This is a genomic window from Nocardioides allogilvus (assembly GCF_003047285.1).
Taxonomy (GTDB): domain Bacteria; phylum Actinomycetota; class Actinomycetes; order Propionibacteriales; family Nocardioidaceae; genus Nocardioides; species Nocardioides allogilvus.
On record NZ_PZYX01000004.1, the window covers coordinates 1 to 56,374 of the forward strand.

General features: G+C 71.2%; 54 protein-coding genes (1 of these 54 cut by a window edge). 25 read left to right on the forward strand and 29 right to left on the reverse strand.

Translation table 11 applies throughout. The features are described 5' to 3' along the window. On the forward strand, positions 1–699 hold a 699-nt coding region (locus C9J87_RS08165), incomplete at its 5' end, for an HNH endonuclease signature motif containing protein (RefSeq protein ID WP_198652307.1). Positions 700–779: 80 nt separating this feature from the next. Here the strand turns inward: C9J87_RS08165 and C9J87_RS19640 are convergent. Then, positions 780–1,676: a hypothetical protein gene (locus C9J87_RS19640; protein WP_157953151.1), complete on the reverse strand. Its 897-nt coding sequence runs from the start codon at positions 1,674–1,676 to the stop codon at positions 780–782. Next, complete coding sequence (locus C9J87_RS08175) at positions 1,643–2,206, reverse strand: DUF6318 family protein (RefSeq protein WP_107705215.1); 564 nt, start codon at positions 2,204–2,206, stop codon at positions 1,643–1,645. Before C9J87_RS08175 ends, C9J87_RS19640 begins: the two co-directional genes overlap by 34 nt. Positions 2,207–2,408: 202 nt before the next feature. On the opposite strand from C9J87_RS08175, the gene C9J87_RS08180 reads away from it, so the two are divergent. Continuing rightward, on the forward strand, positions 2,409–3,620 hold the full coding sequence (locus tag C9J87_RS08180; protein WP_107705216.1) for a DUF4032 domain-containing protein: 1,212 nt from the start codon (positions 2,409–2,411) through the stop codon (positions 3,618–3,620). Between the two features lie 47 nt (positions 3,621–3,667). Next, the gene (locus C9J87_RS08185) at positions 3,668–4,861 is read left to right on the forward strand and encodes a GNAT family N-acetyltransferase (protein WP_107705217.1); all 1,194 of its coding nucleotides are present in this window, start codon (positions 3,668–3,670) and stop codon (positions 4,859–4,861) included. Positions 4,862–4,865: 4 nt separating this feature from the next. On the opposite strand, the gene C9J87_RS08190 is transcribed toward C9J87_RS08185, so the two are convergent. Genes C9J87_RS08190 through cysS form a run of 3 tightly spaced genes read right to left on the reverse strand, consistent with a single transcriptional unit; the run spans position 4,866 to position 8,746 of the window. Then, entirely contained in the window at positions 4,866–6,395 is a 1,530-nt protein-coding gene (locus C9J87_RS08190) for a metallophosphoesterase (protein ID WP_107705218.1), read from the reverse strand. After that, positions 6,370–7,329, reverse strand: a complete 960-nt coding sequence (gene rlmB / locus C9J87_RS08195) for a 23S rRNA (guanosine(2251)-2'-O)-methyltransferase RlmB (RefSeq protein ID WP_107705219.1) — start codon at positions 7,327–7,329, stop codon at positions 6,370–6,372. Before rlmB ends, C9J87_RS08190 begins: the two co-directional genes overlap by 26 nt. 1 nt (position 7,330) lies before the next feature. Further along, the gene (gene cysS / locus C9J87_RS08200) at positions 7,331–8,746 is read right to left on the reverse strand and encodes a cysteine--tRNA ligase (protein WP_107705220.1); all 1,416 of its coding nucleotides are present in this window, start codon (positions 8,744–8,746) and stop codon (positions 7,331–7,333) included. A 94-nt stretch (positions 8,747–8,840) separates the two neighbouring features. Between cysS and C9J87_RS08205 the strand changes: the two genes are divergently transcribed. Next, the gene (locus C9J87_RS08205) at positions 8,841–10,046 is read left to right on the forward strand and encodes a peptidase C39 family protein (RefSeq protein ID WP_198652308.1); all 1,206 of its coding nucleotides are present in this window, start codon (positions 8,841–8,843) and stop codon (positions 10,044–10,046) included. Positions 10,047–10,059: 13 nt separating this feature from the next. Beyond that, positions 10,060–10,896 carry a patatin-like phospholipase family protein gene (locus C9J87_RS08210; protein ID WP_010834104.1) on the forward strand — a complete coding sequence of 279 codons (837 nt, stop codon included), beginning with the start codon at positions 10,060–10,062 and terminating at the stop codon, positions 10,894–10,896. On the opposite strand, the gene C9J87_RS08215 is transcribed toward C9J87_RS08210, so the two are convergent. Beyond that, positions 10,893–12,410 (reverse strand): molybdopterin-dependent oxidoreductase, encoded by a 1,518-nt coding sequence (locus C9J87_RS08215; RefSeq protein ID WP_107705222.1) that lies wholly within the window; start codon positions 12,408–12,410, stop codon positions 10,893–10,895. The two genes, C9J87_RS08210 and C9J87_RS08215, sit on opposite strands and share 4 nt — an antisense overlap. 37 nt (positions 12,411–12,447) lie before the next feature. Here C9J87_RS08215 and ispF point away from each other — a divergent pair, with 37 nt between their 5' ends. Continuing rightward, positions 12,448–12,927, forward strand: coding sequence for a 2-C-methyl-D-erythritol 2,4-cyclodiphosphate synthase (gene ispF, locus C9J87_RS08220; RefSeq protein WP_408635531.1), 480 nt, complete (start codon positions 12,448–12,450; stop codon positions 12,925–12,927). 128 nt (positions 12,928–13,055) lie between these two features. Here ispF and C9J87_RS08225 read toward each other — a convergent pair whose 3' ends face one another. The 5 genes from C9J87_RS08225 to C9J87_RS08245 all read right to left on the reverse strand — a co-directional run bounded on the left by C9J87_RS08225 (position 13,056) and on the right by C9J87_RS08245 (position 18,960). Beyond that, on the reverse strand, positions 13,056–14,183 hold the full coding sequence (locus C9J87_RS08225; protein WP_107705224.1) for a uroporphyrinogen-III synthase: 1,128 nt from the start codon (positions 14,181–14,183) through the stop codon (positions 13,056–13,058). Further along, a complete protein-coding gene (gene nirD, locus C9J87_RS08230; RefSeq protein WP_010834108.1) occupies positions 14,180–14,533 on the reverse strand; it encodes a nitrite reductase small subunit NirD in 354 nt (117 codons plus the stop codon). Before nirD ends, C9J87_RS08225 begins: the two co-directional genes overlap by 4 nt. Next, on the reverse strand, positions 14,530–17,151 hold the full coding sequence (nirB, locus tag C9J87_RS08235; protein ID WP_107705225.1) for a nitrite reductase large subunit NirB: 2,622 nt from the start codon (positions 17,149–17,151) through the stop codon (positions 14,530–14,532). Before nirB ends, nirD begins: the two co-directional genes overlap by 4 nt. A 76-nt stretch (positions 17,152–17,227) precedes the next feature. After that, positions 17,228–18,277 (reverse strand): S-adenosylmethionine:tRNA ribosyltransferase-isomerase, encoded by a 1,050-nt coding sequence (locus tag C9J87_RS08240; RefSeq protein WP_107705226.1) that lies wholly within the window; start codon positions 18,275–18,277, stop codon positions 17,228–17,230. Next, positions 18,277–18,960, reverse strand: coding sequence for an SDR family NAD(P)-dependent oxidoreductase (locus C9J87_RS08245; RefSeq protein ID WP_107705227.1), 684 nt, complete (start codon positions 18,958–18,960; stop codon positions 18,277–18,279). The genes C9J87_RS08240 and C9J87_RS08245 overlap by 1 nt, the downstream gene beginning before the upstream one ends. A gap of 46 nt (positions 18,961–19,006) precedes the next feature. On the opposite strand from C9J87_RS08245, the gene soxR reads away from it, so the two are divergent. Then, on the forward strand, positions 19,007–19,483 hold the full coding sequence (soxR, locus tag C9J87_RS08250) for a redox-sensitive transcriptional activator SoxR (protein WP_010834112.1): 477 nt from the start codon (positions 19,007–19,009) through the stop codon (positions 19,481–19,483). A 1-nt stretch (position 19,484) separates the two neighbouring features. On the opposite strand, the gene C9J87_RS08255 is transcribed toward soxR, so the two are convergent. The 3 genes from C9J87_RS08255 to C9J87_RS08265 are packed head-to-tail and all read right to left on the reverse strand — an operon-like array spanning position 19,485 to position 24,482. Beyond that, on the reverse strand, positions 19,485–20,885 hold the full coding sequence (locus C9J87_RS08255) for an FAD-dependent oxidoreductase (RefSeq protein WP_036491231.1): 1,401 nt from the start codon (positions 20,883–20,885) through the stop codon (positions 19,485–19,487). Beyond that, positions 20,878–22,980 carry a molybdopterin oxidoreductase family protein gene (locus C9J87_RS08260; protein WP_107705228.1) on the reverse strand — a complete coding sequence of 701 codons (2,103 nt, stop codon included), beginning with the start codon at positions 22,978–22,980 and terminating at the stop codon, positions 20,878–20,880. Before C9J87_RS08260 ends, C9J87_RS08255 begins: the two co-directional genes overlap by 8 nt. Then, positions 22,980–24,482, reverse strand: a complete 1,503-nt coding sequence (locus tag C9J87_RS08265) for an MFS transporter (RefSeq protein WP_107705229.1) — start codon at positions 24,480–24,482, stop codon at positions 22,980–22,982. Before C9J87_RS08265 ends, C9J87_RS08260 begins: the two co-directional genes overlap by 1 nt. Positions 24,483–24,625: 143 nt before the next feature. Here C9J87_RS08265 and C9J87_RS08270 point away from each other — a divergent pair, with 143 nt between their 5' ends. Next, a complete protein-coding gene (locus tag C9J87_RS08270; RefSeq protein WP_107705230.1) occupies positions 24,626–25,306 on the forward strand; it encodes an IspD/TarI family cytidylyltransferase in 681 nt (226 codons plus the stop codon). Here C9J87_RS08270 and C9J87_RS08275 read toward each other — a convergent pair. Beyond that, entirely contained in the window at positions 25,293–25,868 is a 576-nt protein-coding gene (locus C9J87_RS08275; protein ID WP_107705231.1) for a 2-C-methyl-D-erythritol 4-phosphate cytidylyltransferase, read from the reverse strand. The two genes, C9J87_RS08270 and C9J87_RS08275, sit on opposite strands and share 14 nt — an antisense overlap. Before the next feature lie 80 nt (positions 25,869–25,948). Further along, positions 25,949–26,434: a CarD family transcriptional regulator gene (locus C9J87_RS08280; protein WP_010834118.1), complete on the reverse strand. Its 486-nt coding sequence runs from the start codon at positions 26,432–26,434 to the stop codon at positions 25,949–25,951. A gap of 190 nt (positions 26,435–26,624) precedes the next feature. On the opposite strand from C9J87_RS08280, the gene C9J87_RS08285 reads away from it, so the two are divergent. The 3 genes from C9J87_RS08285 to C9J87_RS08295 are packed head-to-tail and all read left to right on the forward strand — an operon-like array spanning position 26,625 to position 28,785. Continuing rightward, positions 26,625–27,467, forward strand: coding sequence for a UbiA family prenyltransferase (locus tag C9J87_RS08285; RefSeq protein ID WP_232819973.1), 843 nt, complete (start codon positions 26,625–26,627; stop codon positions 27,465–27,467). Between the two features lie 21 nt (positions 27,468–27,488). Further along, positions 27,489–28,010: a hypothetical protein gene (locus tag C9J87_RS08290; RefSeq protein ID WP_010834120.1), complete on the forward strand. Its 522-nt coding sequence runs from the start codon at positions 27,489–27,491 to the stop codon at positions 28,008–28,010. A 31-nt stretch (positions 28,011–28,041) separates the two neighbouring features. Further along, on the forward strand, positions 28,042–28,785 hold the full coding sequence (locus tag C9J87_RS08295) for a phosphoglyceromutase (protein WP_107705233.1): 744 nt from the start codon (positions 28,042–28,044) through the stop codon (positions 28,783–28,785). Between the two features lie 166 nt (positions 28,786–28,951). On the opposite strand, the gene phoU is transcribed toward C9J87_RS08295, so the two are convergent. Further along, a complete protein-coding gene (gene phoU, locus C9J87_RS08300) occupies positions 28,952–29,608 on the reverse strand; it encodes a phosphate signaling complex protein PhoU (RefSeq protein WP_010834122.1) in 657 nt (218 codons plus the stop codon). 120 nt (positions 29,609–29,728) lie between these two features. Here phoU and C9J87_RS08305 point away from each other — a divergent pair, with 120 nt between their 5' ends. The 4 genes from C9J87_RS08305 (at position 29,729) to C9J87_RS08320 (ending at position 33,050) form a co-directional block, all read left to right on the forward strand. Beyond that, entirely contained in the window at positions 29,729–30,988 is a 1,260-nt protein-coding gene (locus C9J87_RS08305; protein WP_010834123.1) for a sensor histidine kinase, read from the forward strand. Next, positions 30,985–31,662 carry a response regulator transcription factor gene (locus C9J87_RS08310; protein WP_010834124.1) on the forward strand — a complete coding sequence of 226 codons (678 nt, stop codon included), beginning with the start codon at positions 30,985–30,987 and terminating at the stop codon, positions 31,660–31,662. Before C9J87_RS08305 ends, C9J87_RS08310 begins: the two co-directional genes overlap by 4 nt. Positions 31,663–31,737: 75 nt before the next feature. Further along, positions 31,738–32,679, forward strand: a complete 942-nt coding sequence (locus C9J87_RS08315) for a DMT family transporter (protein ID WP_198016863.1) — start codon at positions 31,738–31,740, stop codon at positions 32,677–32,679. Positions 32,680–32,696: 17 nt separating this feature from the next. After that, positions 32,697–33,050, forward strand: coding sequence for a DUF1304 domain-containing protein (locus C9J87_RS08320; RefSeq protein WP_107705234.1), 354 nt, complete (start codon positions 32,697–32,699; stop codon positions 33,048–33,050). Here C9J87_RS08320 and C9J87_RS08325 read toward each other — a convergent pair whose 3' ends face one another. From C9J87_RS08325 to C9J87_RS08340, 4 genes are read right to left on the reverse strand one after another with little or no spacing between them, the layout of a single operon-like run. Further along, the gene (locus tag C9J87_RS08325) at positions 33,051–33,560 is read right to left on the reverse strand and encodes a type III secretion system chaperone family protein (RefSeq protein ID WP_107705235.1); all 510 of its coding nucleotides are present in this window, start codon (positions 33,558–33,560) and stop codon (positions 33,051–33,053) included. Then, positions 33,557–34,810 (reverse strand): D-inositol-3-phosphate glycosyltransferase, encoded by a 1,254-nt coding sequence (mshA, locus tag C9J87_RS08330; protein ID WP_107705236.1) that lies wholly within the window; start codon positions 34,808–34,810, stop codon positions 33,557–33,559. The genes C9J87_RS08325 and mshA overlap by 4 nt, the downstream gene beginning before the upstream one ends. A gap of 24 nt (positions 34,811–34,834) precedes the next feature. Then, complete coding sequence (locus C9J87_RS08335; protein WP_107705237.1) at positions 34,835–37,366, reverse strand: AMP-binding protein; 2,532 nt, start codon at positions 37,364–37,366, stop codon at positions 34,835–34,837. A 46-nt stretch (positions 37,367–37,412) separates the two neighbouring features. Next, positions 37,413–38,285, reverse strand: a complete 873-nt coding sequence (locus tag C9J87_RS08340; protein WP_107705238.1) for a ribonuclease HI family protein — start codon at positions 38,283–38,285, stop codon at positions 37,413–37,415. A 135-nt stretch (positions 38,286–38,420) separates the two neighbouring features. Between C9J87_RS08340 and C9J87_RS08345 the strand changes: the two genes are divergently transcribed. Together C9J87_RS08345 and C9J87_RS08350 are read left to right on the forward strand one after the other, a co-directional pair. Continuing rightward, on the forward strand, positions 38,421–39,161 hold the full coding sequence (locus tag C9J87_RS08345) for an SDR family NAD(P)-dependent oxidoreductase (RefSeq protein WP_107705239.1): 741 nt from the start codon (positions 38,421–38,423) through the stop codon (positions 39,159–39,161). A gap of 23 nt (positions 39,162–39,184) precedes the next feature. Continuing rightward, on the forward strand, positions 39,185–39,877 hold the full coding sequence (locus C9J87_RS08350; RefSeq protein WP_107705240.1) for an aspartate/glutamate racemase family protein: 693 nt from the start codon (positions 39,185–39,187) through the stop codon (positions 39,875–39,877). 3 nt (positions 39,878–39,880) lie between these two features. Here the strand turns inward: C9J87_RS08350 and C9J87_RS08355 are convergent, their stop codons facing one another. Next, positions 39,881–41,194, reverse strand: coding sequence for a protealysin inhibitor emfourin (locus C9J87_RS08355; protein WP_107705241.1), 1,314 nt, complete (start codon positions 41,192–41,194; stop codon positions 39,881–39,883). 163 nt (positions 41,195–41,357) lie between these two features. Between C9J87_RS08355 and typA the strand changes: the two genes are divergently transcribed. Then, positions 41,358–43,244 carry a translational GTPase TypA gene (gene typA, locus C9J87_RS08360; RefSeq protein WP_107705242.1) on the forward strand — a complete coding sequence of 629 codons (1,887 nt, stop codon included), beginning with the start codon at positions 41,358–41,360 and terminating at the stop codon, positions 43,242–43,244. Between the two features lie 46 nt (positions 43,245–43,290). Here the strand turns inward: typA and C9J87_RS08365 are convergent, their stop codons facing one another. The 3 genes from C9J87_RS08365 to C9J87_RS08375 all read right to left on the reverse strand — a co-directional run bounded on the left by C9J87_RS08365 (position 43,291) and on the right by C9J87_RS08375 (position 45,966). Beyond that, entirely contained in the window at positions 43,291–43,887 is a 597-nt protein-coding gene (locus C9J87_RS08365; protein ID WP_107705243.1) for a rhomboid family intramembrane serine protease, read from the reverse strand. Between the two features lie 10 nt (positions 43,888–43,897). Beyond that, positions 43,898–45,253, reverse strand: coding sequence for an MFS transporter (locus tag C9J87_RS08370; RefSeq protein WP_107705244.1), 1,356 nt, complete (start codon positions 45,251–45,253; stop codon positions 43,898–43,900). Between the two features lie 74 nt (positions 45,254–45,327). Next, on the reverse strand, positions 45,328–45,966 hold the full coding sequence (locus C9J87_RS08375; protein ID WP_107705245.1) for a hypothetical protein: 639 nt from the start codon (positions 45,964–45,966) through the stop codon (positions 45,328–45,330). Between the two features lie 108 nt (positions 45,967–46,074). On the opposite strand from C9J87_RS08375, the gene C9J87_RS08380 reads away from it, so the two are divergent. Together C9J87_RS08380 and fgd are read left to right on the forward strand one after the other, a co-directional pair. Beyond that, positions 46,075–47,235 carry an acyl-CoA dehydrogenase family protein gene (locus tag C9J87_RS08380; protein WP_107705246.1) on the forward strand — a complete coding sequence of 387 codons (1,161 nt, stop codon included), beginning with the start codon at positions 46,075–46,077 and terminating at the stop codon, positions 47,233–47,235. A gap of 11 nt (positions 47,236–47,246) precedes the next feature. Beyond that, positions 47,247–48,272 carry a glucose-6-phosphate dehydrogenase (coenzyme-F420) gene (gene fgd, locus C9J87_RS08385; protein WP_107705247.1) on the forward strand — a complete coding sequence of 342 codons (1,026 nt, stop codon included), beginning with the start codon at positions 47,247–47,249 and terminating at the stop codon, positions 48,270–48,272. Here the strand turns inward: fgd and C9J87_RS08390 are convergent. Further along, positions 48,256–48,930, reverse strand: a complete 675-nt coding sequence (locus tag C9J87_RS08390; RefSeq protein WP_107705248.1) for a dihydrofolate reductase family protein — start codon at positions 48,928–48,930, stop codon at positions 48,256–48,258. The two genes, fgd and C9J87_RS08390, sit on opposite strands and share 17 nt — an antisense overlap. 24 nt (positions 48,931–48,954) lie before the next feature. Between C9J87_RS08390 and C9J87_RS08395 the strand changes: the two genes are divergently transcribed. Both C9J87_RS08395 and kynU read left to right on the forward strand, forming a co-directional pair. Continuing rightward, complete coding sequence (locus C9J87_RS08395) at positions 48,955–49,857, forward strand: dihydropteroate synthase (protein ID WP_157953152.1); 903 nt, start codon at positions 48,955–48,957, stop codon at positions 49,855–49,857. After that, on the forward strand, positions 49,854–51,089 hold the full coding sequence (gene kynU / locus C9J87_RS08400) for a kynureninase (protein WP_107705250.1): 1,236 nt from the start codon (positions 49,854–49,856) through the stop codon (positions 51,087–51,089). Before C9J87_RS08395 ends, kynU begins: the two co-directional genes overlap by 4 nt. A gap of 51 nt (positions 51,090–51,140) precedes the next feature. Here the strand turns inward: kynU and C9J87_RS08405 are convergent, their stop codons facing one another. Beyond that, positions 51,141–52,004: a DUF559 domain-containing protein gene (locus C9J87_RS08405; RefSeq protein WP_156887246.1), complete on the reverse strand. Its 864-nt coding sequence runs from the start codon at positions 52,002–52,004 to the stop codon at positions 51,141–51,143. Between the two features lie 143 nt (positions 52,005–52,147). After that, positions 52,148–53,167: a UDP-glucose 4-epimerase GalE gene (galE, locus tag C9J87_RS08410; RefSeq protein WP_107705251.1), complete on the reverse strand. Its 1,020-nt coding sequence runs from the start codon at positions 53,165–53,167 to the stop codon at positions 52,148–52,150. 43 nt (positions 53,168–53,210) lie between these two features. On the opposite strand from galE, the gene C9J87_RS08415 reads away from it, so the two are divergent. The 3 genes from C9J87_RS08415 to C9J87_RS08425 are packed head-to-tail and all read left to right on the forward strand — an operon-like array spanning position 53,211 to position 55,842. Next, the gene (locus tag C9J87_RS08415; RefSeq protein WP_107705252.1) at positions 53,211–54,191 is read left to right on the forward strand and encodes a GDP-mannose 4,6-dehydratase; all 981 of its coding nucleotides are present in this window, start codon (positions 53,211–53,213) and stop codon (positions 54,189–54,191) included. Then, positions 54,188–55,132: a GDP-mannose 4,6-dehydratase gene (locus C9J87_RS08420; RefSeq protein ID WP_107705253.1), complete on the forward strand. Its 945-nt coding sequence runs from the start codon at positions 54,188–54,190 to the stop codon at positions 55,130–55,132. Before C9J87_RS08415 ends, C9J87_RS08420 begins: the two co-directional genes overlap by 4 nt. Positions 55,133–55,176: 44 nt before the next feature. Beyond that, positions 55,177–55,842: a sugar transferase gene (locus C9J87_RS08425; RefSeq protein WP_107705254.1), complete on the forward strand. Its 666-nt coding sequence runs from the start codon at positions 55,177–55,179 to the stop codon at positions 55,840–55,842. Here C9J87_RS08425 and rfbA read toward each other — a convergent pair. Next, on the reverse strand, positions 55,836–56,374 hold the 3' portion of the coding sequence (rfbA, locus tag C9J87_RS08430) for a glucose-1-phosphate thymidylyltransferase RfbA (RefSeq protein ID WP_010834153.1). The gene runs 337 nt beyond the window's last position; only the last 539 of its 876 coding nucleotides appear in the window; the start codon falls outside the window, past its right edge — the gene reads right to left on this strand; it ends in the stop codon at positions 55,836–55,838. The two genes, C9J87_RS08425 and rfbA, sit on opposite strands and share 7 nt — an antisense overlap.

The following is a 56,374-nucleotide window of genomic DNA, read 5'->3' on the forward strand; positions in this document are numbered from 1 at the left end:
GCCGCCCACCAGCTCGCGCTCGGGTCGACCGACACCCTCGACGGCCGCCGAGCCACCGCCCTCGGCGACCTCGCCCGCCAACAGCTCGCCTTCGGGTTCAGCGACGAAGACTCCGACCCGCCGCCAGACCGCACCCAGACACCACAGCCCGCACCCGCGACCACACAGATCGTGCTGCACGCCCACCTCTCGACCGACGCGATCCTGCAGCGGCACCTGGGTGAAGGCCAGTGCCTGACCGGGACCCTCGAGCAGGTCGGCCACCGGGTCCTGACCGCAGAGCAGATCCGGGACTGGTGCGGCCGCCCCGACGTCCAGGTCACGGTGCGGCCGGTGATCGACCTCCGGGAACGGCTCGAGACCACCGGCTACACACCGACCGACCGGATCCGTGACCACGTCATCGCCCGCGACCGGACCTGCGTCTTCCCGTGGTGCGGACGCAACGCCAGACGCTGCGACCTCGACCACGTCATCCCGTATGACCACGGAGCACCCGATCGTGGTGGCACCACGTCGACCGACAACCTCGCCGCGCTCTGCCGGCGACATCACCGCCTCAAGACCAAGGGCCGCTGGTCCTACGCCATGACCGAGCCAGGCGTGTTCGTCTGGACCAGCCCCCACGGCCACACCTACCTCCGCGACCGCACCGGCTCACGACCCATCGATCCCAACGCACACCCACCCGACCACTGACCACACAGCCCCACACCCCGCAGGGCCTCGACAGCGTCAACCACCGAGACCATGCGGGGTCACAGGCACGTCCGGGGGCACTACTCGACCAACTGGGGTACCGCTTCGAGGACCTCGAGCGGCACTATGGCCGAGGCCACGCTCACCGTGCCGTCGACCGGGACGGGTTCACCGCCGTTCAGACTGGCCTTGGCACCCCAGGTGATCGAGACGGACGCCTTGACGTCCTTCTTCGACGTGTAGGCGTGGGTGATCAACGTGGAGACGTCGACTCCCTCGGACCACGGCTTGCCTGCCCAGTCGGTCTTCAGTTCCTGCCCGTCTCCGAACTTCCAGGTGAAGGCCGTCGGGAAGATCTCGAAGACGACCTTGAACCCGGGTACCAGCGCGATCTCGCCAGTGGTGAACGGTTCGGCCTTCGTGGAGAAGATCGTGTCGAAGTTGACCAGCGTCTGGCCGCCGGGCGGCTGGACGGAGAGCTCGGCCGTCGGCGGCACGACGCTCTTGAAGGCCTCGAAGATCTGGCCGGCGGTGGGCGGGGTGGCTTTCGGCACCGTGGGGATGTCGGCGTCGCCGGGGCAAACACCCCTCGACTCCCCACGCTCTCCACTGACGCTCAAGAAGTAGTACATCTTCTTGATGGATCCGTCCGCGCACATCTCATGGTCCGCACAGATCCCCTGGTTCTCACACGCATAGCCGTCGAATACCCAGGTGCCCGCAACCGCGGGCGGATCGCTGGAAGACGCGGAAGGGGGCGGAGTCTCATCTCCAGGCTCCATGTGGCCCTGGCAGACCAGGGCAATGGTGAACTCCGTCGGCGTCACGGACACATGGACGACGAAGCCATCAGGACACTTGAAGGGTTCCGCCCATGCAGGGGCTTGGAATGCGAATAGCGAGGCACACAATCCGGTCAGGACCAGAAGACCTCGCGTCAGCATCACTCCGGCTCCCCGACGTTGGTGATCGTCCATGCCTGGTTCTCGAAAGCAAGGAAGTAGCCCATGGTGACCTTCGCGCCGGGAAACCTATTGACGAGGTTTCCCGAATCATCGAGTTCATCGTGCGGGTATGACCTCGTGACGACTTCCGCGTAAGCGATCGTCCCGCTGTCGCCGACAATGTCGGCCTTCACGGATGCGACAGAATCACTTTTGCCTGTGAACGTGTGACCTTGCTTCAGGGTGGCCAGGAAGTACTGGACTCCGCCATCGCAATAGGTGCAACTGTCCGAGTAGGCCAAACGTGCGGGTCGCGGATCTCCGGTTTCCCGGAGGTGGGCCACCATGTCCCAGAAGTGCCTGATCAAGGCTTCCGCGCCGGCCTTCGTCGGCTCCTTCGCCTCCGCCGGGATCGCGAGCGGATCGACGGTGGGCGTCGAGGACGGCGACGTCGTCGGCGAGGACGTGGTGGGCATGACCGGCTCCGGCTCCTCGTCGCTGCACCCGGCGACGAGGAGGAGCGGCACCACGACGGTGGCGGCGAGCAGGCGACGTACGAGCACGAGCGGATCCTTCCGAGACGGCGGCCCCCGATGAACCCGCCGCTCGAAGCGTAGGCGGACGATCTGCCCGTCGCCAACGCCCGACGTCGCCCTGTGGACAACGGCACACCCAGGAAACGGTGCTGGATCGTCCCCCCGCAGGTGCGGGTGATCCAGCACTGTCACGTGCCAGCGAGCGGGCGATGCGAGTAGGTTCGCGCCCATGGCCCTGCGCATCGTCGCGAGTCGGCCCGACCCCGCGATCATCACGCTCCCGTGGTCGACCCCGCTCGAGGAGTGGACCGACGACCACGTCGTCCCGCTGCCGCGCGGCCTCTCGCGCCACGTCGTGCGGATCGTGCGCCTGAAGGACCGGACGTATGCGATCAAGGAGACGCAGGAGGACATCGCCTTCCGTGAGTACCGCCTGCTGCGCGACCTCCAGCGCGAGGGCCTGCCCGCCGTCGTGCCGCAGGGAGTGGTCGCGGGTCGGGTCGACCAGCAGGGCCAGGAGCTCCCGGCGACCTTGATCACCGAGCACCTCCGCTTCTCGCTCCCCTACCGCAGCCTCTTCGCCCACGGCATGACCGCGGACAACCTGCCGAGCCTGGTCGACGCGATCGTCGTGCTGCTCGTGCGGTTGCACCTGGCCGGCTTCTTCTGGGGCGATGTGTCGCTGTCCAACGTGCTCTTCCGCCGCAGCGCCGGCGGCTTCTCGGCCTACCTCGTCGACGCCGAGACCGGCGAGCTCCACGACGAGGTCGGCGAGCGCATGCGCGAGCACGACGTCACCCTCGGCTGCGAGAACATCTTCGCCGAGCTGATGGACCTGCAGGCCAGCGGCGCCGTCGGCACCGAGGTCGACGGGTTCGCCGTCATCACCCGGTTGCGTGAGCAGTACGCCGCCCTGTGGGCCGAGCTCACGGACGTGGAGGAGTTCAGCGCGAGCGAGATGTGGCGCATCGAGAGCCGGATCGAACGTCTCAACGACCTCGGCTTCGACGTCGACGAGCTCGACATCGTCACCGACTTCGACGGTGACCAGATCCGCATCCAGCCGAAGGTCGTCGAGCTCGGGCACCACCGCCGCGAGCTGCAGGCGCTCACCGGCATGACCGTCGAGGATGCACAGGCCAGACGGTTGCTGAACGACCTGGCGGCGTACACGGCGCACTTCGACCTCGGCCGCGAGGACAGGCACCTGGTCGCCAACAAGTGGCTGACCGAGGTCTACGAGCCGATCATGGCGATGATCCCACCCGATGCCCGCGGCAAGCTCGAACCGGCCGAGGTCTTCCACGAGGTCCTCGTGCACCGGTGGTACCTCTCCGAGCAGGCCGGTGAGGAGGTCGGCATCTTCGAGACCGCGCGCGACTACATCGACACGGTCCTCACCACCAAGCCCGACGAGATCATCGCCGCGACCGACGAGTAGCAGCGCGCGAGCGCCACCACAGGGTTCCACCGCCTACGCTCCCAGCCATGACGCGCTCCACTCCCCGGCCCCTCGTCGCGGACGACCTGCCCCAGAGCCTGGCCCTGGGCAGGGAGGCGTTCGGCGACTTCCCGGCAGGCTTCACGCCGCCCGACCCGGCCGACTACCCGCCGCCCGGTCGCCACAACTGGGGCACCTTCGACGGCGACGTCCTGGCGGCCAAGGTGACAGGGCGCGAGTTCCACTCGTGGTTCCACGGCCGACAGGTCCCGACCAACGGCATCGCCAGCGTGACGGTGTCGGCCGAGCACCGCGGTGCGGGCCTGCTCGACGACCTGATGGCCGCTGTCCTCGAGGAGGGCCTGCGCGAGCGCGGCGAGGTCATCTCCACGCTGTTCCCGACCGCACCGGGGATCTACCGCCGCTACGGCTACGAGCTGGTCTCCTCCTACGACACCGTCGAGATCGCGACCTCCCGGCTCGCCGCCGTGCCCCGGCCCGGGTCCACGACGACCCGGCGGGCCACGGCCGACGACTTCGATGCCGTACGGCGGGTCTACGCGACCTGGGCAGCGGCCCAGAACGGTCCGCTGACCCGGGAGGGGGCGTCCTTCCCCGCCGGTGCGGAGGCGGTCATCGGCGCCTTCACCGGCGTCACGCTCGCCGAGGCGGACGGCGAGGTCGTCGGCTACGCGACCTGGAACCGCGGCAGCGGCTACGACTCCGCGGCGACCCTCGAGATCGCCGACCTGGTCGCGCTCACCCGCGACGCGTCACTGGCGCTGTGGCGGATGTTCGCCTCCTTCGCCACCGTCACCGGCCACGTCCGGCTGCTCACCTCCGGCCGCGACGCCGCGCGCCTGGTGCTGCCCTTCGCCGACTGGCCGGTCGTGCACAGCCACCCCTACATGCTCCGCGTCCACGACGTCCCCGGCGCCTTCTCGGGGCTGCCCGCGATCCGCTCGGCGGCCGAGCCGATCCGCTTCTCCGTCGCCGGCGACCTCCTGGGATCGACCAACGGCGACTGGACCCTGACCGTCGACGACGCCGTCACGACCTGCACCCCCGGCTCCCCCGGCGGCCCGACGTTCGCGCCGCGCGGACTGGCCCTCTTCTATGCCGGTACGGCGACCTGTGCCGACCTGCGGATGGCGGGCCTGCTCACCGGCGACCCGGGACACGACCGCGCCCTCGACGCGCTCCTCGGCGGCCGCCAGCTGCACATCCGCGACTACTTCTAGACCTCTACTCCTCGTCGGGCTCGTCCAGCCCCAGCTCGGCATACGGCCCGATCACGAACACCCCGTCGGTGCGCAGCCGCACCCACTGCGTGCCCACCGGGCGGCCGTCGCGGTAGGTCACGAGCGTGACGTCGGCGTCGCGGCGCGGCTTGCTGCCGATCGCGATGGCGTAGGCCGCCCCGCCGGTCGTGCCGTTGGTGATGCGGTAGCCGTTGCGGCCGTTCTCGCCGAGGACCTCGGTCGGGCCGTCCTGCACGTGCGTGTGCCCACCCACGACGAGGTCGACACAGCCGCGCGTCAGCGCCTCGCGGCCGAGGTTGGCGTCATGGACCAGCAGCGTCGAGATCCGTTCGCCGTCCTGGTCGCACGCCGCGTCGGCGAGCCGCTCGCCGACCTCGGTGAAGCTCAGGCCGGTCTCGTCGCGCCAGTTGCCCAGCCCGCTCGACCGCGGGTCGTCGACGCCGAGCAGCAGCCCGCCCCAGGGCGCCTCCACCGGCGCTTCCTCGAGCATCGTCCAGCCGAGGTCGTCGAGGTAGTCGGTCACGAAGGGGCCGTTGTCGTGGTTGCCCGCCACGGCGAAGCGGTCGAGGTCGTCGAAGGTCCGGTCGAGCGAGTCGAGGCTGAAGGCCTCCCACGGCTGGCCGGTCGAGGTGTCGTCCCCGGCGTCGAGCACGACGCTCGCGCCCGCCTGGTCGCCGATGGCGCGCGCGACGCGGTCCATGCCGATGTTGTCGTGCCGGTCGCTCACGACCAGGGCCACGGTCTCGTCGTCGTCCGGCTCGTTCAGCTCGAGCGACTCGGCCTCCTCGGCCGCCGCGTCGTAGAACTCCTTGCTCTTGTCGTAGGTGTCGACGGCGCTCTGGATCAGCCGCTGCGTCTGCACCGTGGTCGGGCTGTTGCGGATCTCGATGCCCGCCGCCTCCTCCGGCACGGGGAAGCCGGCCATGAAGGTCTCGAGCGGCTCCCACTCCCCTTGCGCCTCCTGGGTGTCCTCGTCGGAGGCCCAGGGCTGCCAGAGGAACAACGGCACGGTCAGCAGGAGTACGCCGCCGAGGACTCCCTTCCGGGTCCGCACTCCGCGGAAGAGCTGGCCGCGCCGGTGCGGGCCGAGCAGCCACCAGGTCGCGAGCGGCACCAGGCCGAGCGCGAGCCCGCGCAGGGCGGCCGAGGAGGCCATGTCGCGGACCGCGTCGCTGACCTTGGCGACCTGCGAGTCGGGCTCGCTGGCGATGAAGGCGTAGCGCGCGAAGAGCTCCTCGACCGACTCGGTCTGGGTCTTGCCCAGCACCAGGTCGACCCCGACCGGACCGCCCGAGGCTCGCCGGACGTCGGGCAGCAGCGGGCCCGTCCGCAGCGAGACCTGGCCGTCGAAGGTCGGGGTCACCACCGCGTCGTGGCTCGCGACGACGACCGTGCGGCTGTCCCCGAGGAAGAACGCCAGCCCGGACGAGACCCCGACGGTGAGGCACACCGCCGTGAGGACGAGCCCGGTCAGGGCCCGCCGCGTGCTAGCTCCGGGCCTGCGCAATCGCATACAGGGTCACCGACGCCGCGACTCCGGCATTGAGCGACTCGAGCTGGTTGGCCATGGGGATCGAGACGAGCGCGTCGCACGTCTCCGACACGAGCCGGCCCAGTCCCTTGCCCTCGGAGCCGACCACGACGACCAGCGGTCCGGTGGCCAGGCCGTCGGCAGCGACCAGCTCAGGGAGCGAGATCTCGCCGTCGGCAGCGAGCCCGACGACCATGCACCCGGCTTCCTGGAGGGCCTTGAGCTGCCGCACGAGGTTGACCGTCTGCGCGATCGGGATGCGGGCGGCGGCGCCGGCGCTCGACTTCCACGCGGCGGCGGTCATGCCCGCGGCGCGACGCTCGGGGATCAGCACGCCGTGTGCACCGAAGCCGGACGCCGAGCGAACGACGGCACCCAGGTTGCGGGGGTCGGTGACCGAGTCGAGCGCCACGATCAGCGCCTTCTCACCGGCGTCGGCGGCCCGCTGGAGCAGGTCGTCGGCGTGGGCGTACTCGTAGGACGGCAGCCGGGCCGCGAGGCCCTGGTGCACGGCGCCCGCGGTCATCCGGTCGAGCTCGGCGCGGGTGACCTCGAGCAGCGGATAGCCGTGCTCGGCCGCCATCTTGAACGCGTCGCGCAGTCGTCCGTCGCGCTCGGCTCCCTCGGCGACGTACACAGCCGTCACGGGGATGCCGGCGGTGAGGACCTCGACGACGGAGTTGCGACCGGCCACCCACTCGGCGTCGGTCGACTTGGTCGTGCGGCGCTTCGGGCGCACCGTCTCCACCCGCTCGGCGCGCTTCGCCGACTTGTGGGCCTTGTGGTAGGGCCGGTCCTTGGCCGGGGGCGTCGGGCCCTTGCCCTCGAGGCCGCGACGGACCTGTCCGCCGGAACCGACGGTCGCGCCCTTGCCGCCCTTGCGGACCGAACCCTTGCGCTGAGAATTACCAGCCATTTCAAATGCTCCACTTCGGCCCTGAGGGCGTGTCTTCGATCTCGATGCCGGCCGCCTTGATGCGGTCGCGGATCGCGTCCGCCCGGGCCCAGTCCTTGTCGGCTCGCGCGGTGGCGCGGTCTTCGAGCAGTGCGGTGATGAGTACGTCGACGGCGCCGCGCAGCTTCTCGTCGTCGGCGCCACCCGTGGTCGTCCAGCCCGGGTCGGCCGGGTCGAGGCCGAGCACGTCGAGCATGGCGCGCACGGAGGCGGCGTTGCCGCGCAGGGCGTCGGCGTCACCGCCCTCGGTGAGCAGCTTGTTGCCCTCGCGGACGACGTCGTGGATGGCGGCGACGGCGGCGGGGGTGCCGAGGTCGTCGTCCATCGCCTCGATGAACTCCGAGCACAGCATCCCGCCGGTCGGCACCTCGCCGCCGAGGGACGTTGCTGCTCGCTCGAGGAAGTTCTCGATCCGCCGGAACCCGACTGCCGCCTCGTCGAGCGCCTCGAAGCTGAACTCGACGTGGGAGCGGTAGTGGGCGGAGACCATGTAGAAGCGCAGCTCGATGCCGCGCACGCGCTTGAGCACCTCGGGCACGAGCAGCGAGTTGCCGAGCGACTTGCTCATCTTCTCGCCGGCGGTGGTGATCCAGGCGTTGTGCAGCCAGTAGGACGCGAACGGCAGTCCCGCGGCGCGCGACTGGGCCTGCTCGTTCTCGTGGTGCGGGAAGCGCAAGTCGACGCCGCCACCGTGGATGTCGAAGGCGGGGCCGAGGTACTTGCTCGCCATCGCCGAGCACTCGATGTGCCAGCCGGGACGGCCCTTGCCCCACGGGCTGGGCCACGCCGCGGACTCCGGCTCGGAGGGCTTGTAGCCCTTCCACAGCGCGAAGTCGCGGGGGTCGCGCTTGCCGCGCGGGTCGGCGTCGGTCGCCGGTTCCATGTCGTCGATGCCTTGCCGGGTCAGCTCGCCGTACGACGGCCAGGAGCGCACGTCGAAGTAGACGTCGCCCGAACCGTCCGCCGCGGGATAGGCGTGGCCACGCTCGATCAGGATCGAGATGAGCTCGATCATCTCCGGGACCGTGCCGGTCGCGCCGGGCTCGTAGGTCGGCGGCAGCACGTTGATCGAGGCCAGCGCGGTGGTCAGCTCGGCGTGCATCGCGAAGGCGAGGTTGTACCAGGGGCGGCCCTGCTCGGCGGCCTTGGCGAGGATCTTGTCGTCGATGTCGGTGACGTTGCGGATGAAGTGCACGTCGTAGCCGTTCGCCGTCAGCCAGCGCCGCAGCACGTCGAAGTTGACCGCCGATCGCACGTGCCCGACGTGCGGCTCCGACTGCACGGTGAGTCCACAGACGTAGATGCCCGCCTTCCCCTCCTCGAGGGGAACGAAGTCACGAACTTCGCGGGTCGCAGTGTCATGGAGGCGCAGGGTCACCCGCCAAGTCTAGGGGCGCACGCCCCTCTGGCCTGATTCCCCGGGGCGTGTGACTCATGGGACAAAAGTGACGTCGGCGGGTTACCGTCTCCGGGTGGTACGTCGCAGCGCTCTCGCCCCCGTCCTCGTCCTGCTCGCCGGTTCGCTCGCGGCCGTCGGTCCGGCGCACGCCGGCGACCCCCAGGCACGCCGCGCCTCCTCCAGCATCGCGAACACCTCGTGGTCCACGGGCGCCCAGTGGCGCGCCGGGGAGCTCAAGGGCCTCCGCGTCCGGGCCGGCTCCCTCGTCGTGAAGAAGCCGCGCACCGGGAAGCTCGGCGGCCGCGCCTACCAGGTCGGCACCTGGACCTCCCCGTGGGCGGCTCCCGGCTTCGGCCTGACCCAGCTGATCCCGAGCTGGGAGGCCGTGACCGAGGGCGACTCGGTGGTGAAGGTGCAGGTCCGCGGCCAGGCCGCCGACGGCACCGTCTCCAGCTGGGACTCCATGGCCGAGTGGACGCTGGACAACCCCGCCCTGCGGCGCCGCTCCCTCGGCAGCCAGGCCGACGACCTCGGGCGGGTCAGCGTCGACACCTGGCAGGCCGCGACCGCGATCACCCAGTGGCAGGTCCGGGTCAGGCTCTACCGCAACGCCACCAGCAAGCCGCTCGTGCGCCTCGATCGCGTCGGCGCGATGGCCAGCGCGCTCGTGCCCCGGGGCAGCGCCCCGACGTCGGCTCCGGGCCCGGCGGCCGGGACCGTCCTCGACGTGCCGACGTTCTCCCAGATGACGCACTCGGGCCACTACCCGCAGTGGGGTGGCGGCGGCGAGGCCTGGTGCTCGCCGACCTCGACCGCGATGGTGCTGGCCTACTACGGCCTCCAACCGGGTCCGTTCCCCGACATCACGGCCGGCCACGCCGACCCGCAGGTCGACCACACCGCGCGCCTGGTCTTCGACCACGCCTACGACGGCACCGGCAACTGGGCCTTCAACACCGCCTACGCCAGCACCCTGACCGCCGGCGACGCCTACGTCACCCGCCTGCGCGACCTGCGCGCCGCGGAGGACTTCATCCTCGCCGGCGTCCCCCTGGTCGCGTCGGTCGCCTTCGGGCGCAACCAGCTCACCGGCGCCCCGATCTCGGCCAGCAACGGTCACCTGATGGTGATCGTCGGGTTCGAGGCCGACGGCGACGTCGTCGTCAACGACCCGGCGGGCGCGAGCAACAGCGCCGTACGCCGTGTCTATGACCGCGACGAGTTCGAGGACATCTGGATCAACGCCAGCGGAGGCGTCGTCTACGTCATCAACCGCTGACTAGGTTGAACGCATGACGACTGCGTTGGTCCTGGGTGGCGGCGGCATCACTGGCATCGCGTGGGAGCTGGGCATCCTGGCCGGGCTCGCGGAGGCAGGGATCGACCTGACCGGCGCGGACCGCGTCATCGGCACGTCGGCCGGTTCGGTGGTGGGCGTGCAGATCACGAGCGGTACGGCGATCGCCGACCTCTACGAGCAACAGCTCGCCCCGCCCGACGCCGAGCTGGGCGGGCGCCTGTCGCGCCTGGCCCTGCTGAAGATGGTGCCGCCCTACGTCCTGCCCGGTGACGGCCGCACCAAGCTGGCCCGGGTCGGCAAGCTGGCGCTGAAGTCGCACCAGCCCGGCAGCATCGATCGCGAAGGCATCATCCGCTCCCGGATCACGAGCGAGGACTGGCCCGAGCGCGACCTCCGGATCGCGACCGTCGAGGTCGAGACCGGCGAGTTCACGGTGTTCACGCGCGAGAGCGGTGTCGACGTCGTCAGCGCTGTCGCGGCGAGCTGCGCCGTACCCACCGTCTGGCCGCCGGTCGCGATCAACGGCCGTCACTACATCGACGGTGGCATGCGCTCGACCGCCAACGTCGACCTCGCGACCGGGGCCGAGCGGGTCGTCGTGCTCGCCCCGCTGCCGCAGGCGCTCAGCAAGAAGACCTCGATCCGGGCCCAGCTGGAGAAGGTCGCACCGCGCGAGTGGAGCGTCATCACCCCCGACCCCGAGGCCCTGGCGGCCTTCGGCAAGAACCTGCTCGACCCCGCCAAGCGCGCCGATGCGGCGCGGGCGGGGCTGCGCCAGTCGGCCGACCTCGTCGACGAGGTGCGCCACGTCTGGACGGCTGGTTCCTAGGTCGCCCTGACCTGGATGGTGTGCCAGCCGGTGGCGCCGTCGGGCAGCACGTCGCGCCGCACACCCGTCTGCTCCAGCCCGTCGTTGTCCGTGGCGCGCACCCGGAGCTCGTGCTCGCCCTCGTCCAGGGAGACCGTGAGCGCCCACTGCACCCAGGTGTCCTCCGACGGGGTCTGCGCCAGCTGGGCCGGCTGCCACTCGCCACCGTCGACCGAGAGCTCCACCGTGTCGATGCCGGTGTGCTGGGCCCACGCGAGGCCACCGACGTTGACGTCACCGACGGCGACGTCGTCGCCGGAGCGGGGTACGTCGATGCGCGACGCCATCTTGACCGGACCCTCCTCCGACCAGCCCCGGTCGGTCCAGAACGCCGAGACGTCGGCGAAACGGGTGACCTCGTAGTCGACGACCCACTTGGTGGCCGAGACGTAGCCGTAGAGGCCGGGCACGATCGTGCGCACCGGGAAGCCGTGCTCGATCGGCAGCGGCTTGCCGTTCATCGCGACGGCCAGCATCGCGTCGCGGTCGTCGGTGAGGGCGGACAGCGGGGTCGCGCAGTTCCAGCCGTCCTCCGAGGTCTGCAGGATGCAGTCGGCCGAGGGATCGAGACCGACCTCCTCGAGGAGATCGGCGATGCGGATGCCGCTCCACCAGGCGTTGCCGACCAGGTCGCCGCCGACCTCGTTGCTCACGCAGTTGAGGGTCATCCACGACTCGGTGAGCTGGCGCGCGACCAGGTCGTTGTAGGTCAGGACGAGCTCGCGGTCGACCAGCCCGTGGATGCGCAGCGTCCAGTCCTTCGGCTCGATCGTCGGCACCGAGATCGCCGTGTGGATGAGGTAGAAGTCGTCGTTGGGGGTCTGCCACGGCGCGATCCCCGGCAGCCCGATGGAGGTGTCGGCCGGCGCGAGCGGACGCGTGACGCCCTCGAGCCGCAGCAGCCGACGACTCTCGGCGACGTGCCGACGGCCGCGACCCACGACCCGCCCGGCCCCGGCGATGCCGACCGCGGCGAGCCCGAAGACGCCCGCCACCATCAAGAAGACCCGCCGCTCGCGCGACTCGAGCTCGGGGTGGGCGCGCTCGGTGACCAGCGGCTTGGACAGCGCCGACAGGACGACGAGCCAGGTCACGAAGCCCACCAGGACGGGCAGCACGTCGACGACGCTGGCACCGGGCTGGACCATCACCGCGGCGCCCCCGACGAGGGCCAGGACGACCCACACGAGCACCGGCTTCAGCACGCTGTGGCGCGCGAGCGAGCCCGCGAGCGCACCCATCGCGACCAGGCAAGCCACGATGCCGAGGATCAGCAGCGGCTTGTCGAGCTGGCCGACGATGCTGATGAGCCACTCGGCGATCGCGCCCGGCGTGAGGCGGATGATCAGCTCGGCGACCGCCACGACCGGCGACTCCCGGATCGTGAGGGCCATCGCCGTGGCATAGCTCGTGGCGAGTCCCACGAACATCGTCACGACTCCGGCCGCTGCCCAGCGACCCCGATTGTCATCCACCTGTCCATCATGGCCGATGACCGGGCATGATCTGCGCGTGAGCCTTCCCCGCATCGGCATCGGCACGGACGTCCATCGCCTCGTCGAGGGCGTGCCGATGCACCTCGCCGGGCTGGCCTGGCCCGACGAGCCGCGGGGGCTCGAGGGTCACTCCGACGCCGACGTCGCCGCCCATGCCGCCTGCGACGCGCTGTTCTCCGCCGCCGGCATCGGTGACCTCGGCTCACACTTCGGCACCAGCGAACCCGCGTGGGCGGGCGCGTCCGGCGCCACCCTCCTCGCCGAGTCGGCCCGCCGGGTCCGCGCTGCGGGCTTCGAGATCGGCAACGTCGCCGTCCAGGTGATCGGCAACGCCCCACGGCTCGGCCCTCGCCGTACCGAGGCCGAAGCCGCTCTCTCCGCCGCGCTCGGCGCCCCCGTGTCGGTGAGTGCGACCACCACCGACGGGCTCGGCCTCACCGGTCGCGGCGAGGGCGTCGCCGCGATCGCGACCGCCCTCGTGGCGCCGGCCGGCTGATCGTCGTACGGCGAAGCACCCAACTGCAGGCAGTTGGCCGGGCTCCCGACCTGATCCACGCTCGCGGTGCCACGCTCCGCCCTGAACTGCCTGCAGTTGGCGAACGCTGAGGTGGGTCCGACGCCGACTCAGGTCGCGACGGCGAGCCGGTAGCCGCGCTTGACCACGGTCTGGACGACCGTGGTGCCCAGCGCAGCGCGCAGACGGGCGACGGCCATCTCGACGGCGTGCTCGGAGACAGCGGTGCCGCTCGGCAGGGCGGCGAGCAGGTCGCTGCGGGACACGACGTGGCCCGGGTTGACGACGAGGGCCTGCAGCACGGCAAGCGGCGCGGGCGAGAGCCTGATCTCGACACCGTCGAGGAGAACCATGTCGCCGTGCATCAGCAGCACGTGGTCGGCGACCTCGATCGACAACCCGTCGCGGCGTGAGGGCAGCTCGGTCTCGAGCAGCTTGATCATCGCGGCCAGCCGGGAGCGCTCGGGCATGATCGTCGGCACGCCCCACATCTCGAAGGCGGCCGCCGTCACGGGGCCGACGCAGGTCGCGATGACGTCGGCCTGGAACGCGGCGACGACGTCGTCGCGGCGGCCGGTGACACCGGCGACCGCCATCAGCGACGCGACAGCGGGAGCGGACGTGAAGGTGACCGCGTCGAGCTTGCGCTCGGCGATCAGGTCGACCATCCGGAACATCGGCTCGGGGTCCTCGGCGCTCATGACGCGATAGACCGTCACCACGTCCACGCGGGCGCCCTGGCGCTGCAGGGCGTGCGCGACCATCGACAGCGACTGGCCGTGCTCCTGCACGACGATGCGCCGCCCCTCGAGGTCGCGACCGCGCAGGTGCGCGAGCACGTCCTCGAAGCACTCCGAGTCCGGGGCCCACAGCTCGCGGATCCCCCGGCGGCGCAGTGCGCCGACGCTCTTGGGGCCGCGCGCGAGCACCTCGGCGGCACCGATCGCGGTGACGAGCTCGTCGTGCAGGCCCCACTGCTCGGCGGCCGCGAACCAGGTCTTCATGCCGATGCCGGTGGTGGCGACGAAGATGTCGATCGGCTCGGTCAGCAGCGCCTCGGTCGCCATGCGCAGCTCGGCGTCGTCGACCCGGTTGGGGTCGCTGGAGAGGACCGGTGCCCAGTCGACCTTGGCCCCGCGCCGCTCGAGCAGGGCGATCTGGTCCTCGACCTTGCGGGCCGCGGTCACCCCGATCCGATAGCCCTCCAGCGGCAGGTCAGGCTTGCTCCGCTCGCTCACGCGACCGCACGCCGCCGTCCACCGACGTGCACGAAGCCGCCCTCGACCAGGACGTCGTAGCAGGGCACGCTGGCCTGCTCGTCGTCGAGGCACACGCCGGTCCGCAGGTCGAAGGCGTGCTTGTGCATGGGACTCGCGACGAAGGGCACCCCGGCCCGGGTCCCGACGATGCCGCGCGCCAGCACCGAGGCCTTGGCGAACGGGTCGTGGTTGCCGAGGGCATAGACCTCGCCGTCGTGGGTGCGGAAGATCGCGACGGCCTGGCCGTGCACCAGCGCCGTGACGCCGCGTTCGATCTCCAGGTCGTCCACGGAACACACCTTCTCCCAGGTGCGGTCGCCGCGCGTCATCGGACGGCCCCGACCGTGGTCTCGACGGGAGCACCGACGGAGATCGTCGACGCGAGCAGCACCGGCTCGTCCGGGTCCGCCGGGCGGATCTGGCCGCGCTCCTCGGTGAAGGAGATCGTCGGGTCGGGGGTGTCGGGGGCGTTGACGAACGAGACGAACCGACCGAGCTTCTCGGGGTCCTCCAGCGTCGCCTTCCACTCGTCGAAGTAGCCGCCGACGTGCCGTGCCATCTCGGCCTCCAGCTCGGCGCCGAGGCCGAGCGAGTCGTCCACGACGACCTCGCGCACCCGGTCGAGCCCGCCGTCGAGCGACTCCATCCAGCCGGCCGTGCGCTGCAGGCGGTCGGCGGTGCGGATGTAGTACATGAGGAAGCGGTCCAGGTAGGAGATCAGCGTCTCGGTGTCGATGTCGCCCGCGAGCAGCTGTGCGTGGGCCGGTACGGCGCCGCCGTTGCCGCCGACGTAGAGGTTCCACCCCTTCTCGGTCGCGATCACACCGAAGTCCTTGCCGCGCGCCTCGGCGCACTCCCGGGCACACCCGCTCACGCCGCCCTTGAGCTTGTGGGGGCTGCGCAGCCCGCGGTAGCGCAGCTCGAGCGCGATCGCGAGCCCGACGCTGTCCTGCACACCGAAGCGGCACCAGGTCGACCCGACGCACGACTTCACCGTCCGCAGCGACTTGCCGTAGGCGTGGCCGGACTCGAAGCCCGCGTCGACGAGCCGGCGCCAGATCGCGGGCAGCTCCTCCATCCGGGCACCGAACAGGTCGATCCGCTGGCCGCCGGTGATCTTCGTGTAGAGGTTGAAGTCGCGCGCGACCTCGCCGATCACGATCAGCTTGTCGGGGGTGATCTCCCCACCGGGGATGCGCGGGACGACGGAGTAGGTGCCGTTGCGCTGGATGTTGGCGAGGTAGGCGTCGTTGGTGTCCTGCAGCCGAGCGGTCTCCTTCTCCAGCACGTGCCCGTTGAACTGGCTGGCCAGGATGCTGGCGATCGCCGGCTTGCAGATGTCGCAGCCGCGGCCGGTGCCGTGGGCCTCGACGATGTCGTCGAAGCGCTTGTAGCCGTGGACCGCGACGACGTCGAACAGCTCCTGGCGGCTCAGCCGGAAGTGCTCGCACAGGCCCTTGTCGACCACCTTGCCGACGCTCTCGAAGTGCTCCTCGATGATGTTCTTGACGACGCTGACGCAGCTGCCGCAGGTGCTGCCGGCGCGGGTGCACTTCTTGACGTCCGCGACGCTCTCGCAGCCGTCCTCGGTGACCGCGTGCAGGATCTGGCCCTTGGTCACGTCGTTGCACGAGCACACCTGCGCCTCGTCGGGCATGCCGAGCTTCACGCCGCCGCGGCTCGCGGGCAGGATCAGCTCCTCCGGGTTGGCCGGGAGCGCGAGCCCGCTCGCGACGAGCGGTCGGAGCACGCCGTACGCCGATGCGTCGCCGACGAGGATCCCGCCCAGCAAGCGGGTGCCGTCGTCGCTGATGACGAGCTTCTTGTAGACCCCGGCGACCGCGTCGGAGTAGACCAGCTCGAGGGCGCCCTCGGTGGTGGCGAAGGCGTCACCGAAGCTGGCGACATCGACGCCGAGCAGCTTGAGCTTGGTGGACATGTCGGCGCCGGTGAAGGCGCCCGGGCCCTTGAGGAGGGCGTCGACGACGACCTCGGCCATGGCGTAGCCGGGGGCGACCAGGCCGTACATCGTGCCGCCGGGCGCCGCGCACTCGCCGATCGCGAAGATCCGGGGGTCGGAGGTGCGGCACTGCTCGTCGACCAGGACGCCGCCGCGCTCGGCGACGTCGAGGTCGCACTCGCGAGCCAGCGCGTCACGCGGGCGGATGCCGGCGGAGAAGACGACGATCTCGACCGGCAGGGGCTCCTCGACGTCCTTGAACTTGAGCCCGCTGACGACACCGTCGTCGTCGCCGTCGATCAATTCGGTCATCACGCCGGTGTGGACGTCGAGCCCCAGCTGCTCGATGTGGCGCTTCAGCGTGGCACCACCGGCGGCATCGACCTGGACGGCCATCAGTCGCGGCGCCATCTCGACGACGTGGGTCCGGACGCCGAGCTGGTGCAGCGCGTTGGCCGCCTCGAGGCCCAGGAGACCGCCGCCGATGACCGCGCCGGCCGTGGCGGTCCTCGACGCCTCGCGGATCGCCTCGAGGTCCTCGATGGTGCGGTAGACGAAGACGTTGTCGAGCTCCTTGCCGGGCACGGGCGGCACGAACGGCGCCGCGCCGGTGGCCAGGACGAGCCCGTCGTAGGAGATCGTGTGCACGGCGCCCGGGTTGGTCAGGGGCTCGTCGGTCGAGCGCGGTGCCGGGGAGACGTAGGTGACGGTGCGACCGACCCGGTCGATCGCCGTGACGGCGGCGTCGAGGACGAGGCGCACGCGCGGGTCGGCGTACTCCCCCTCGGGAAGCAGCGAGAGCTCGTCGGCGCTCTCGGCGGCGAAGAAGCTCGTCAGCGCGACCCGGTCGTAGGCGGGGCGGGGCTCCTCGCCCAGGACCACGATGTCGTGGGTCTCGGTGAGCCCGCGCTCGATCGCGGCCTGGACGAAGCGGTGGCCGACCATGCCGTGGCCGACAACAACGAGAGTGGGTCGCAGGTGCGTCATGTCCTGACGGTAGGAAACCCATGTTGTGTCGGGTGTTTCCTCATGTTTCGGGGAGGAAAACCCTCACTCACGTTGCTCACGGCAGCAGCAGCGCTGAGTCCCCGAACTCGTGCCACAGGTAGCCGTTCGCGACAGCGTGGTCGTACGCCGCCTGCGTGAGCGCTCGTCCGGCCACGGCCTCGACCAGCAGGAGGTGAGAGGCGTGCGGGTCGTGCCAGCCGGTGATCAACCCGTCGACGACCTCCGGCGGCGCGGCCGGCGTGACGACGCGGTCGGTCCAGCCGGCGTTGGCGACGACGGCGCCGTCGCACACGGCCGACTCGAGCGCCCGGGTCGCCGTGGTGCCGACCGCGATGACCCGACCGCCTCCGGCCCGCGCGGCGTTGATCGCACGGGCGCTCGGCTCCGGCACCTCGAACCACTCCGGCCCGGGCGCCTCGCCGGCCTCCTGCGAGGAGAAGCCGGTGTGCAGGGTGACCGGTGCGAACGCCACCCCGCGGGCGACCAGCCCGGTCACCAGCGCCTCGGTGAAGGGCCGCCCGGCCGAGGCCATCTCGACGCTGCCGGGCCGCGTGCCGAAGACCGTCTGGTAGGCGGACAGGGGATAGCGCCGGTCGAGGTAGCCGTAGGCGATCGGCCGGCCCGCGCGTGCCAGCGCTGCATCGAGGTCACCGCGCACACGGCCCCGCCACAACCGGTTGCCCTGCCCCGTCGGGGAGGAGCCCCGCTCGGTCGGCCAAGGTCCGACCAGCGTCACACGCGCGACGCCGAGGCGCACCACGTCACCGTGCTGCGCGTCCAGCACGGCCCGCGCCGCGTCGGGAGCCGAGCGCAGCTCGACCACCCGCTCTCCCCCGTCGAGCCGGGCCGCCACGTGCAGCACCACGTGCTCGTCGTGCAGGGTCGCGTCGAGCTCACCCGGGACCGTCGCTGAGTTGTTGACGACCAGCACGTCGCCGGCGCGCAGGTGCTCGGGCAGGTCACGGAACCTCGCATGGCTGATGCCGTCCGGCGTGCCCACGAGCAGCCGCACCTCGTCCCGCGCCAGCCCCCGCCACTCGGCGGGCCGCGGCGCGAATGCCGACGCCTCGAAGTGCACTCCCGGCGCCTCGCTGAGCGTGGTCATCAGAAGTCCTCCGCCCGGTAGCGCCCGGACGCGGGACGCCGGTCGAGGAGGCGGAGCAGCCTCGGCACAACCGACTCCGGCAGCGGCCGGTCCGAGATGTCCTCGCCCGGGAACGCGTCCTGGTGCATCTGGGTGCGCATGTCGCCGGGGTCCACGGCGAAGGCCGTCACGCCGACCTCGGCCGCGAAGGTGAGCGTCACGTGGTCGAGCGCAGCCTTGCTGGCGCCGTACAGGCCCCAGGTCTCGTAGTGGTTGACGGCCGCATCGGAGCTGATGGACACGATGACCGACTCCTGGGGGCGCAGCCACGGCAGCAGCTCGCCGGTGAGGACGAGCGGTGCGCCGATGTTGGTGGGCCAGACCTCCATCAGGTCCGGGATGCCCACCTCGGCCAGCGGGCGCATCGGCAGCGGCCCGAGGGTGCTGGCGTTGTGGACCAGCAGGTCGAGGCGGCCTCGCTCCCACACCGCGTTGACGAGCGCCGAGCGGTGGTCGGCGTCGGTGATGTCGCCGATGATCGCGGTGACACCTGCGGGGAAGTCCGCCTCCTTGACCCTCCCCTCGTGCCGTCCGTCGGTGATGACGTGCCAGCCGTCGGCTGCCAACGCCCTGGTCAGGGCGAGCCCCAGGCCCGCCGTTCCTCCGGTGACGAGAGCCACCCGTGCTTGTGTGTTCGTGGTCATGCGGCAATCATTCAAGTTGAAGTTAACTTGAGTTCAAGGGGAGATCATGGACAAGCACGATCAGCTGCCGATCGGCGAGATCGTCGAGCGCAGCGGGTTCGCTGCCTCGGCCCTGCGCTTCTACGAGTCCGAGGGCCTGATCGAGGCGACGCGCTCGGGCGGCGGGCAGCGCCGCTTCGAGCGCAGCGTGCTCCGCCGGCTGGCCTTCATCCGGGCCGCGTCCAACGTCGGGCTGACGCTCGAGGAGATCAAGGAGGAGCTCTCCCGGCTGCCTGCCAACCGCACGCCCACCAAGGCCGACTGGCAGAAGATCTCCCGGCACTGGGGTGCCCGCCTCGACGAGCAGATCGCCGCCCTGCAGCGGCTCAAGGGCGGACTCGAGTCGTGCATCGGCTGCGGCTGCCTGAGCCTCCAGCGCTGCGCCTTCTCCAACCCCGGCGACTGGGTCGCCAGCTCCGAGAACGCGCCCGGGGCAGGCCTCCTCCCCGACTCGCTGCGCAAGCCGCACCCCACCCGGCGCTGACTCAGCCGGAGGGTACGGCGACGGGCGCAGGCGCTTCCTCGGCCAGCAGGCGCCGTACGACCGACTCGCAACCGCCGCAGCCGGTGGTCGCGCGCGTCGTCTCGCGGCAGGACTCGAACGACGAGCAGGCGCGGATCGCGCCGGCGCTCACGCCCGCGCAGGCGCAGACCTCGGCCTCGTCGGGCAGCACCACCGGAGCCGAGGCGGGCTCGCCGAGGAGCAGCTGACCCGGTTCGTCCGGCCCGAGCACGGTGCCGCGGTCGTAGAGCTGGGTGATCAGCCCGACCCGCGACAGGTCGCCGACGAGCGCGGCGGCGACGATCACCCCGCCCTCGACGACGAGTCGTCGGTGCGAGCCGGCGATCGGGTTCGTCATCTCGACGACCTCGCCGACCGCCCGCTCCGGGTCGCCCAGCACGGCGACCTCGAGGTCGGTGGCCCGCAGCCGGGCGACGCTGCGCGAGCCGTCGTAGCGCATGGTGCCCCCGGCGAGGACGTCGGCGAGCACGCCCGCCTGCTCCCAGGCGGGCGGCACGAAACCGGTGACGCGACGACGGTGCTCGGCGCAGTCGCCGATCGCGTGGATGCGCTCGTCGGTGATCGAGCGCAGCGACGAGTCGACGACGACGCCGCGACGCACCATCAGCTCCGCCCGCCGGGCCAGCGCCGTCGAGGGCCGCCCGCCGGCGGTCAGCACGACCAGGTCGGCGCTCAGCTCGTAGCCGTTGTCGAGGCGCACGCCGTCCTCCGTCATCTTGATCGCGCGTGCGCCGGTGTAGACGTCGGTGCCGAGGCGACGCAGGTCGCGCGCGAGCACCCGGCCGCCCGGCTCGCCGAGCTGGGAGGCGAGCAGGTGCTCCGCACCCTCGACGATCTCGGTGTGCAGGCCGCGGATCGACAGCGCCCGCGCGACCTGGAGTCCGAGCAGTCCCCCGCCGACGACGACGGCGCGCGCACCCTCGACGGCCGCGTCGTCGAGACCACGGCAGTCGGCCAGCGACCGGAACGCGTGCACGCGCGGGTGCAGCGAGCCGTCCCAGCGGACCAGCCCGCGGATCGGCGGCAGCGTCGGGATCGATCCGGTCGCGAGCACCAGCCGGTCGAAGGGGAGACGCGTCCCGTCGACCAGCATCACCTCGCCGGCGCCACGATCGATCTCGAGCACCCGCGCGCCGAGTCGCAGGTCGACGCCCTGCGCCGCGAACCACGAGGCAGGCCGCAGCGTGATCGCGTCGATGCTGTGGGTCCCCTCGAGCACCGCCGACAGCAGGATTCGGTTGTACGGCGCATGCTGCTCGTCCGCAAGCACCGTCACCGATCCGGCGTAGGAGCGGGAGACGAGCTCCTCCACGAGACGGACGGCGGCCATGCCGCCGCCGATGACCACGAGGCGTTCAGACATCCAGCACCTCGGGTTCTCGGGACGGTCGCGGGACGACCTGCTCGAACGCCGAGGAGACCGTCGCTGCGCACACCTTGAACTCCGGCATCCGCGAGGCCGGGTCGAGGGCGTCGTTGGTCAGCCGGTTGGCACCGACCCAGTGGAACGGCACGAAGATCGTGTCCGGCCGGATGGTCGTGACCACCCGCGCGGGGGCGCTCATCGTCCCGCGCCGGGTGGCGACGTTCACCAAGGACCCGTCCACGGCGCCGATGCGTCCGGCCAGCATCGGGTGCAGCTCGACGAAGGGCCCGGTGTCGGGGAGATCGCGCACCCGACGAGTCTGCGCTCCGGACTGGTACTGCGCGAGCACCCGACCGGTCGTGAGATGCACGGGATAGTCGGCGTCCGGCACCTCGGCCGGGCCGCGGTGCTCGACGACAAGAAACCGAGCGAGCCCGTCAGGGTGGGCGAAGGAGTCCACGAACATATGTGGTGTCCCCGGATGAGAAACGGTCGGACATGGCCAGAAGACGCCGTGCTCGGTGACGATCCGGTCGTAGGTGATCCCGGCGTAGTCCGCCTTGCCGCCGGCCGAGGCGCGGCCGAGCTCGGAGAAGATCTCCTCGGGCTCGACGGAGAACGGGATCGGCGAGCCGAGCCGGGACGCCAGCCCGGCGATCACGTCGAGGTCGGACCGCACGCCCGACGGCGGGCTGACGGCTCGCTGCCGCAGGATCACCCGTCCCTCGAGGTTGGTCATCGTGCCCGTCTCCTCGGCCCACTGCGTCACGGGCAGCACGACGTCGGCGATGGCGGCGGTCTCGGACAGGACGATGTCGGCCACGACGAGCAGGTCGAGCGCCTCGAGCCGGGAGGTCACGTGCGTCGCGTTGGGCGCGGACACCACGATGTTGGAGCCGAAGACCAGCAACGCGGACGGACCGTCAGCCTGGCCCAGCGCGTCCAGCAGCTCGTACGCCGATCGCCCCTTCCCCGGCAGCGAATCGGGAGCGACTCCCCACACGCCCGCGACGTGCGAGCGCGCGGCCGGGTCGTCGATCATCCGGTAGCCGGGCAGCTGGTCGGCCTTCTGCCCGTGCTCGCGGCCGCCCTGCCCGTTGCCCTGCCCGGTCAGGCAGCCGTAGCCCGCGCCGCGCTTGCCGGGCATCCCCAGCGCCAGGGCGACGTTGATCCAAGCCAGCACCGTGTCGGAGCCGGTCGCATGCTGCTCGGCACCCCGTGCGGTGAGCACCATGACGCGAGAAGCCCCGCCCAGCAGCGCAGCCAGCGCGCGCACTTCTGACGCCTGGACCCCCGTCATGCGCTCGACCCGCTCGGGCCACCACGCGCCCGCGGAGTCACGGACCGCCTCCCAGCCGCTCGTCCGGGCGGCGATGTAGTCCTCGTCGACCAGCCCGCCCGCGACGAGCAGGTGCAGGACTCCGAGCGCCAGCGCCAGGTCGCCGCCCGGGACGGGCTGCACGAACACGTCGGCACGGTCTGCTGTCGCCGTACGGCGCGGATCGATGACCACGACCTTGCCCCCGCGCTCCCGGACGGCGTCGAGGTGGCGCGCCGCCGGCGGCATCGTCTCGGCCATGTTCGACCCGACGAGCACGACGACGTCGGCCTCCTCGATGTCGGCGAGCGGGAAGGGCAGGCCGCGGTCCAGCCCGAACGCCCGGGTGCCGGCCGAGGCTGCCGACGACATGCACCAGCGGCCGTTGTAGTCGATCTGCGAGGTGCCGAGCGCGACCCGGGCGAACTTGCCGAGCTGGTAGGCCTTCTCGTTGGTCAGCCCACCGCCCCCGAAGACACCGACCGTGTCGGGACCGTGCGTCGCCTTCAGGGCGAGCAGCCGGGTCGCGATCGTGTCGAGCGCCTCGTCCCAGCTGACCGGCGTGAACTCGCCGGTGGCCCGGTCGCGCAGCAGCGGCGTCGTGAGCCGCTCCCGGCCGGCGTAGAGGCCGGCGGCGCTCCAGCCCTTGCGGCACAGCGCACCCCGGTTGACCGGGAACTCCTCCCACTCGCTGACCTCGGGGACCGCCGGGCCGCGTCGGGAGACGCGCATCCCGCACTGCAGCGAGCAGTAGGGGCAGTGGGTGGTCGTCATCAGACGTTTGCTCCCGCAAGGCTCGGCGCCCGGCCGGCGAAGCTGGTCGTGCGGACGTAGACGAACCAGGTCGTGGCCAGGCAGATGACGTAGAAGCCAGCGAACACCCCGAAGGCGACCTTGATCGCCGAGACCGGGTCCTCGATCCACGGGGCACCGAAGGTCATCGGGATCAGGAAGCCGCCGAGCGCACCCACCGCACCGGCGATGCCGATGACCGCACTGGACTCCTTGGTCGCCTTGAGCATCGCCGCACCGGCTGTCTCGGGGGTCGCCTTGCGTCGAGCCTCGTTGGCCAGGATCAGCGGGATCATCCGGTAGGTCGAGCCGTTGCCGATGCCGGACGCGGCGAAGATGAACAGGAAGGCCACGAGGAACCACGGGAAGAGCTCGGAGTTGGCGTTGACCGCCGCGACGACCTCGTCGCTGTAGGGGGACGCCGCCGATCCGCCGGCCGTGTTCGTGGGTACGGCGACGAGCAGCGTCAAGGTGTAGATCACGCCGAGCGTGCCGGCGATCATCGCGACGAACGTCCAGAGGGTGACCCGCGCTCCGCCGTACTTGTCCGCGAGCCAGCCGCCGAAGGGGCGGGCGACGGAGCCGACGAGGGCGCCCAGGAAGGCGTAGTAGGCGAAGTTGATGCCGATGCCCGGCACGGTCGGGACCGGCTGGTTCCAGAAGTTGAGCTTGATCAGCAGCGGCATCGCGGCGGAGTAGCCGATGAACGAGCCGAAGGTGCCGATGTAGAGGAACGACATCACCCAGGTGTGCTTGTAGGAGAGGACCTTCAGCTGCTCGCGCGGGCTCGACCTGGCCCCGGAGAGGTTGTTCATGAAGAACCAGGCGGCGACCGCGGCGACCACGGCCAGGACGGCGTAGAGGTAGCCAGCGCGCTCGAGGTGGAAGCCGCCTTCGCTCGCCTTGACCAGGCCGAAGATGCCCGCGCCGCCGACGACGATCGGCAAGAAGAGCTGGATGACGGCGACACCGAGGTTGCCGCCCGCAGCATTGAGCCCGAGCGCCATGCCCTTCTTCTTGGTGGGGTAGAAGAAGTTGATGTTGGCCATCGAGCTGGCGAAGTTGCCGCCGCCCAGGCCCGCGGTCGCGGCGATCAGGCAGAACACCCAGTAGGGCGTCTCCGGGTGCTGCACGGCCCACGCGAAGAGCAGTGTCGGGACCAGCAGCGCCGTGGCGCTGACGATGGTCCAGTTGCGACCGCCGAACTTCGGCACCGCGAAGGTGTAGGGCAGCCGGATCAGGGCGCCGACGAGGTTGGGGATCGCGACGAGGAGGAAGAGCTGGCTGACCGTGAACGTGAAGCCCGCCTTCGGCAGCAGGGCCGCGCTCACCGACCAGAGCAGCCACACCGAGAACCCGAGGTGCTCGGAGAAGATCGACCAGATCAGGTTGCGCTTGGCGACCTTCTTCCCGGTCGACTCCCAGAACGCCTCGTCCTCGGGCGTCCAGTGGTCGATGGTCACGCCGCCTCGGTAGTTGTCCATGCCGGGAACGTAGGTCGGCGAGGTTTCGCGCTCGCTTCGGTTTGTTTCACGCAGGAGTCAACTTGTCCTCACGCCCTCACGGACCCGCTGGTCGAGCAGGCGCGCCAGCGCCGTGCCGGGACCGCGGCGCCTAGGCTCACCCCATGCCTGCTGCCGTCGTCATCGTCGCCGCGGGCTCGGGCACCCGCGTCGGCGCCGAGATCAACAAGGTCCTGCTTCCGCTCGGAGACCGCGCCGTGCTCGCCTGGTCGGTGCGCGACGCCCTGGCCGCCGATGACGTACGCCGTGTGGTGGTCGTGGTCCGCCCTGCCGACCGCCCCGCGGTGGCCGACGCGCTCGCGCCCCACCTCGGCGACGCGGAGGTCGTCCTGGTCGACGGGGGCGCGACCCGGCACGCCTCCGAGTGGGCCGCGCTCCAGCACCTGGCGCCGGCGATCGAGGCCGGCGAGGTCGACCTCGTCGCCATCCACGACGGCGCCCGCCCGCTCGCCGGTGTCGCGCTGTTCGAGGCGACGCTGGCCGCCGCCCGGACGCACACCGGCGCCATCCCGGTGGTCCCCGTGCGGGACCTGCTGACGACCGGTCTCGAGCCGGTGGTCGGCGAGCTCGGCGGCGTACAGACCCCGCAGGTGTTCCGGGCGGACCTCCTGTTGGCAGCGCACCGCACTGCTGCCGCGTCGGGTTTCGAGGGCACCGACACCGCGGCCGTGCTGGCCGCCCACGGCGACGTCGACATCGCCGCCGTGCCCAGCAGCCCGGCCAACCTGAAGATCACGTTCGCCGAGGACGTGGCGCTCGCCGAACGGCTCCTCAGCCTGCGGTGAGTGCCTCGAGGACCGCGATGTCCTCCGCCGAGGTGACGCGGCGGGCGGAGGCCGGGGCCTCGACGAGCACGACGCGGTGGGACCTGGCCAGCGTCGCGACCAGGGCCACGAGGTCCGTGCCGGGCTCGTCCTGCATGGCCGAGACGACCGAGGGCGGCAGCACCACCGGGGACACGATCGAGGTGAGGGCCTCCCGGTCCACCGTCTCGCCGACCATGCCGTCGGCCACGCGCTTGACGGTGTCGGTCACCGGCCGGGTGGCGACCACGACGACGTCGTCGTCCAGCGCGCGGCGTACGCACGTCACGATGAAGTCGGCGGGCGTCATCGGGCAGAGGGCGTCGTGCATGACGACCGGCTCCTCGGAGCGGCGCACCGCGTCCCAGGTGATGCCGCTGTCCAGGGGCGTCACCCCGGCCTCGCCCAGCGCCCAGGCGGCGCACGCGACGAGCGCCTCGCCGTGGATCAGCGAGTAGGGCAGCGACCCGCGGTCCTCGTCGAGCACGATCCCCAGCGCGGCGGGCAGGTCGTGGTCGTATCCGTCGTACAAAGTCTCAGTCATCGCTCGCACACCGTATGACGGATCGAAATGAGCGAAGGCCCCCGGGATGGTCCCGGGGGCCTTCGTGGCTCACTGCTGCGTCAGGACGCGAGCACCTCGTCGAGGATGGCCTCGGCCTTGTCCTCGTTGGTGTGCTCGGCGAGCGCGAGCTCGGAGACGAGGATCTGGCGAGCCTTCGCCAGCATCCGCTTCTCGCCGGCCGACAGGCCGCGGTCACGCTCACGGCGCCACAGGTCGCGGACGACCTCGGCCACCTTCATGACGTCGCCGGAGTGCAGCTTCTCCAGGTTGGCCTTGTAGCGGCGCGACCAGTTGGTCGGCTCCTCCACGTGCGCGGCACGAAGGACGTCGAACACGCGCTCGAGGCCCTCCTTGTCGACGACGTCGCGGACGCCCACGAGGTCGAGGTTCATGGCCGGGACCCGAACGACCAGGTCCTGCTGGGCAACAATCCGAAGAACGAGGTATTCGCGGTCCTCACCCTTGATCGTCCGCGTCTCGATCTCCTCGATGACAGCAGCCCCGTGATTTGGGTAAACAACCGTTTCGCCGACGGTGAAAGTCATGTATTTGTACCCCTTCCTAGGTGACCAGTCTAACACGCTCCCGGAGTGCCCCTGACATCGTTTGCGCAGGTCAGAGGCCCCATGCGGTCTTGACAGACAGCGCATCGTGTGGTCCGGCCCGGCAGGAATCGCCCGGGCAAACCCCGTCAATGACCCCTGCGGCGACGAAGATGTGCGCACAATGCGTGCCATGTCGCCCCTCAAGCGCCAGCGCAGACGCGCGCCCGCGGACGCCCCGGTTCGTACGCCGCAGGCCGCCCCGACGCCGCCACCGCCCCCAGCGCCGTCGCTGGCCGACGACAGCCCCGCCGCGACCCGGCGTCCGTTCCGCCTCGGGCAGACGCTGCCAGTGCTGCTGGTGAGGGCGGCCCACCCCAAGCAGGCCCTGCTCACCGCGCTCGGCCTGGCCGCCGCGGCGGGCCTCGCCGGCCGGCCGCTGCGGGAGATCGGCCTGGTGTTCGTGACCGTGCTGGTCGGCCAGACGATCCTCGGCTGGGACAACGACCTTGTCGACCGCGTGCGCGACGAGCGCCACGAGGCCCCCGGCAAGCCCATCGGCGCCGGCCTGCTCGACCCCGGCACCGTGTGGTTCAGCCTCACCTGTGCGCTGCTCCTCGTCGTACCCCTCGCCCTCAGCGCCGGCGAGCGAGCCGGCGGCGCCTACCTCATCGCCCTGCTCATCGGCCTGGTCGGCAACCGGGTGCTGCGCGGCAGCGTCCTGTCCTTCCTGCCGTGGGTGCTGCAGTTCGCCCTCTACCCCGCCTACCTCGCGTACGGCGGATGGAACGGCACCGGCGCCGACACCCCGCCCACCGTGCTGGTCACGGTGCTGGCCGGCCTGCTCGGCCTGGGCGTCCACCTGCTGCGCGCACTGCCCGGCCTGGTGCCGGACAACCAGGACGGCCTGAAGTCGCTGCCGCTGCGCATCGCGCTCAAGACAGGGGCGGCCCGGCTGCTCGTGCTGGCGGGGGTCTTCACGGCCGCGATCGTGGCGGGCCTCCTCATCGCGGGACAGGCGATCGGACTGACCTGAGTCGACGCTAGGCTGTGCGCCATGCAGCTCCGACGCTCCTTCGCGCTCACGACCGCCGCCGTCGCACTCGCCACGGCCGGCCTCTCCTCGTGCGGCTTCGACTACGCGACCGACCGTGAGTACACCCCCGGCGTGGGGACCAACGACCGCGACGGCACGGTCGACGTGCTCTCCGCCGTCGTCGTCTCCACCGAGCCGGGCTCCGGCACCTTCATCGCCTCGCTGTCCAACGGCGACCAGGAGACCGATGTCGCGCTGACCGAGCTCGCCCTGACCGACGGCACCCCCGTCGAGCTCGAGCCCGTCGTGGTCGGCAAGGGCGCGCTGGTCAACCTCGCCGAGCCCGCCGCCGAGATCAAGGTCACCGGTGAGTTCGCGGCAGGCGACTTCGTCGAGCTGTCGCTGGCCTTCGACAACGGCGAGCGTGTCGTGATGGACGTGCCCGTCGTCGAGAACGAGGGTTACTACGCCGACCTCGACGGCCCCGCGCCGGCCGAGGAGCCCACCGAGGACGCCGAGCACTCGACCGAGTCCGAGCACTGAGCCACCGCTTCTGTCCCCGGAAGGGATCTCGATGACCTACACCCTGGTCCTGCTCCGCCACGGCGAGAGCGACTGGAACGCCAAGAACCTCTTCACCGGCTGGGTCGACGTGGCCCTCACCGAGAAGGGCCGCGCCGAGGCAGTCCGCGGCGGCGAGCTGCTCACGGAGGCCGGCATCCTGCCGGACGTCGTGCACACCTCGCTGCAGCGCCGCGCGATCAACACCGCCGCGCTCGCGCTCGACGCCGCCGACCGCCACTGGATCCCGGTGAAGCGCTCCTGGCGCCTCAACGAGCGCCACTACGGCGCCCTCCAGGGCAAGGACAAGAAGCAGACCCTCGAGGAGTACGGCGAGGAGCAGTTCATGCTCTGGCGCCGCTCGTTCGACACCCCGCCGCCGCCGCTGGACGACTCCTCGGAGTTCTCCCAGGTGGGCGACCCGCGCTATGCCGACCTCGGGTCGGAGATGCCGCGCACCGAGTGCCTCAAGGACGTCATCGCGCGCTTCCTCCCCTACTGGGAGTCCTCGATCGTGCCTGACCTGCAGGCCGGCCAGACCGTCCTGGTCGCTGCCCACGGCAACAGCCTGCGCGCGCTCGTCAAGCACCTCGACGACATCTCCGACGAGGACATCGCGGGCCTGAACATCCCCACCGGGATGCCGCTGCTCTACCGCCTCGACGAGTCCCTCAAGCCCACCGTCGCCGGTGGCGAGTACCTCGACCCCGAGGCCGCGGCCGCCGCTGCGGCTGCCGTCGCCAACCAGGGTCGCTGAGCAGTCGAGAGCCCGGCTGACCGGCGTCGGAGTTCCCTGACGCCCGCGTCGCACGGCTCCGCTGCGCCGTACCTCATGAGGTTTGCGTCAGGTTCGTGAGTGTTGCAACACCCGAGAAGGTTCGGTTCCCCCGCAGATGCGGGGGAACCGAACCTTCTCGAGGTTTTCAGTCGTCGTGGCGCGAGACCTGCTGGCCGGTGACGACGAAGATGACGCGATTGGCGATCGAGACGGCGTGGTCGGCGATGCGCTCGTAGTAGCGGCCCAGCAGCGCGATGTCGACGGCCGCTTCGACGCCGTGCGCCCAGTCGTCGCCGAGCAGCTCGGCGAAGCTGCGCCGGCGCAGCTGGTCCATGATCTCGTCGTCGCGGCCGAGCTCGATCGCTGCCTCGACGTCGCGGTCGGCGATGATCGACTTCACGCGACGCACCATGTCCTCGGCGGTCTCGGCCATCTTGACCATGGTGTCGCGGATGGAGTCGGGTACGGCGATGTTGGGCACGCGCAGGCGAGCGATCTTGGCGACGTGGACCGAGAGGTCGCCCATCCGCTCGAGCTCGCTGACCATCCGCAGCGCGGAGACGACCACGCGCAGGTCACCGGCGACCGGCTGCTGCAGCGAGAGCAGCGCGAAGGCGTTGTCCTCGACCCGCTCGCGGTTGGTGTCGATGGCCTGGTCGGCGCTGATCACCTCTTCGGCGATGGCCGCATCGCCGGTGAGCAACGCTGCCGTCGCGCGGTTGACCGCGGTCTCCACTTGGCCGCACATTTCCGCGAGGTCGATGAAGATGCCGTCGAGCTGGTCATGGAAGGCTTCACGCATGTGCGAAGCCTACGGGCGCGCGCGTGGGGCCCGCCACGCCTGAGGTGAACTGAGCGTGAACAGTGGGCGCTCGGCGTCCAGTGGGCGAATTCGACCTGTCACGATGCGTACGATCACGGTGTGGATCCGACGATGCAGGCAGCGTTGGCGGCCGTCATCGGGGCGATCGTCGCCGGCGGTGGCGTGCTCGCCTGGCACATCAGCGATCGACAGCAGTCCCGCCTCCCCCACGTCGAGGAGCCGCTCGTGCCGCCCGGTGTGGCCGCGGTGCTCTCCGTGCTCCGCTCCAGCGCCGTCGTCGTCGACCCCGACGACCACGTGCTCAAGGCGTCCGCGCCGGCCTACGCCCTCGGCCTGGTCCGCGGCAGCGAGGTCCTCGTCAGCGACCTGACCGCGCTGATCCGCCAGGTCCGCCGCGACGGCCAGATCCGCGAGACCGAGCTCCACCTCGGCACCGACAACGCCACCTCGCGCACCGTCATCGCGCGGGTCGCGCCACTGGGCTCGCGCCTGGTCCTGGCCTTGGTCGAGGACCGCACCCGCGAGCGTCGCGTCGAGGCCGTACGCCGCGACTTCGTCGCCAACGTCAGCCACGAGCTCAAGACGCCGGTCGGCGCGATCCGGCTGCTCGCCGAGGCCGTGACCGAGGCGGCCGACGACCCCGAGGCCGTGGAGCGCTTCGCGTCGCGCATGCTCACCGAGAGTGACCGGCTGACCAAGCTGGTCCAGCAGATCATCGAGCTGTCCCGCCTGCAGGGCGACGACCCGCTCGAGGCGCCGGTCCCGGTGTCCCTCGACGACGTGGTCGCCACGGCCGTCGACACCAGCACGATCGACGCGGGCGCCAAGAACATCACCCTGGTCACCACCGGCGACCACGAGCTGGAGGTCTTCGGCTCCCTCGACCAGATCAGCGCCGCGGTGAGCAACCTGGTCGCCAACGCCGTCGCCTACTCCGACGCCGGCTCGCGCGTGCTGGTCAGCACCAAGTCGCTGGGCGACACCGCGCAGATCTCGGTCGTCGACCAGGGCATCGGCATCCCCGCGCGGGAGATCGACCGCATCTTCGAGCGCTTCTACCGCGTCGACCCCGCCCGCCACCGCTCCACCGGCGGCACCGGGCTCGGCCTGTCGATCGTCAAGCACGTCGCGGCCACCCACGGCGGTGACGTCAGCGTCTGGTCGGTGGAGGGGCAGGGCTCGACCTTCACCCTCACGCTGCCGCTCAACCCGCACAGCCACAGCGGTCCCTCGGAGCCGGTGGCGATGATCGCGCCCCCGCGCCGTACACCCGCCGCTCCCCCGCGCCCCACCCCACGAACCAAGACAGACGACGCCACCCACGGCGTCAGCACAGGACAGCAGGAGGTTCGCCCGTGACCCGGGTACTCGTCGTCGAGGACGAAGAGAGCTACAGCGACGCACTCGCCTACATGCTCCGCAAGGAGGGCTACGAGGTGGCGATCGCCGCCGACGGCAACTCCGCCATCGCCGAGTTCGAGCGCAACGGCGCCGACATCGTGCTGCTCGACCTGATGCTGCCCGGCCTGCCCGGCACCGAGGTCTGCCGCCAGATCCGGCAGACGTCCAGCGTGCCGGTGATCATGGTCAGCGCGAAGGACGACGAGGTCGACAAGGTGGTCGGGCTCGAGCTCGGCGCCGACGACTACGTCACCAAGCCCTACTCCCCGCGCGAGCTCGTCGCCCGCATCCGCGCCGTGCTGCGCCGCGGCCAGGAGCCCGACCTGCTGCCCGACACGCTCGAGGCGGGGCCGGTGCGCATGGACGTCGAGCGCCACGTCGTCACCGTCGACGGCACCGAGCAGCGGCTGCCGCTCAAGGAGTTCGAGCTGCTGGAGATGTTCTTGCGCAACCCGGGGCGGGTGCTCACCCGCGGCCAGCTCATCGACCGCGTCTGGGGCTCCGACTACGTCGGCGACACCAAGACCCTCGACGTGCACGTCAAGCGGCTGCGCGCCAAGCTCGAGCCCGACCCGAGCGAGCCGAAGTACCTCGTCACCGTGCGCGGTCTGGGCTACAAATTGGATCTGTAGGGCCGCGGCGGGAAGTCGGGGTTCCGTGTCCGGAATCCGCTCGCGTCGCGTCATGGCCGTCCGTAGCCTTGACTCGTGACAACGACTCCCGGCACGACGCCGACCCAACCCGTCGAGACCGTGCCCGCGGGCACAGCGCCGGTGAGGGCGTGGCTGCCGCTCGTCGCGGTGGCCACGACGCTCGTGCTCTGGGCCAGCGCCTTCGTCGGCATCCGCCACCTCGGTGAGTCGGTCCCGCCGGGCGCGCTCTCGCTGAGCCGGCTGCTCGTGATGGCGCTCGCGCTGCTCGCGCTGATGCGCGGCCGGATCCCCCGTCTGCCCACGAGGCGGGAGTGGCCGCTGATCGCCGCTGGCGGCGCGAGCTGGTTCGGTGTCTACAACCTGGCCCTCAACGAGTCGGAGCGGCGCATCGACGCCGCCACCGCGGCGCTGATCGTCCAGATCGGCCCGCTCCTGGTCGCGCTGCTCGCGACCTTCTTCCTCGGCGAGCGACTGACCAAGTGGCTCGTCATCGGCATGGGCGTCGGGTTCTCCGGCGTCGTGATCATCGGCCGCGCCTCCTCCCAGGGGGACAACGGCGACCTCACCGGCGTGCTGCTCGCGGTCGTGGCCGCTGCCACCTTCGCCATCGGCGTACTCACGCAGAAGAAGCTGCTGCCGCACATGGGTGCCCTGGACCTGACGTTCTGGTATGCCGTGGTCGGCGCCGTCGTCTGCCTGCCGTGGGCCGGCCAGACCGTCTCCGTGCTCGGCGACGCGAGCGCCGACACGCTGTGGTGGATCCTCTACCTCGGCATCTTCCCGAGCGCGATCGCCTTCACCACCTGGGCCTACGCCCTCAGCCACGCCGACGCCGGCAAGTTCGCCCTGTCGACCTTCCTCGTCCCGTTCATCACCGCCCTGATGGCGTGGTTCCTGCTCGACGAGGTGCCGCCCGCGCTGGCCTTCGTCGGCGGCGGGCTCTGCATCGCGGGGGTTCTGCTGACGCGCCGCAAGCCCGCCCGACGCGCGTCCTGACCTGCCATCATGCGTCCATGACTGTCGTCGCCAACGTCCTCGTCGGGCTGGTTGCCGCCCTGCACGCCTGGTTCCTGGTCCTCGAGATGTTCCTGTGGACCAAGCCGGCCGGTCGTGGCGCGTTCGGGCTGACGAAGGAGTTCGCCGAGGAGACCAAGGCCCTCGCCGCCAACCAAGGTCTCTACAACGGGTTCCTCGTCGCCGGCCTGGTCTGGGGCCTGATCGACGACAACCTCGCGTTCAAGGTCTTCTTCCTCGGCTGCGTCGTCGTCGCCGGTGTGTACGGCGCCGCGACGGTCAGTCGCAAGATCCTCGTCGTGCAGGCGGTGCCGGCGATGCTGGCACTCGGTGCGGTGCTGCTCGCGCGGTAGTCAGTCGGTCGCGGGCGGAGCGGGGTCGACCCCGGCCTCCAGCCACCCACGGAACGCCTCGAGGTTGGCCGTGGACTCGCCACGCGAGATCCGCCACTCCCACTCCTTGCGGATGGAGCTGGCGAAGCCGAGCTCCAAGATGGCGTTGAACGACTCGTCGGCGTGCGCGAGCACCGAGCCGAGCAGCCGGTCGAGCTCGTCCTCGGTCACCGAGGAGAGCGGCAGCCGGGCGTCGAGGTAGATGTCGCCGGAGTGGTCGACGGCGAACGCCACGGCATACATCCGCAGGTTGCGCTCGAGCAGCCAGCGGTAGACGCGGGAGTGGTTCTCGTCGGGGTTGCGGCAGACGAACGCGTGCACCCCGAGGGCGTGCTCACCGACGTCGAGCCGGACCGGTGTCTGCAGCTTCTTCTCGCCCGGCAGCGTCAGCGAGAAGCTCCCCGGCGCCGTCGACTCGTAGTCGATCTCGTTGGCGTCGAGATAGCCGCGGATCACATCGCTCGGAGTCACACCGACATCTCATCACGCATCAGCGTGCGGGCGTCGCGGTAGGCCGCGAGCGTGCGCTCGGCGGTCCGCTCCCAGGAGAAGTCGCCCGCGTGCGCGAGCGCGCCGGCGCCGAGCCGCGCGGTGAGCGCGGGGTCGTCGATCAGGCGCCGCAGTGCGTCGGCCCAGTCGTGGGCGTCGTGCGACTCTACGAGCAGGCCACTGATCCCGTCGGCGACCACCGTGGTCAGACCGCCGACGGCGGCCGCCACGACGGGGGTGCCGGTGGCCTGGGCCTCTGCGGCCACGAGGCCGAACGACTCGTTGTAGGAAGGTACGGCGACCGCGGTCGCCGCAGCGCACCAGCGGGCCAGCTCCCGCTGCGCCACGGGCGGCACGAACCGCACCACGTCCTCGAGGTCGAGCTCGGAAGCCAGCTGGGCCAGGGATTCCGGGTGCTCGAGGCCGCTGCCCGACGGGCCGCCGACGATCGGCACCACGAGGCGCGAGCGCAGCGACGGGTCGCGGTCGAGCAGCACGCTGACGGCGCGCAGCAGCACGTCGGGCGCCTTGAGCGGCTGGATCCGGCCGGCGAACATCAGCACCACCGCGTCCTCGGGCAGTCCGAGCTGGCGGCGTACGACGGCCTTGTCCTGCGGGCGGAAGACCGACAGGTCGACGCCCGGGTGCACGACCTCGACCCGGTCGGGGTCGGCGCCGTACAGGTTCATCAGCTGCTTGGCCTCGAGGTCGGTGTTGGCGATCAGCAGGTCGGAGGCCGCCACCACCTGCTCCTCGCCGATGACGCGGGCGAGCGGCTCGGGCGTGTCGCCGAGGGCGAGCGCCTCGTTCTTGACCTTCGCCATGGTGTGCATCGAGTGCACCAGCGGGACGCCCCAGCGGTCACGGGCCAGCGCCCCGACCTGGCCGGAGAGCCAGTAGTGCGAGTGCACGACGTCGTAGTGGCCCAGCGGCTGGTTGGCCTCGGCGCGCAGCACCTCACGGGCGAAGGCGCACAGCTGGCCGGGCAGTTCGCCCTTGGTCAGGCCCTCGAAGGGGCCGGCCGCGATGTGGCGCACGTGCACCCCGTCGAACGCCTCGACGACCGGGGGCAGCTCGGACGAGGTCGCGCGCGTGAAGATGTCGACGGCGATGCCCTGCGCGGCGAGGCGGCGGGAGAGCTCGATGACGTAGACGTTCATGCCGCCCGCGTCACCGATCCCGGGCTGGTCGAGCGGGGAGGTGTGCAGGCTGATCATCGCTACGCGGTCCACGCGGGGTTGAACACCGCGTGTGCGTCAGCGATTCCCGAGGCGGTCAGCCAGGCGTGTGCGCACGAGCGGTCCGCCGCGCCGCACGCCCTCGGCCGCCGCCACGCCCACGGCCAGCGAGAGCACCGTCGCGAGCACGGGCGAGGACAGCTCGAAGTGGGGGTAGACCTGCCAGTGCAGGAGATAGATCCACAGCGAGGACGCAGCGAGCACGCCGACGAGCGATGCGGCGAGGGCGGGCAGCCGGAGCCGGGGCAGCCAGATCAGCACGAGCAGGCCGAGCACGAGGTAGGCCGGGCGCACCGGGCCCCCGACGATGAAGAAGCCCGGCGCCAGCCAGAGCGCGAGCGCGCTCACGAGCAGCCGCTGCGGGACCGTTCGGGCCTTGGAGATCGCCCAGCCGAGCGTCACCAGCCAGAGCATGCCGTTGAGCCGGTGGACGTGGTCGCCGGGGATGCCGACGAGGTCGAAGCGGGCGGGCGCCAGCGCGATCGTCAGCGCCACGGGCAGGGCCAGCGGCCACCGGCGCGACGCGCGGTCCACCGCCGGGACGGCGAGCAGGGCGGCCAGCACCAGAGTGGAAAGGGCGAGCGCCTCGATGAACCAGTAGCTCCACCTCGGCTCGGACCACGTCCACTCCGTGAAGGAGGTGATGAGCGCGGCCTGCTTCCAGGTGATGTCGGCGGAGAACGCCGCGACGGTGCCGATCACGGCTACCGAGGGGACCACGACCCGCACCGCGGCGCGGCCCATCGCACGGACGCGCTGGCGGCGCGGCTGGTCGCCGAGCTGGAAGCGGCCGAGGTTGAAACCGACGACGGCGAGCAGCACGTGGGCGCCGCCCATCAGCACGACGAGGTTGGCGTGCGACGCCACGATCGTGAAGATCGCCAGCGCCCGCAGCACGACGTTGGTCTCGACCGCGCGACCCCACGTGCGGCGCCCGGCTGCGTCGGCCAGCGCCGCCGCCGGCAGTGCCTGCCACCCGGAGGGCAGCTCGCCGAGCAGCCGCTCGAGCCGGAGCGACGCCTCGACGTAGGAGAGCGAGTCGCCACCGAGGTCGACGAAGGACTGGGTCGGCTGGGCGTCGGGGCGCGCGAGGACGGTCGCGAAGAGGGCGGTGACGTCGGCGGGCGTGACACGTCCTCCACCGCTGGTTGAGCAGTGAGGCGCGCCAGCGCCGAACGTGTCGAAACCATGGCGACCTTCCGCGAGCGCGCGGTAGTCGATCTTGCCGTTGGCCAGTCGCGGCAGGTCGGCCAGCACCACGACGTCGACCAGCGCGGTGGGCAGTCCCGTGACCTCGGCTGCGACAGCCAGGAGGGTGGGTACGTCGACGGGCCGGGCGCCGTCGGTGATGCCGATGACGAGGCGGGCGCCCCCGTCGGCGGCGGCCACCACGAACCCGCGATCGCCCAGCGCCCGCTCGACGTGGTCGAGGTCGAGGCGGAGCCCGCAGACCTTCGCGAGCCGGTTGCACCGGCCGACGACCTCCCACAGGCCGTCGGGGCGCTCGCGCGCGAGGTCGCCGGTGCGCAGCTCGGTGACGGTGCGGCCGAGCGCGAGGTCGGCGGGCGCGGTGGCATAGCCGAGCATGACGTTGGGCCCGGAGAAGACGAGCTCGCCGACGCCCTCGGCGTTGGGCCGGTCGAGCCGGAAGCCGGTCCCAGCCAGCGGGCGACCGATCGAGGTCGGCGCGGTCGCGGCGAGGTCGGAGGGCAGCACGCTCATGCGGGCGGTGGCCTCGGTGGCGCCGTACATCACGAACAGGTCGAAGCCGCGGCGCTGGCCGAGCTCGGCGAACGCCCGGACCCGCTCGGGTGCCATCCGGCCACCGGCCTGGGTCAGGGTCCGCAGCGAGGGCGTCGATCGCTCGGCGAAGCCGCTGCGCTCGAGCAGCTCGAAGGTGTGCGGGACGCCGGGGATGGTGGTGACGCGGTGGGTGGCGACGTCGTCCCAGAAGGCCTCGTCGAGGACGGAGGCGTCGGTGAGCAGCAGACCCGCGCCGACGAAGAGGTGGCTGTGCAGGACCGAGAGGCCGTAGCAGTAGTGCAGCGGCAGCGTCATCGCCGCGACGTCGTCGGGGCGGATCGACAGGGATGCGGCGATGGCGGCGGCGTTGGCCAGCATGCCGTCGCGGCCGAGGCGCACCAGCTTGGGCGAGCCGGTCGTGCCGCTGGTCGAGAGCAGCAGCGAGAGGTCGGGGTGCAGCTGGTGGACGGAGCCGTCACGCCGGACCTCACGCCCCTCCGCGCCCACCACGACGTCGGGGTCCCAGGCCTCGATCAGCGCCTCGGTGCGTCCGCCCGCGACGACCACCACCTGGTCGGCCGCGAGCGCGCCGAGGTATTCGACGACCGACTCGATGTCCTGGCCGGGCGTCAGCAGGACCAGCCGCCTGGCGCCGGCATAGGAGTCGGCCAGGTCGCGGACGCGACCGGCGAGGTCGGCGTACGACAGCGTGGTGCCACCCGCCCGCAGCGCGACCCGGTCGCCGAAGGAGGCGAGGTGGGTCTCGAGCGGCCTGGCGGCGCGCCCGAGGTGCGGGGTGGTGGTCACCCACCAACATTAGAAGGTAAGGCTTACCTACGCCATATCGCGTGCGTCACGCTTCGGCGGTGCCCTGGTGGAAGCGCTGCTGCCACTGACCGCCGGTGCGCTGCCACAGCGAGCTGCGCAGCCGGGTCCCCTCGTCGGACGAGGCCCGCCACACGAGCAGGATCAGGTCGGGCGCGACCCGCGAGGCGGAGATGACGTCGAGGGTCACCGGCTCGGCCAGCGGACCGATCTCGGCGAGCGTGTCCTCGCGCGTCCAGAGCCGACCGGACGCGCCGATCTCCTGCCACTGCGGGTGCAGCAGGGCGGCCACGGTCGCGGGGTCGCCGCGCACCTCGTCGGCGAGCAGCGAGCGCTCGAGGGCGACGACCTGCTCCTCGTCGGTCGTGGCGACCTCGAGGTCGGAGAACAGGTCGGGCTCCTCCTCGACCTGGCCGACCGCGGCGGCCGGGTGGGCGGTGCTGCTGCCGACGAAGCCCGGACCCGGGTCTGCCACGCGCCCTGCCTGGTACGCCGCTGCGGCGGCGTTCGCCCGCACGTCGGCCGCCTCGTTGAGCACGTGACCGGAGTGGCCCTTGACCCACTCAAACTTCACGTTGGGTCGCATCGCCGCGTCGAGCGCCTTCATCAGCTCGACGTTCTTCACGGGCTGGCCGGCGCCCGTCTTCCAGCCCTTGCGCTTCCAGCCGGCCATCCACTTGGTGACGGCGTTGATGACGTAGGTGCTGTCGCAGTAGACGAGCAGGTCGTCGTCGAGGTGCGCGGTCTGCTGGAGGAGGTCCAGGACGGCCATCAGCTCGCCCATGTTGTTGGTGCCGTGCGGCCAGCCGCCCGAGGCCCAGCACGAGTCGTCGACGTACCACGCCCACCCTGCGGGTCCTGGGTTGCCGAGTGCCGAGCCGTCTGCTGCCGCGATGATCACGGGAGCATCCAATCAGGGCGTGGGTGCGTGGCCGACCCGGCCGGGCGTAGTCAAGTGAGAACTTGTCGGCAAATGGCCGGATCACCACGAACTCTCACTTAACTACGCCACGCACGGGACCGGCATGATTGCCACATGACCCAGGAGAAGACTGCCGTCGTCACCGGAGCGTCCAGCGGGATCGGCGCGGCCACCGCGCGCGCCCTGGCGGGCGAGGGCTTCCGGGTGGTGTGCGCCGCTCGACGTACCGACCGGATCGAGGCACTGGCCGAGGAGATCGGCGGCGCGGCCATCGAGCTCGACGTCACCGACGCGGACTCGGTCGCCGCGCTGGCGGCTCGCGTCGACACCGTGCACGTGCTGGTCAACAACGCCGGTGGCGCCTTCGGCTCCGACCCGATCGAGTCGGCCGACCCCGACCAGTGGCGGGCGATGTACGACGTCAACGTGGTCGGCCTGATGCGCGTCACCCAGGCGCTGCTGCCCGCGCTGCGCGCGAGCGGTGACGGACTGGTCGTCAACATCGGCTCGACCGCCGGGCGCTGGGCCTACGAGAAGGGCGGCGGCTACACCGCGGCCAAGCACGCGACCCGCGTCGTGACCGAGACGCTGCGCCTCGAGCTCAACGGCGAGCCGATCCGGATCTCGGAGGTCGCTCCCGGCATGGTGCACACCGAGGAGTTCTCGCTCGTGCGCTTCGGCGGCGACCAGGCTGCCGCGGACGCCGTCTATGCCGGCGTTGCCGACCCGCTCGTCGCCGACGACATCGCCGAGGCCGTCCGCTGGATCGCCTCGCTCCCCTCCCACGTCAACGTCGACGAGCTCGTGATCAAGCCCCGCGCCCAGGCCGCGGCGCACAAGGTGCACCGGGCCTGAGCAGGATCTGAGAGACTGCCGCCGTGCAGACCATCGGACTCATCGGCGGCATGAGCTGGGAATCCAGCCTCGTCTACTACCGCGACCTCAACCTCGGTGTGCAGGAACGACTCGGCGGGCTCTCCTCGCCGAAGGTCGTGCTCAGCACCGTGGACTTCGCCGAGCTCACCGACCTCGAGGAGCACGAGCGCTGGGACCAGATCGGTGAGCTGCTGGCCGAGGCCGCCCGCGGGGTCGAGCGCGGCGGCGCCGACTTCCTGCTGCTCTGCACGACGACGTTCCACAAGGTCGCCGACGCGGTCGCCGACGCCGTGGACATCCCGCTGCTGCACCTCGGTGACGTCGTCGCCGAGGCGTGCAAGCAGGGCGGACACTCGACCGTGGGCCTGATCGGCACCAAGGTCGCGATGGAGGACTCCTTCTTCGTCGATCGTCTCGCCCAGCACGGCGTCACCGTGCTGGTCCCCGACGCGAAGCACCACGACACGCTCAACGACGCGATCTACGACGAGCTCGTCCACGGCAACGTCGTCGACGCCACCCGTCGCCGGGTCGTCGCGATCACCGAAGAGCTGTGGGACGCCGGCGCCGGCGCGATCCTGCTCGGCTGCACCGAGCTCGAGCTGCTGATCCGCCAGGCCGACATCGAGCTGCCGGCGATCCCGTGCACGACGCTGCACGTGCAGGCAGCGATCGACCAGGCCCTCGCCGACTGATCGTCACTGGTCGCGTCGCAGCACCAGCGAGGCGAGCGCGTGCAGGTCGCCCGACAGCGCCTGCTCCGGCAGCGTGACCGGATCGCCGTCGGCGACCTGGAACGTGTAGACGAACATGTCCGGCATCCGCCTGTACGCCGCAGCGCTGGCCGCCGCAGCATCGAGGTCGATGCGCTCCACGAGGGCCCGCACGCCCTCATCGGCCTCGGCGAGCGAGACGGTGCCCTCCTCGATCCGGCCGGCGAACCCGCCCGAGCGCCTGACCCGGACCACGCCCTCGGGACCCGCCGGGACCGGGCCCCGGGCCGGCGCCGACGGCACGCGGCCCGTGACGCCGACCTGTTCCCAGGCCAGTCGCACTGCCTCGGCGTGCTCACCGGCCGCCGCGACGGTGGCCGCCGCGAAGGCCGCGAAGTCGGCGGTCGGCGTGAGGTCGCCAGAGGTCAGTGCGGCGTACCAGACCCGGCCTGCGCCCTCGAGGCTGGAGCCGCCGATCGCCGTGGCCGCGAGCTGGAAGGCGCGGTTGGGGATGCCGGAGTTGAGGTGGACGCCGCCGTTGTCCTCGTCGGTCTCGATGTAGTCGTCCATGTGGCCGACCTGCGGGTCGGTGCCGAGCGTGGGGTCGTCGTAGGCGGTGCCGGGAGCCGCCATGTCGCGCAGCGCCCGGGCGCCGATGCCGGCCACGAAGATCCCCTCCCCGATCAGCCAGTCGCCCTCCGCGGCGGACTCGCCGGCCAGGTGCTGCTTGAAGCAGGCGGCGAAGACGTCGGAGACCGACTCGTTGAGCGCGCCTGCCTGGTCCTGGTACTTGAGGCCTGCCGTGTGCTCGGTCACGGCGTGCCCGAACTCGTGGGCGAGCACGTCGGCACTCTTGGTGAAGCGCTCGAAGACCTTGGCGTCACCGTCGCCGAACACCAGCTGCTTGCCGTCCCAGAAGGCGTTGTCGTAGTCGCGGCCGTAGTGGACGGTGATGCTCACGGGAGCACCCGCGTCGTCGTAGGACGAGCGGGAGAAGGCATCGGCGAACATGGCCAGCGTCGCGGTGATCGCGTCGGCGGCCTCGTCGACTGCCGCGTCCCCGGTCGCCGCCTGCCCCGCGGAACGCACCGGCCGGCCCGGGAGCTGCGTCTGGCTGCCGGCGTCGTGCACTGTCCAGGCGGGGACGTCGACAGCCCGGGCCGCGGACGTGCGGGGCTCGGCGGCGCGGGCGCTGCGCCGGGCACGCAGCTGCTCGTCGAGGGCGAGCGCGTCGGTTGCACCGACCCGCTCGAGCAGCCACGGTGGGATGAAGGTGCAGCGGTCCCGGGAGTTGTCCATGCACACAGGTCTACCCGCTCACACCGACAACACAACAGACCCGTTGGTGTGTGCCGGAGCACGGTCGGTCACCGCTGGGATTCGGGGCCTGCTCCGGACCCCGGTAGCCTTGGGCGGCGCGTCTAACCCGCGCCCTCATTACTTGAAAGCGAGTGCTTTTCGCATGCCTGCACGCTCAGACCTCCGCAACGTCGCCATCGTCGCCCACGTCGACCACGGCAAGACCACGCTCGTGGACGCCATGCTCCGTCAGGCGGGCGCCTTCACGGCCCACCAGGCCGAGAGCGTTGCCGAGCGGGTCATGGACTCCGGTGACCTCGAGCGCGAGAAGGGCATCACGATCCTCGCGAAGAACACCGCGGTGCACTACGCCGGTCCCGCCGGTGGCGGCGAGCCGATGGTCATCAACATCATCGACACCCCCGGCCACGCGGACTTCGGTGGCGAGGTCGAGCGCGGCCTGTCCATGGTGGACGGCATCGTCCTGCTGGTCGACGCGTCCGAGGGCCCGCTCCCCCAGACCCGCTTCGTGCTGCGCAAGGCGCTCAACGCCGACATGCCGGTGATCCTGGTCGTCAACAAGACCGACCGCAGCGACGCCCGCATCGCCGAGGTCGTCGACGAGACCTACGAGCTCTTCATGGACCTCCTCGACGAGAGCCACAGCCAGGAAGCCCTCGACTTCCCCGTCGTCTACGCCTCGGGCCGCGCCGGCATCGCCAGCCTCACGGCTCCCGAGGACGGCACCATGCCCGAGGGCAGCGACCTCGAGCCGCTGTTCAAGACGATCCTCGAGACCATCCCCGCCCCCGTCTACACCGAGGGCGCGCCGCTGCAGGCCCACGTCACCAACCTCGACGCCTCGCCGTTCCTCGGCCGGCTCGCGCTGGTCCGCGTCCACGAGGGCACCCTGAAGAAGGGCCAGACCGTCGCCTGGATGCGCCGCGACGGCGAGGTCAAGAACGTCAAGATCACCGAGCTCCTCGTCACCGAGGGCCTCGAGCGCCAGCCGGGCGAGTCGGCCGGCCCCGGCGACATCGTCGCCATCGCGGGCATCCCGGAGATCACCATCGGTGAGACCCTGGCCGACCCCGAGAACCCGGTCGCGCTGCCGCTCATCCACGTCGACGAGCCCGCCATCTCGATGACGATCGGCACCAACACGTCCCCGCTCGTCGGCCGGGTCAAGGGCGGCAAGGTCACCGCCCGCCTCGTCAAGGACCGCCTCGACAGCGAGCTCGTCGGCAACGTGTCCCTGCGTATCCTCCCGACCGAGCGCCCCGACGCCTGGGAGGTGCAGGGCCGCGGTGAGCTGGCGCTGGCCATCCTGGTCGAGCAGATGCGTCGCGAGGGCTTCGAGCTGACCGTCGGCAAGCCGCAGGTGGTCACCAAGGAGGTCAACGGCAAGGTGCACGAGCCGTTCGAGCGCCTCACCATCGACGCCCCCGAGGAATACCTCGGCACCATCACCGAGCTGCTCGCTGCCCGCAAGGGCCGCATGGAGCAGATGACCAACCACGGCACCGGCTGGGTCCGCATGGAGTTCCTGGTCCCGGCGCGCGGCCTGATCGGATTCCGCACCCAGTTCCTCACCGACACCCGCGGCACCGGCATCGCGCACGGCATCTCCGAGGGCTACGAGCCGTGGGCCGGCGAGATCCGCTCGCGCACCAACGGCTCGCTCGTCGCCGACCGCAAGGGCGCCGCGACGGCCTACGCCATGACCAACCTGCAGGAGCGGGGGATCATGTTCGTCGAGCCCACGACCGAGGTCTACGAGGGCATGATCATCGGCGAGAACTCCCGCGCCGACGACATGGACGTCAACATCACCAAGGAGAAGCAGCAGACCAACATCCGGTCCGCCACCTCCGACAACTTCGAGAAGCTGATCCCGCCGCGCAAGCTGTCGCTGGAGCAGTGCCTGGAGTTCTGTCGCGACGACGAGTGCGTCGAGGTCACCCCCGACGCGGTGCGCATCCGCAAGGTCGTGCTCGACGCCAACGCCCGCGCCAAGACGGCCTCCGCGTCGCGTAAGGCCAACAAGTAGGTCCAGCTGTCACGCCGGGTCAGTGGTTCGCGCCGCTGGCCCGGCGTCACGCATTTCGGCGTACGGCGCCGCGGTCCGCCAGCATCCAGGCGACCACGATGCCACCGACCGCGCCGAAGAGGTGGCCCTGCCACGAGATCCCGGGCTGGCCCGGGAACACGCCCCACAGGGCGCCGCCGTACACCAGGAACACCGCGATCCCGAGGAGGATCTGCCACGGCTGGCGGGTGAAGACCCCGCGCACGACGAGGTAGGCCAGCCAGCCGAACACCACTCCGGACGCGCCGATGTGCACGGTGCCGATCCCGCCGAACAGCCAGGTGCCCACGCCGCCGATCAGCCAGACCCCGGCGGTGACCGCGACCCACTGGCGCAGCCCGGACAGCAGCACCAGGAAGCCGAGGACGAGCAGCGGCACGGTGTTGGCGATCAGGTGGCCGAAGCCGCCGTGCAGCAGCGGCGCGAACAGGATCCCGCTCAGCCCGTCGGTGCTGCCGGGCCGGATGCCCTCCGCGTCGAGGCGGTTGCCCAGGGCGGTGTCGATGATCTCGGAGAGCCAGAGCACCGCGACGAAGCCCGCGCTCCACACGCCGGCGACCCGCCACTGGGGGCCGCGTCGAGTGTCGTATGTCGATGGGCTCACGCCGTCGAGCCTACGAGGGCAGGTGGGGGCGCGTGACGCGGCGCAGGTCCGGCGCCAGGATCAGCAGACCGACCACCGGGAGGACGGCGAGGGCCGCAAGGCTGCCCGGGATCCCGATCACCTCCCCCAGGCCGGCCACGACGGCCGAGCCGACGCTGCCGCCGACGAGGAACAGCAGGGTCGCGATGCCCAGCGCCACGCCCCGTACGTCGATGTGCACCGCGTCCCCGACCTTGGCGATCAGGGCTGGCTGGCCGAGGCCGAAGGACACGGTGGCGAAGACGACCGCGAGCGCGACCGGGACGGGCGCGACCAGGTGCGTGCCCAGCGCCGCCATGAGCATCGACAGCGCTGCGATCACGGCCGCGACCGCAAGGCTCCAGGAACCCCCGATGCGTTCGAGGAGCGGCCCCGCGACCCGCGGCACCAGCATGGCGATCACGGCGCTCGGTGCCAGCAGCAGCCCGACCTCCCAAGGCTGCCAGCCCGCGTGCACGAGCACGGCCGGGACCCCGATCAGCAGCGCGAACCACGAGGCGGGCATCGCCGCCGCCGCGATCGCCGACCGCACCACCACGCCGTTGCGCACCACGGACAGGGGCAGGAAGCCGTGCGGCCGGTGGCGCACCCGCAGCGCCACCAGCGGCGCACCCAGGACGAGGAGGAGGGCACCGACGGCGGCGATGGTCAGGCCACTGGTCGGCGACTGCACGAGCAGCACCAGTCCACCCGACGTGCCGGCCACGAGCACGGCACCGAGGATGTCGAGTCGGGCACCACTGCCGCCACCCGCCAGGGCACGCCAGACGAAGGGGAGCACCAGCACACCCAGGATCGGCAGGGCCATCACGGCCCGCCAGCCGAGGGTGTGCTCGACCAGTCCACCTACGAGCGGACCGAGGCAGCTGACCGCGGCGGCCACGCCTGCCAGACGGCCGAGCGCCAGGCCGCGCACCGGGCCGTCATATCGCGCGCTCAGGGCCGCGACGCCCAGTGTCGGCACGGCTGCCGCACCGGCGCCTTGGAAGATGCGCGCTACGAGGAGCACCTCGAACGAGGGAGCGAAAGCTGCGGCGATCGCACCTCCGGTCATCAAGGTGATCCCGAACAACAGCGGGAGGCGCACGCCGACCAGGTCGCTCACGCGGCCGTAGACCGCAGTGGTGACCGCGAGCATGAGCGCATAGAGGCTGATGGTCCAGGCGGCGTTGCCGACGCTGACGCCGAGGTCCGTGGCCATGAGCGGCAACGCGATCGCGGCTGACGAGGACCCCATGCCGGCCAGCCCGAAGAGAAGGCCCAGCAGGAGTGAGACACGCCGGGAGTCGTCGACGGCCTCCACCTCGGTCGTCTTCGTCTGGCTCACATGAGGGCGCAACACTCGAGGTGGTCGCTTTGATTCCCGCACCTCCGCCGCTCAGCCCTCCTGGTCGGGTGCGGCTAGCTCTGCCTGCGCAGGCCCGTGCCGGACCACGACTCGTTGGCGCTGACCGCGACACCGATCAGCGCGGCGCCGAGGATCGCACTGTGCCAGCCCTGCCACCCGTCGGGGAGCAGTCGCACCATCGGCACGGTCATGGCATAGCCGATCATCAGCACCGGGATCCAGCGCGGGAGCGTGCCTGCCATCAGCAGGGCGACGCCCTGGAGCACCAGCCCCACCACGAAGGCCGCCACGAACGCGCCTATGTAGACCGAGAGCCCCGCGTCACCGGAGAGCGCCTCGACCGCGCCCGCATCGATCCCCACGTTGACGACGAGCGCGCGGAACAGGATCAGCATGGCGGCGTACCCCGCCGTGCCGATGGTGCCGAAGGCGAAGACCACGGCCCCGACGTGACCGGTCGTCCGCCCGCGCTGGGGCAGCAGGTGCAGGAACGTCGGGATGCCGAGGGTCAGCGCGAAGGCGGCGAACATGAAGGCCGCCGACGCCATCAGCCAGCGATCGGGAGACGCCTGCAGGGTGCTGACCAGCTCGGTGCCGTTGGGCGAGGACGGCAGCGTGAGGGCACCCATGACGAGGGCGCACGCGCCCGAGGCGAGGGCCGCTGCGGCGTACGGTAGCCATCGGTCGCCCATGCTGGACGAACCTAGCCGGGCGCACGCGACAACAAGCGGGAACAGCACGAGATGGCCCGGACGGACTACCCAGCAGGGGCTCGACGTGACACGGGTAACGTCCGGCTCATGACCGCGTCCCGCACCCTGCCGTCCGAAGAAGCAGTCGAGCTGCTCAAGCTCGTCCGCGAGATCGCCGCCAAGGAGCTCGCTCCGCGCTCCGCCGAGGCGGAGGCGACCGAGACCTTCCCGCGTGACGTCTTCAGGATGCTCGGCGACGCCGGGATCCTCGGTCTGCCCTACCCCGAGGAGCACGGTGGCGGCGGCCAGCCCTACGAGGTCTACCTGCAGGTGCTCGAGGAGATCGCGGCCGTCTGGTCCTCGGTCGGCGTCGGCGTCTCGGTGCACGCGCTGTCGTGCTTCGGCCTGTTCACCGCGGGCACCGAGGAGCAGAAGGCGCAGTGGCTGCCCGACATGCTCGGCGGCTCGCTGCTCGGCGCCTACTGCCTCTCCGAGGCGCACGCCGGCTCGGATCCCGCGGCCATGAAGACGACCGCCCGCCGCGACGGCGACTCCTACGTCCTCAACGGTGCGAAGGCCTGGACCACGCACGGCGGCCACGCCGACTTCTACAAGGTGATGGCGCGGACCTCCGACGACCGCAACGGCATCAGCTGCTTCCTGGTCCCGGCCGCCAGCGAGGGCCTCAGCGCCGACGCACCCGAGCGCAAGATGGGCCTGACCGGGTCGGCCACCGCCACGATGCGCTTCGACGACGTCCGCATCCCCGCCGAGCGTCGCCTCGGCGCGGAGGGCGAGGGCCTGAAGATCGCGCTGGCCGGCCTCGACTCCGGCCGACTCGGCATCGCCGCCGTCGCGACCGGCCTCGCGCAGGGTGCGCTGGACTCGGCCGTGGCCTATGCCCGCGAGCGGGAGACCTTCGGCAAGGCGATCATCGAGCACCAGGGGCTGGCCTTCGTGCTGGCCGACATGGAGGCCGCGGTGCAGTCGGCCCGCGCCACCACCCTGCACGCAGCGCGCCTGAAGGACGCCGGCCTCCCCTTCTCCCGGGAGGCCTCGATCGCCAAGATGGTCGCCACCGACAACGCCATGAAGGTCACCACCGACGCCGTCCAGGTGCTCGGTGGCTACGGCTACACCCGCGACTTCCCGGTCGAGCGCTACATGCGCGAGGCCAAGGTCATGCAGATCTTCGAGGGCACCAACCAGATCCAGCGCATGGTCATCTCGCGCTCGCTCGCCAAGAACAACTCCGGCACGATCTCCTGAAGGGCAGCCCCATGCTGAGGTTCGGCTACAAGGCGTCATCCGAGCAGTTCGCCCCGCGCGAGCTCGCTGACCTGGCCGTGCTGGCCGAGGACTCCGGCTTCGACTCGGTCTTCATCAGCGACCACCTGCAGCCTTGGCGCCACGACGGCGGGCACGCCCCGGCCGCGCTCCCCTGGCTCGGCGCGGTCGCCGCGCGCACCAGCCGCGTCACCCTCGGCACCAGCGTCCTGACCCCGACCTTCCGCTACCACCCCGGCGTGATCGCTCAGGCCTTCGCGACCCTGGGCTGCCTGGCACCGGGCCGGATCATCCTCGGTGTCGGTTCCGGGGAGTCGCTCAACGAGGCGCCGCTCGGCCTCGAGTGGCCCGAGGGCAAGGAGCGCTTCGCCCGGCTCAAGGAGGCGTTGCAGGTCATCCAGTCGCTGTGGGCCGGCGAGCGCGTGAGCTTCGAGGGCGACTACTACCAGCTCGCCAACGCCACCATCTACGACCTCCCCGAGCAGCCCGTCCCGTTGTACGTCGCCGCGTCGGGCCCCTCCGCCACGCGGCTCGCCGGCCGGGTGGGCGACGGGTTCATCTGCACCAGCGGGAAGGGCCGTTCGCTGTACGTCGACACGCTGCTGCCCGCACTCGCCGAGGGTGCGGCCAAGTCGGACCGGACGCTGGACGACCTCGACCTGATGATCGAGGTCAAGGTCTCCTTCGACGAGGACCTGTCCCGGGCGATGGACGACACCCGCTTCTGGGGCGCGCTCGCGCTCTCCAGCGAGGAGAAGACCGGCGTCGAGGACCCGATCGAGATGCAGCGCCTCGCCGACGCCCTGCCCGTCGAGCGCACGGCCTCGCGCTTCATCGTCTCCAGCGACCCCGACGAGCACGTCGAGAAGATCTGGGCCTACGTCGAGATGGGCTTCCGCCACCTCGTCTTCCACGCGCCGGGTCCCGACCAGGCGCGGTTCATGGCGGCGTACGAGAAGGACGTGCTGCCCCGGCTGCGCGCCCGCGCGGCAGCCGAGGGCATCAGCCTGCCGGGCTGACCAGCCAGCGCCCCAGCAACGTCCCGTCCTGCTCGAGCAGGGACACCGGCTCCAGCGCGACGTCGACGTCCACCCCGGCCATGATCCGCAGGTGGGCGCCGCCGATGAGGCGCGGCACGATCGTGTGGCACAGCTCGTCGACCACACCCGCGGCGACCATCGACCCGAACAGGTGCGGTCCGCCCTCGCTCAGCTGGTCCACCCAGCCGCGCTGCGCCAGCTCCGCCTTGAGCGCCACCAGGTCGACCTCGTCCTCGCCGAGCACCAGAGTGTTCTCCGACCCGAGCAGGGCCGTCGTCTCGGCCAGGTGGGGCGCGCTCGCGACGGTCGCCATCGTGACCCTGCCGGCGGGGGCACCGACCAGCCCCTCGGGCACCTGCCCGGAGCGGCTGACCACGACGAGCGGCAGCCGCGGGACGTCGTAGCCCTCGGCGCGCAGCGTCCCGGCCCCGACGACGAGGCAGTCCGCCTGCCTGCGCAGCAGGTTGAAGACCCGCTTGTCGGCCGCGTTGTTGATGCTCTTGCTCAGCCCGTCGCCGTCCTGGGCGGCACCGTCGACCGTGCTGACGAAGTTGACCCGCAGCCAGGGCTCGCCGCGCGGCGCGTAGGCAGCCGCCAGGGCCTCGTCGTCCAGGTCCCGCATGCCGACAAGCTCCATGGCGCCCAACCTAGAGTGTGGCTCGTGATCACGCTCGCCGACCTCGCCTCCCTCCAGCACGAGTACGGCGATGCCTGGCGCTCGCCGGTGACGCCGGTCGTGCTCGACGGGCCGCAGGGCCCGGTCACGATCGGTGACGGCCCGGTGACGCTGATGGGCTGCGTCAACCTCTCCCGCGACTCGACCTACCGCGAGAGCGTCGCGACGTCGCCCGCGGACGCCGTCCGGATGGGACGGGTCCAGGCAGCACAGGGCGCCGCCATCATCGACCTCGGCGCCGAGTCGAGCAACGCCAAGGCTGCCCGGGTCGGCCCCGATGCCCAGATCGCGACCCTGGTGCCCGCGGTCGAGGGCCTGGCCGAGCACGCGCTGGTCTCCGTGGAGACCTACGAGCCCCGCGTCGTGACTGCCTGCCTGCAGGCAGGCGCGCGGATCCTGAACATGACCGGCCGCGAGCACGAGGAGGAGATGCTCACCCTCGCGGCCGAGCACGACGCGGCGGTCGTGATGTGCTTCGGCGAGGTCGCCAACGTGCGCGAGGCCTCCGACGTCCCGCCCCAGGCCGACCCGATCCCCGTGCTGCTCGAGCACTTCGCCGTACGCCTCGAACGGGCCCGCGCGCTGGGCGTCGACAAGGTCATCATCGATCCGGGCATGGGCTTCCACTACGGCAACCTGCTCGACCCGGTCGGGCGCGCCCGGCACCAGACGCGGGTGCTGTCGCAGACGTTCCGGCTGCGCCCGCTCGGCGTCCCGGTCTGCAACGTGCTGCCGCACACCTACGACCTGTTCGGCGACGAGTTCCGCAAGGCCGAGGGGTTCTACGCCGTGCTGGCGTCCCTGGGTGGCGCGCAGCTGCTGCGGGTCCACGAAGTCCCCCACCTGCGGGTCGTGCTCGCAGCCCTGTCAGCCCTGGAGGTCCGATGACCGCGATGACCCGTGAGGCCTGCGTGGCGCTCGACGCGAGCGACCCGCTCGCCGCCCATCGCGACGAGTTCGTGCTGCCCGACGGCGTGATCTACCTCGACGGCAACTCCCTCGGCGCCCTGCCCGTCCGCACCGCCGAGCACCTGCAGCGCGTCGTCACCCAGGAGTGGGGCCAGGGCCTGATCCGCAGCTGGAACGACGCCGGCTGGTTCGAGGCGCCCCGCACCCTCGGTGACCGGGTCGGCCGGCTCGTCGGGGCCGGGCCGGGCCAGGTCGTGGTCTGTGACTCGACCTCGGTCAACATGTTCAAGGCCCTGACCGCCGCGCTGTCCCTGCGTCCCGGCCGCACCGCGGTCGTCGGCGATCGCGACAACTTCCCCACCGACCTCTACATCATGCAGGGCGCCTCCGGCTCGACCCACGAGCACCGGCTGATCGCCGCGGACGGCCCCACCCTGGCCGACGTCCTCGACGAGGACGTGGCTGCGGTCGTGCTCACCCACGTCGACTACCGCACGGGCCGGATGTACGACATGGCTGCCGTCACCGCCCAGGTGCACGCCGCAGGCGCGTTGATGATCTGGGACCTGTGCCACAGCGTCGGCGCCCTGCCGGTCGACCTCGACGGCTGCGGTGCGGACTTCGCGGTCGGGTGCACCTACAAGTACGTCAACGGCGGCCCGGGCTCCCCCGCGTTCATCTACGTCGCGAGCGAGCACCAGGACGCCGCCACCCAGCCGTTGTCGGGCTGGCACGGCCACGCCGACCCGTTCGCGTTCACGCCCGACTACGAGCCCGCGCCCGGGATCAGCCGCTTCCTCGTCGGCACCCCGCACCTGCTCAGCTGCGCCGGGCTCGAGGCCAGCCTGGAGATCTGGGACCGGGTCGACCTCGGCGCCGTACGCACCAAGAGCCTGGCCCTGACCGACCTGTTCATCTCGCTCGTCGAGGCCCGCGTCGGCGAGCACGTCTCGGTCGTCACCCCCCGCGAGCACGCCGTGCGCGGCAGCCAGGTGTCCCTGCGCCACGAGGACGGCTACGCCCCCATGCAGGCCCTGATAGAGCGCGGCGTCATCGGCGACTTCCGCGCTCCCGACCTGATGCGCTTCGGCTTCACGCCCCTCTACGTCGGGTACGCCGATGTGTGGGACGCCGTCGACGTGCTCGCCGAGGTCCTGACGACCGAGGTCTGGCGCGAGCCGCGCTACGCGACCCGGAACGCCGTCACCTGACTCAACTGCAGGCAGCTCAACGCCGTTGGCTTCGCCTCCACGCTCAGTCACTCAGATCGGCATCCGAACTGCCTGCAGTTGGCGGACCGCGACCACGTCGGCCAGCGCCTGACGGACGTAGTCGGGCGCGTACATCACCTCGGCCCAGGTGAACCGGACGACGACGTACCCGAGCCGCGCAAGCGCGGTGTAGCGCCTCACGTCTCGTGCAAGCGCTTCCTTGGTCCCGTGGTGCGCGAAGGATTCACACTCGACGACGATGCCGAGCTCCTTGTCCAGCAGATCGACCCGCGCCGTACGACCGATCCATGCCTGCGGCCGCACACACAGGCCTGGCACCGAGTTGGCGATCGCCCGGGTGCAGGACTCGAAGGCATTGGCGGACCGGTAGTCGGCGTCCCTCGCGACTCGGAGTGCCTTCGCTCGACCCGACCTGGGTGACGCCAGCGCCGCCGCGATGAGCTGGGTCTGGGTCACGGTGCGCTCGCGAAGGGCGGAGTCGGCCACGCACAAAGCCACGTCGTAGTCATAGCTGCGAGCGCACGCGATCACTGTGTCGATGCGCGAGGTCACGCGGTCTTCGAGCTCATCGGTCCGGAGCGGGCGCCAGTGGCATTCGAAGCCGGACACGGCCCGTGAGGTGCGTGGGAGGGTGATGGTCGACCGGCTCGGGACGGACTTGAGGGTCCACTCGTAGTGCAGCGCCGCACTCAGGTGCGACACCACGCCGCCGAGGGCTTCGGCCGTCGCGATCAGGCCTGCCCCGTCGCCGGCGACGTACTTGCCGTGCCGGACGCGGGTGATCTCCTTGGCCTCCAGCGCCTTCGTGATGGCCGTGATCGGCACGCCCATGGCCACCAACTGCTTGCGGCTGGCCACGCACCCGAGCTCCTCGAGAGCGGCCAGTGGAGTCATGCCCTCCACCTTGCCCGGGATCGCGCTCAGGCGTCGCCCGTCATCCACAGGCGATCAACTGCAGGCAGTTCGAGGCGCCGTACGGCGTTGCGGAGCGTGACAGCCGCAGCGCCGCGTCCCAACTGCCTGCAGCTGGTGGTGGATCAGCCCCCGAAGCCCTCGGCGTTCTGCGACTGCCAGCGCCACAGGTCGGTGAGCATGTCGTCGATGGAGCGGGTGGCCTTCCAGCCCAGCTCGGCCTCGGCGCGGGTGGGGTCGCCGAAGGACTCGGTCAGGTCGCCGGAGCGGCGCGGGCCGACGGTGTAGGGGACCTTCACGCCGGTCGCCTTCTCGAAGGCCGCGATCACCTCGAGGACCGACGAGCCGTGGCCGGTGCCGAGGTTCCACGCGCGGGCGCCACCCTCCATGGCGGCGAGGTGCTCCAGCGCGGCGACGTGGCCCGACGCGAGGTCAAGGACGTGGATGTAGTCGCGCAGCGGGGTGCCGTCGGGGGTGTCGTAGTCGTCGCCGAAGACGGTCAGCGACTCGCGTCGGCCGACCGCGACCTGGGCGATGTAGGGGGTGAGGTTGTTGGGGATGCCCGACGGGTCCTCCCCGATCTCGCCCGACTCGTGGGCCCCCACGGGGTTGAAGTAGCGCAGGATGCCGATGCGCCACGACGAGTCGGACGCGGCGACGTCGCGCAGGACCTGCTCGATCATCACCTTGGTCCAGCCGTAGGGGTTGTTGGCGCCCAGCGGCTCGTGGTCCTCCTGGTAGGGCACGGGGGCGTGGTCGCCGTACACCGTCGCGGAGGAGGAGAAGACCAGCTGGCGGGTGTCGGAGGCAGCCATGGCGCGCAGCAGGACGAGGGTGGACTCGAGGTTGTTGCCGTAGTAGGCGAGCGGCTTCGCCACGCTCTCCCCCACCGCCTTGAGGCCGGCGAAGTGGATCACCGAGTCGTAGCCACCGGCGGCGAACAGCGCCGTCACCGCCGGCTCGTCGCGCAGGTCGAGCTCGTGCACCCGCACGGTGCGCCCGGCCAGCTTCTCCACCCGCCGGATCGACTCGGCCGAGGAGTTGTCGAAGTTGTCGAGCACCTCGACGTCGTGTCCGTGGGAGAGCAGCTCGAGAACCGTGTGCGAGCCGATGTAGCCGGCGCCGCCGGTGACCAGGATCTTCATGGTGCGGAAGCCTACGGCCAACGGGACTGCCAGACTCACCCTCATGCCCACCGCACTCATCACCGGCATCACCGGCCAGGACGGCCTCTACCTCGCTGAGCTGCTGCTCGCGAAGGGGTATGACGTCCATGGCGTGATCCGCGGCCAGAACAACCCGCGACGCGAGCTCGTCGAGCGCCTCGTGCCCGACGTCCGGCTGCACAACGGTGACCTCACCGACCTGTCCAGCCTGATGCGGGCGCTGCGCGAGTCGCAGCCGGACGAGGTCTACAACCTGGGTGCGGTCAGCTTCGTGGCGTACTCCTGGGAGAACGCCTTCGTCACCAGCGACGTCACCGCGATCGGGGTGCTCAACCTCCTCGAGGCGGTCCGGCTGCACTGCGGCGACGACCCGTCGTCGGTGCGGTTCTACCAGGCGTCGAGCTCGGAGATGTTCGGGAAGGTGCAGGAGACCCCGCAGCGCGAGTCGACGCTGCTGTGGCCGCGCTCGCCCTATGGCGTGAGCAAGGTCTACGGCCACTACATGACGATCAACTACCGCGAGTCCTACGGCATGCACGCCAGCTCCGGGATCCTGTTCAACCACGAGTCCCCGCGACGCGGCGAGGAGTTCGTCACCCGCAAGGTCAGCAAGGCCGTCGCCGCGATCAAGCTCGGCATGCAGGACGAGCTGGTGATGGGCAACCTCGACGCGCGCCGCGACTGGGGCTTCGCCGGTGACTACGTCGACGCCATGTGGCGGATGCTGCAGCAGCCCGAGGCCGACGACTACGTCATCGCGACCGGCGAGACCCACACGATCGAGGAGCTGGTCCGGGTCGCGTTCGCCCACGTCGGCATCGACGACTGGAAGCGCTACGTCCGTCAGGACCCTGCGTTCATGCGCCCCGCCGAGGTGGACGAGCTGATCGGCGACGCCAGCAAGGCGCGCGAGGTTCTCGGCTGGGAGCCGACGGTCCGCTTCGAGGAGCTCGTCGCCATGATGGTCGACGCCGACGTCGCCGCCCTGAAGGCGGGCTGGTGACCCGGGCCCTGGTCACCGGCATCGGCGGCCAGGACGGCAGCTACCTCGCCGAGCGGCTGCTCGCCGAGGGCACCGAGGTGCACGCCCTCGTCCTGCGCGACGACGCGTCTCCGCCGTACTGCCCGCCCGAGGTGACCCTGCACGTCGGCGACCTCGCCGACGTCGAGGCCACCCGACGGCTCGTGCTCGACCTGGCGCCCGACGAGGTCTACAACCTCGCGGCGATCAGCTCGGTCGCGCAGTCGTGGGACGAGCCCGACCTGACGGCGCGGGTCAACGGCTTCGCGGCCGTCGCCCTGATGGAGTCGGCGCGGCTGGTCGGCGACCACGTGCGGATCGTCCAGGCCTCCAGCGCGGAGATCTTCGGGCAGCCCGACCACTCGCCGCAGACCGAGCACACGCCCGTCCGCCCGCTCAACCCGTACGGCGCCGCGAAGGCCTTCGCACATCTCACGGTCGCCGTACACCGCCAGCGAGGCGTGCACGCCTCCAGCCTGGTGCTCTACAACCACGAGTCCCCGCGCCGGCCGACGAGATTCGTGACCCGCAAGATCACGGCCGGCGTCGCTGCCATCGCCCAGGGGCGGGCCGAGAGCCTCACCCTCGGCAACCTCGACGCCCGCCGCGACTGGGGTTGGGCGCCCGACTACGTCGACGCGATGGTGCGGGCCGCCCGGGCCGACGAGCCGGCCGACTACGTCATCGCCACGGGCGTGGGCCACACCGTCCGCGACTTCGTGGCCACCGCCTTCCGGCACGCCGGCATCAGCGACTGGGAAGGGCTGGTGAGCAGCGACGCCGCGCTGACCCGACCGGCCGACGCCACCGACCTCACGGGCGACGCCTCGCGGGCCCGCGAACGGCTCGGCTGGGCCCCCACCGTCGACTTCGACGGCGTCGTCTCGGCCATGGTCGAAGCAGACCTTCGTGAGATCACCTGACGATGGCGCGGTGACCTGAGAGGGTTGTCAGCGTTGTCAAGGGCATGAACACCGTCGAGGCGAGGTCGAGCGTGAGGCTGGAGAGTGCGGACACCGTGCGCTCTGCCGCCGCGACCCGCTGGGCCAAGCGCACCTTCGACGTCGCGGGGGCGCTCGCCCTGCTGGTGCTTTTCGCGCCGGTGATCGCGCTGGCCGCGGCCCGCATCCACCTGCACGACCGCGGCCCCGTGTTGTTCCGGCAGCGCCGCGTCGGTCGCGACGGCGAGCACTTCAGGTGTCTCAAGCTGCGCTCGATGGTGGTCGACGCCGAGGACCTGCTGCCCGACCTGCAGACCCGGAGCGGGCACACCGAGGGCCTGTTCAAGCTGCGCGACGACCCCCGCATCACGAGACCGGGCGTGTGGCTGCGCCGTTTCTCGCTGGACGAGCTGCCCCAGCTGGTCAACGTGCTGCGCGGCGAGATGAGCCTGGTGGGGCCCCGCCCGCCACTGCCGACCGAGGTCAGCGCCTACACCGACGAGATGCAGCGACGACTGCGCGTGCGCCCCGGGATGACCGGCCTGTGGCAGGTCTCCGGGCGCTCGGAGCTGTCGTGGGACGAGGCGATCCGCCTCGACCTCCACTACGTCGACAACTGGTCGATGCTTCAGGACCTGGTGATCCTGGCCCGCACCTTCACCGCCGTGATGAGCGGCCGCGGGGCCTACTGACCCTGCAGCTCCTCGAGCAGTCCGAGGAGGTAGGCGCCGTAGCCGCTCTTGACCAGGGGTTCGGCGCGCTCGGCCAGCTCGGCATCCGAGAGGAAGCCCATCCGCCAGGCGACCTCCTCGGGCGCACCGATCTTGAAGCCCTGCCGGCCCTCGATCGTGCGGACGAAGTTGCTCGCGTCGTTGAGCGAGTCGAAGGTGCCGGTGTCGAGCCACGCGGTGCCGCGCGGCAGAACCTCCACCTGGAGGTTGCCCTGCTCGAGATAGATCCGATTGAGGTCGGTGATCTCGAGCTCGCCGCGCGCCGACGGCTCGAGGTCGGCGGCGTGGCCGATCACGTCGTTGTCGTAGAAATAGAGGCCCGGGACCGCGAAGTGGCTCTTGGGGTGTTCCGGCTTCTCCTCCAGCGAGAGCGCCCGGCCCTCGTCGTCGAACTCGACCACGCCGTAGGCCTTGGGGTCGGCCACGTGGTAGCCGAACACCGCTGCGCCCTGCAGGTCCTCGAAGCGTCGCAGCCGGGTGCCGAGGCCGGTGC

Excerpts from the sequence above, each read along its gene's own strand:
- C9J87_RS08260 (WP_107705228.1), bottom strand. The coding sequence starts at position 22,980 with ATGACGACCACCCACTGCCCCTACTGCTCGCTGCAGTGCGGGATGCGC.
- nirD (WP_010834108.1), bottom strand. The coding sequence starts at position 14,533 with ATGACGCGCGGCGACCGCACCTGGGAGAAGGTGTGTTCCGTGGACGAC.
- C9J87_RS08190 (WP_107705218.1), bottom strand. The coding sequence starts at position 6,395 with ATGCGATTGCGCAGGCCCGGAGCTAGCACGCGGCGGGCCCTGACCGGG.
- C9J87_RS08425 (WP_107705254.1), top strand. The coding sequence starts at position 55,177 with ATGAACACCGTCGAGGCGAGGTCGAGCGTGAGGCTGGAGAGTGCGGAC.
- C9J87_RS08290 (WP_010834120.1), top strand. The coding sequence starts at position 27,489 with ATGCAGCTCCGACGCTCCTTCGCGCTCACGACCGCCGCCGTCGCACTC.
- C9J87_RS19640 (WP_157953151.1), bottom strand. The coding sequence starts at position 1,676 with ATGGACGATCACCAACGTCGGGGAGCCGGAGTGATGCTGACGCGAGGT.
- C9J87_RS08355 (WP_107705241.1), bottom strand. The coding sequence starts at position 41,194 with ATGGACAACTCCCGGGACCGCTGCACCTTCATCCCACCGTGGCTGCTC.
- fgd (WP_107705247.1), top strand. The coding sequence starts at position 47,247 with ATGCTGAGGTTCGGCTACAAGGCGTCATCCGAGCAGTTCGCCCCGCGC.
- C9J87_RS08245 (WP_107705227.1), bottom strand. The coding sequence starts at position 18,960 with ATGACCACGAACACACAAGCACGGGTGGCTCTCGTCACCGGAGGAACG.
- C9J87_RS08405 (WP_156887246.1), bottom strand. The coding sequence starts at position 52,004 with ATGACTCCACTGGCCGCTCTCGAGGAGCTCGGGTGCGTGGCCAGCCGC.
- C9J87_RS08320 (WP_107705234.1), top strand. The coding sequence starts at position 32,697 with ATGACTGTCGTCGCCAACGTCCTCGTCGGGCTGGTTGCCGCCCTGCAC.
- C9J87_RS08415 (WP_107705252.1), top strand. The coding sequence starts at position 53,211 with ATGCCCACCGCACTCATCACCGGCATCACCGGCCAGGACGGCCTCTAC.
- nirB (WP_107705225.1), bottom strand. The coding sequence starts at position 17,151 with ATGACGCACCTGCGACCCACTCTCGTTGTTGTCGGCCACGGCATGGTC.
- C9J87_RS08380 (WP_107705246.1), top strand. The coding sequence starts at position 46,075 with ATGACCGCGTCCCGCACCCTGCCGTCCGAAGAAGCAGTCGAGCTGCTC.
- soxR (WP_010834112.1), top strand. The coding sequence starts at position 19,007 with ATGGACAAGCACGATCAGCTGCCGATCGGCGAGATCGTCGAGCGCAGC.
- C9J87_RS08240 (WP_107705226.1), bottom strand. The coding sequence starts at position 18,277 with ATGACCACGCTCAGCGAGGCGCCGGGAGTGCACTTCGAGGCGTCGGCA.
- typA (WP_107705242.1), top strand. The coding sequence starts at position 41,358 with ATGCCTGCACGCTCAGACCTCCGCAACGTCGCCATCGTCGCCCACGTC.
- C9J87_RS08280 (WP_010834118.1), bottom strand. The coding sequence starts at position 26,434 with ATGACTTTCACCGTCGGCGAAACGGTTGTTTACCCAAATCACGGGGCT.
- C9J87_RS08295 (WP_107705233.1), top strand. The coding sequence starts at position 28,042 with ATGACCTACACCCTGGTCCTGCTCCGCCACGGCGAGAGCGACTGGAAC.
- C9J87_RS08275 (WP_107705231.1), bottom strand. The coding sequence starts at position 25,868 with ATGACTGAGACTTTGTACGACGGATACGACCACGACCTGCCCGCCGCG.
- C9J87_RS08210 (WP_010834104.1), top strand. The coding sequence starts at position 10,060 with ATGACGACTGCGTTGGTCCTGGGTGGCGGCGGCATCACTGGCATCGCG.
- kynU (WP_107705250.1), top strand. The coding sequence starts at position 49,854 with ATGACCGCGATGACCCGTGAGGCCTGCGTGGCGCTCGACGCGAGCGAC.
- C9J87_RS08285 (WP_232819973.1), top strand. The coding sequence starts at position 26,625 with ATGTCGCCCCTCAAGCGCCAGCGCAGACGCGCGCCCGCGGACGCCCCG.
- C9J87_RS08345 (WP_107705239.1), top strand. The coding sequence starts at position 38,421 with ATGACCCAGGAGAAGACTGCCGTCGTCACCGGAGCGTCCAGCGGGATC.
- C9J87_RS08270 (WP_107705230.1), top strand. The coding sequence starts at position 24,626 with ATGCCTGCTGCCGTCGTCATCGTCGCCGCGGGCTCGGGCACCCGCGTC.
- C9J87_RS08180 (WP_107705216.1), top strand. The coding sequence starts at position 2,409 with ATGGCCCTGCGCATCGTCGCGAGTCGGCCCGACCCCGCGATCATCACG.
- galE (WP_107705251.1), bottom strand. The coding sequence starts at position 53,167 with ATGAAGATCCTGGTCACCGGCGGCGCCGGCTACATCGGCTCGCACACG.
- C9J87_RS08390 (WP_107705248.1), bottom strand. The coding sequence starts at position 48,930 with ATGGAGCTTGTCGGCATGCGGGACCTGGACGACGAGGCCCTGGCGGCT.
- phoU (WP_010834122.1), bottom strand. The coding sequence starts at position 29,608 with ATGCGTGAAGCCTTCCATGACCAGCTCGACGGCATCTTCATCGACCTC.
- C9J87_RS08375 (WP_107705245.1), bottom strand. The coding sequence starts at position 45,966 with ATGGGCGACCGATGGCTACCGTACGCCGCAGCGGCCCTCGCCTCGGGC.
- C9J87_RS08255 (WP_036491231.1), bottom strand. The coding sequence starts at position 20,885 with ATGTCTGAACGCCTCGTGGTCATCGGCGGCGGCATGGCCGCCGTCCGT.
- C9J87_RS08185 (WP_107705217.1), top strand. The coding sequence starts at position 3,668 with ATGACGCGCTCCACTCCCCGGCCCCTCGTCGCGGACGACCTGCCCCAG.
- C9J87_RS08265 (WP_107705229.1), bottom strand. The coding sequence starts at position 24,482 with ATGGACAACTACCGAGGCGGCGTGACCATCGACCACTGGACGCCCGAG.
- rlmB (WP_107705219.1), bottom strand. The coding sequence starts at position 7,329 with ATGGCTGGTAATTCTCAGCGCAAGGGTTCGGTCCGCAAGGGCGGCAAG.